Origin of the sequence: Flavobacterium psychrolimnae, from assembly GCF_003312425.1 — a bacterium.
Classification (GTDB): domain Bacteria; phylum Bacteroidota; class Bacteroidia; order Flavobacteriales; family Flavobacteriaceae; genus Flavobacterium; species Flavobacterium psychrolimnae.
In genome coordinates this window covers 1-57,671 of record NZ_QNUX01000005.1, presented here as the reverse complement: position 1 = coordinate 57,671, position 57,671 = coordinate 1, and the positions used below count along the sequence as shown (strand labels likewise).

At 33.8% G+C, this 57,671-nt stretch carries 48 protein-coding genes and 2 pseudogenes (1 of these 50 running past the window's edge); 10 read left to right on the top strand and 40 right to left on the bottom strand.

What is annotated here, in order from left to right:
- The 6 genes from DR980_RS06730 to DR980_RS06705 form a co-directional block, all read right to left on the bottom strand.
- On the bottom strand, positions 1-3,981 hold the 5' portion of the coding sequence (locus DR980_RS06730; RefSeq protein WP_113634467.1) for a CusA/CzcA family heavy metal efflux RND transporter. The gene continues 360 nt to the left of window position 1, outside the view; the window shows 3,981 of its 4,341 coding nt (coding positions 1-3,981); it begins with the start codon at positions 3,979-3,981; its stop codon lies off the left edge, out of view.
- Between the two features lie 29 nt (positions 3,982-4,010).
- Positions 4,011-4,634, bottom strand: coding sequence for a hypothetical protein (locus DR980_RS06725; RefSeq protein ID WP_113634466.1), 624 nt, complete (start codon positions 4,632-4,634; stop codon positions 4,011-4,013).
- A 12-nt stretch (positions 4,635-4,646) separates the two neighbouring features.
- Positions 4,647-5,330 (bottom strand): HupE/UreJ family protein, encoded by a 684-nt coding sequence (locus DR980_RS06720; protein ID WP_113634465.1) that lies wholly within the window; start codon positions 5,328-5,330, stop codon positions 4,647-4,649.
- Between the two features lie 70 nt (positions 5,331-5,400).
- Positions 5,401-5,616, bottom strand: coding sequence for a hypothetical protein (locus tag DR980_RS06715; RefSeq protein ID WP_113634464.1), 216 nt, complete (start codon positions 5,614-5,616; stop codon positions 5,401-5,403).
- A gap of 43 nt (positions 5,617-5,659) precedes the next feature.
- Complete coding sequence (locus tag DR980_RS06710; protein WP_113634463.1) at positions 5,660-6,088, bottom strand: hypothetical protein; 429 nt, start codon at positions 6,086-6,088, stop codon at positions 5,660-5,662.
- Positions 6,089-6,340: 252 nt separating this feature from the next.
- Positions 6,341-6,733, bottom strand: coding sequence for a hypothetical protein (locus tag DR980_RS06705; protein WP_113634462.1), 393 nt, complete (start codon positions 6,731-6,733; stop codon positions 6,341-6,343).
- A 368-nt stretch (positions 6,734-7,101) separates the two neighbouring features.
- Here DR980_RS06705 and DR980_RS06700 point away from each other — a divergent pair, with 368 nt between their 5' ends.
- On the top strand, positions 7,102-7,710 hold the full coding sequence (locus tag DR980_RS06700) for a c-type cytochrome (protein ID WP_113634461.1): 609 nt from the start codon (positions 7,102-7,104) through the stop codon (positions 7,708-7,710).
- 247 nt (positions 7,711-7,957) lie between these two features.
- On the opposite strand, the gene DR980_RS06690 is transcribed toward DR980_RS06700, so the two are convergent.
- The 23 genes and pseudogenes from DR980_RS06690 to DR980_RS06585 form a co-directional block, all read right to left on the bottom strand.
- Entirely contained in the window at positions 7,958-8,401 is a 444-nt protein-coding gene (locus DR980_RS06690) for a universal stress protein (RefSeq protein ID WP_113634459.1), read from the bottom strand.
- Positions 8,401-8,499, bottom strand: a pseudogene (locus DR980_RS16490) (heavy metal-binding domain-containing protein); the annotation flags it as partial. The pseudogene DR980_RS16490 and the gene DR980_RS06690, both read right to left, overlap by 1 nt.
- A gap of 38 nt (positions 8,500-8,537) precedes the next feature.
- Positions 8,538-8,960 (bottom strand): hypothetical protein, encoded by a 423-nt coding sequence (locus DR980_RS06685; protein ID WP_086452973.1) that lies wholly within the window; start codon positions 8,958-8,960, stop codon positions 8,538-8,540.
- A gap of 76 nt (positions 8,961-9,036) precedes the next feature.
- Positions 9,037-9,270, bottom strand: coding sequence for a four-helix bundle copper-binding protein (locus DR980_RS06680; protein WP_244199267.1), 234 nt, complete (start codon positions 9,268-9,270; stop codon positions 9,037-9,039).
- Positions 9,271-9,579: 309 nt separating this feature from the next.
- Positions 9,580-12,171, bottom strand: coding sequence for a multicopper oxidase domain-containing protein (locus DR980_RS06675; protein ID WP_086452974.1), 2,592 nt, complete (start codon positions 12,169-12,171; stop codon positions 9,580-9,582).
- Between the two features lie 39 nt (positions 12,172-12,210).
- Positions 12,211-12,702, bottom strand: coding sequence for a DUF305 domain-containing protein (locus tag DR980_RS06670; RefSeq protein ID WP_086452975.1), 492 nt, complete (start codon positions 12,700-12,702; stop codon positions 12,211-12,213).
- A gap of 20 nt (positions 12,703-12,722) precedes the next feature.
- Positions 12,723-13,592 (bottom strand): DUF2911 domain-containing protein, encoded by an 870-nt coding sequence (locus tag DR980_RS06665; RefSeq protein ID WP_086452976.1) that lies wholly within the window; start codon positions 13,590-13,592, stop codon positions 12,723-12,725.
- A 45-nt stretch (positions 13,593-13,637) separates the two neighbouring features.
- The gene (locus tag DR980_RS06660) at positions 13,638-14,348 is read right to left on the bottom strand and encodes a PepSY domain-containing protein (protein WP_113634458.1); all 711 of its coding nucleotides are present in this window, start codon (positions 14,346-14,348) and stop codon (positions 13,638-13,640) included.
- Positions 14,349-14,461: 113 nt separating this feature from the next.
- Positions 14,462-15,526, bottom strand: a complete 1,065-nt coding sequence (locus DR980_RS06655) for a YVTN family beta-propeller repeat protein (RefSeq protein WP_146779224.1) — start codon at positions 15,524-15,526, stop codon at positions 14,462-14,464.
- Between the two features lie 11 nt (positions 15,527-15,537).
- Complete coding sequence (locus DR980_RS06650) at positions 15,538-16,782, bottom strand: hypothetical protein (RefSeq protein ID WP_099715372.1); 1,245 nt, start codon at positions 16,780-16,782, stop codon at positions 15,538-15,540.
- A 34-nt stretch (positions 16,783-16,816) separates the two neighbouring features.
- A complete protein-coding gene (locus DR980_RS06645; protein ID WP_113634456.1) occupies positions 16,817-19,354 on the bottom strand; it encodes a heavy metal translocating P-type ATPase in 2,538 nt (845 codons plus the stop codon).
- Positions 19,351-19,890: an AAA family ATPase gene (locus DR980_RS06640; RefSeq protein ID WP_113634619.1), complete on the bottom strand. Its 540-nt coding sequence runs from the start codon at positions 19,888-19,890 to the stop codon at positions 19,351-19,353. The genes DR980_RS06645 and DR980_RS06640 overlap by 4 nt, the downstream gene beginning before the upstream one ends.
- A 187-nt stretch (positions 19,891-20,077) precedes the next feature.
- Positions 20,078-21,298, bottom strand: coding sequence for an efflux RND transporter periplasmic adaptor subunit (locus DR980_RS06635; RefSeq protein ID WP_225876011.1), 1,221 nt, complete (start codon positions 21,296-21,298; stop codon positions 20,078-20,080).
- Positions 21,298-22,545 (bottom strand): efflux RND transporter periplasmic adaptor subunit, encoded by a 1,248-nt coding sequence (locus DR980_RS06630; RefSeq protein WP_113634455.1) that lies wholly within the window; start codon positions 22,543-22,545, stop codon positions 21,298-21,300. The genes DR980_RS06635 and DR980_RS06630 overlap by 1 nt, the downstream gene beginning before the upstream one ends.
- 2 nt (positions 22,546-22,547) lie before the next feature.
- The gene (locus DR980_RS06625; RefSeq protein ID WP_086452982.1) at positions 22,548-23,801 is read right to left on the bottom strand and encodes a TolC family protein; all 1,254 of its coding nucleotides are present in this window, start codon (positions 23,799-23,801) and stop codon (positions 22,548-22,550) included.
- Positions 23,788-25,725 (bottom strand): efflux RND transporter permease subunit, encoded by a 1,938-nt coding sequence (locus DR980_RS16615; protein ID WP_086452983.1) that lies wholly within the window; start codon positions 25,723-25,725, stop codon positions 23,788-23,790. Before DR980_RS16615 ends, DR980_RS06625 begins: the two co-directional genes overlap by 14 nt.
- An 11-nt stretch (positions 25,726-25,736) precedes the next feature.
- Positions 25,737-27,017, bottom strand: a complete 1,281-nt coding sequence (locus tag DR980_RS16610; protein WP_086452984.1) for an efflux RND transporter permease subunit — start codon at positions 27,015-27,017, stop codon at positions 25,737-25,739.
- 5 nt (positions 27,018-27,022) lie between these two features.
- Positions 27,023-27,493 carry a heme-binding domain-containing protein gene (locus DR980_RS06610; protein WP_086452985.1) on the bottom strand — a complete coding sequence of 157 codons (471 nt, stop codon included), beginning with the start codon at positions 27,491-27,493 and terminating at the stop codon, positions 27,023-27,025.
- A 1-nt stretch (position 27,494) separates the two neighbouring features.
- Positions 27,495-28,229, bottom strand: coding sequence for a DUF3347 domain-containing protein (locus DR980_RS06605; RefSeq protein ID WP_086453000.1), 735 nt, complete (start codon positions 28,227-28,229; stop codon positions 27,495-27,497).
- Positions 28,230-28,419: 190 nt separating this feature from the next.
- Positions 28,420-29,046: a heavy metal-binding domain-containing protein gene (locus DR980_RS06600; RefSeq protein ID WP_113634454.1), complete on the bottom strand. Its 627-nt coding sequence runs from the start codon at positions 29,044-29,046 to the stop codon at positions 28,420-28,422.
- Between the two features lie 103 nt (positions 29,047-29,149).
- A complete protein-coding gene (locus tag DR980_RS06595) occupies positions 29,150-30,202 on the bottom strand; it encodes a YncE family protein (RefSeq protein WP_086452987.1) in 1,053 nt (350 codons plus the stop codon).
- Positions 30,203-30,222: 20 nt separating this feature from the next.
- Positions 30,223-31,068, bottom strand: coding sequence for a DUF3347 domain-containing protein (locus DR980_RS06590; RefSeq protein WP_086452988.1), 846 nt, complete (start codon positions 31,066-31,068; stop codon positions 30,223-30,225).
- 153 nt (positions 31,069-31,221) lie between these two features.
- Positions 31,222-31,590, bottom strand: a complete 369-nt coding sequence (locus tag DR980_RS06585) for a hypothetical protein (protein WP_086452989.1) — start codon at positions 31,588-31,590, stop codon at positions 31,222-31,224.
- 1,227 nt (positions 31,591-32,817) lie between these two features.
- On the opposite strand from DR980_RS06585, the gene DR980_RS06575 reads away from it, so the two are divergent.
- From DR980_RS06575 to DR980_RS06555, 5 genes are all read left to right on the top strand, one after another.
- Positions 32,818-33,180 (top strand): heavy-metal-associated domain-containing protein, encoded by a 363-nt coding sequence (locus DR980_RS06575; RefSeq protein WP_086452991.1) that lies wholly within the window; start codon positions 32,818-32,820, stop codon positions 33,178-33,180.
- A gap of 28 nt (positions 33,181-33,208) precedes the next feature.
- On the top strand, positions 33,209-33,697 hold the full coding sequence (locus DR980_RS06570) for a TlpA family protein disulfide reductase (protein ID WP_113634453.1): 489 nt from the start codon (positions 33,209-33,211) through the stop codon (positions 33,695-33,697).
- 1 nt (position 33,698) lies between these two features.
- A complete protein-coding gene (locus DR980_RS06565; protein ID WP_225876014.1) occupies positions 33,699-34,226 on the top strand; it encodes a heavy-metal-associated domain-containing protein in 528 nt (175 codons plus the stop codon).
- Positions 34,227-34,228: 2 nt separating this feature from the next.
- A complete protein-coding gene (locus DR980_RS06560; protein WP_113634451.1) occupies positions 34,229-35,035 on the top strand; it encodes a hypothetical protein in 807 nt (268 codons plus the stop codon).
- A 155-nt stretch (positions 35,036-35,190) separates the two neighbouring features.
- Entirely contained in the window at positions 35,191-37,161 is a 1,971-nt protein-coding gene (locus tag DR980_RS06555) for a protein-disulfide reductase DsbD family protein (RefSeq protein ID WP_113634450.1), read from the top strand.
- Between the two features lie 236 nt (positions 37,162-37,397).
- On the opposite strand, the gene DR980_RS06550 is transcribed toward DR980_RS06555, so the two are convergent.
- The 7 genes from DR980_RS06550 to DR980_RS06520 form a co-directional block, all read right to left on the bottom strand.
- Positions 37,398-39,437, bottom strand: coding sequence for a heavy metal translocating P-type ATPase (locus tag DR980_RS06550; RefSeq protein ID WP_113634449.1), 2,040 nt, complete (start codon positions 39,435-39,437; stop codon positions 37,398-37,400).
- Positions 39,438-39,596: 159 nt separating this feature from the next.
- Positions 39,597-40,280 carry a DUF1345 domain-containing protein gene (locus DR980_RS06545; protein ID WP_113634448.1) on the bottom strand — a complete coding sequence of 228 codons (684 nt, stop codon included), beginning with the start codon at positions 40,278-40,280 and terminating at the stop codon, positions 39,597-39,599.
- Between the two features lie 28 nt (positions 40,281-40,308).
- The gene (locus tag DR980_RS06540) at positions 40,309-40,776 is read right to left on the bottom strand and encodes an MgtC/SapB family protein (RefSeq protein WP_113634447.1); all 468 of its coding nucleotides are present in this window, start codon (positions 40,774-40,776) and stop codon (positions 40,309-40,311) included.
- Positions 40,777-40,787: 11 nt separating this feature from the next.
- The gene (locus DR980_RS06535; protein WP_113634446.1) at positions 40,788-41,663 is read right to left on the bottom strand and encodes a bestrophin family protein; all 876 of its coding nucleotides are present in this window, start codon (positions 41,661-41,663) and stop codon (positions 40,788-40,790) included.
- 154 nt (positions 41,664-41,817) lie between these two features.
- Complete coding sequence (locus DR980_RS06530) at positions 41,818-43,068, bottom strand: efflux RND transporter periplasmic adaptor subunit (protein WP_113634445.1); 1,251 nt, start codon at positions 43,066-43,068, stop codon at positions 41,818-41,820.
- A gap of 11 nt (positions 43,069-43,079) precedes the next feature.
- The gene (locus DR980_RS06525; protein ID WP_086454895.1) at positions 43,080-47,399 is read right to left on the bottom strand and encodes a CusA/CzcA family heavy metal efflux RND transporter; all 4,320 of its coding nucleotides are present in this window, start codon (positions 47,397-47,399) and stop codon (positions 43,080-43,082) included.
- Positions 47,400-47,495: 96 nt separating this feature from the next.
- Complete coding sequence (locus tag DR980_RS06520) at positions 47,496-47,810, bottom strand: DUF6660 family protein (RefSeq protein ID WP_225872936.1); 315 nt, start codon at positions 47,808-47,810, stop codon at positions 47,496-47,498.
- Positions 47,811-47,934: 124 nt separating this feature from the next.
- Between DR980_RS06520 and DR980_RS06515 the strand changes: the two genes are divergently transcribed.
- From DR980_RS06515 to DR980_RS06505, 3 genes are read left to right on the top strand one after another with little or no spacing between them, the layout of a single operon-like run.
- On the top strand, positions 47,935-49,134 hold the full coding sequence (locus DR980_RS06515) for a di-heme oxidoredictase family protein (RefSeq protein ID WP_113634444.1): 1,200 nt from the start codon (positions 47,935-47,937) through the stop codon (positions 49,132-49,134).
- Positions 49,135-49,136: 2 nt separating this feature from the next.
- Positions 49,137-49,577 (top strand): QcrA and Rieske domain-containing protein, encoded by a 441-nt coding sequence (locus DR980_RS06510; RefSeq protein ID WP_086455349.1) that lies wholly within the window; start codon positions 49,137-49,139, stop codon positions 49,575-49,577.
- The gene (locus DR980_RS06505) at positions 49,574-50,797 is read left to right on the top strand and encodes a hypothetical protein (protein WP_113634443.1); all 1,224 of its coding nucleotides are present in this window, start codon (positions 49,574-49,576) and stop codon (positions 50,795-50,797) included. The genes DR980_RS06510 and DR980_RS06505 overlap by 4 nt, the downstream gene beginning before the upstream one ends.
- A gap of 295 nt (positions 50,798-51,092) precedes the next feature.
- Here DR980_RS06505 and DR980_RS16480 read toward each other — a convergent pair whose 3' ends face one another.
- The 4 genes and pseudogenes from DR980_RS16480 to DR980_RS06485 all read right to left on the bottom strand — a co-directional run bounded on the left by DR980_RS16480 (position 51,093) and on the right by DR980_RS06485 (position 54,687).
- Positions 51,093-51,311 carry a DpnI domain-containing protein gene (locus tag DR980_RS16480; protein WP_244199275.1) on the bottom strand — a complete coding sequence of 73 codons (219 nt, stop codon included), beginning with the start codon at positions 51,309-51,311 and terminating at the stop codon, positions 51,093-51,095.
- Positions 51,312-51,362: 51 nt separating this feature from the next.
- A pseudogene (locus DR980_RS16475) lies at positions 51,363-51,701 on the bottom strand (MerC domain-containing protein); the annotation flags it as partial.
- A gap of 32 nt (positions 51,702-51,733) precedes the next feature.
- Positions 51,734-53,902 (bottom strand): TonB-dependent receptor, encoded by a 2,169-nt coding sequence (locus DR980_RS06495; RefSeq protein ID WP_113634441.1) that lies wholly within the window; start codon positions 53,900-53,902, stop codon positions 51,734-51,736.
- 533 nt (positions 53,903-54,435) lie between these two features.
- A complete protein-coding gene (locus tag DR980_RS06485) occupies positions 54,436-54,687 on the bottom strand; it encodes a helix-turn-helix domain-containing protein (protein ID WP_113634439.1) in 252 nt (83 codons plus the stop codon).
- An 875-nt stretch (positions 54,688-55,562) separates the two neighbouring features.
- Between DR980_RS06485 and DR980_RS06480 the strand changes: the two genes are divergently transcribed.
- Positions 55,563-57,671, top strand: a 2,109-nt coding sequence (locus DR980_RS06480) for a SusC/RagA family TonB-linked outer membrane protein (protein ID WP_113634438.1), incomplete at its 3' end; no start/stop codon positions are given.

Here is a 57,671-nt window from a genome sequence, read left to right as displayed (position 1 = left end):
AAATTGTCCGTAAACACCATTATAACTGTTTTGAAACTCCGCATTTGTTTTGAAAGTCTGGTAATAAACACCACCAATTAATTCGGGCAATTTTTTAGATTTTTCAAGTGAAATTTCAGCTTTGCTACTATTTACTTCTTGCTCAAATAATTTTATACTGGGTTGATTGCCAATAGCATTTTTATCTAAATTTTCGGTAAAATCCATTTTTAATTTATCTGAAACTGGGACAAAGTCTTTATCAGTATTAAGTAAATACTTTAATTGCGATTGTATTATTTTATAATCACTTTGTAATTCCAGAAGTTGAATTTTTATTTGTCCAGATTGGTTTTCAGCGGTTGCTTTTTCTAATATATTACTTTCGCCTTTGTCAAAACGAAGCGCTGTTTTCCTTAAAAATTCGGAATAAATACTATCACTTTTTAACAACAACTTTTCCTTTTCTTTTAGATACATCATTTCGTAAAACACGATTGTTACCTGTCTAGTCAATTCCTTTCTTTGCAAAGCTTCGTTCCATTGTCCTTTTTTGGCTTCTTCTATTAAAAGTTGTTTCTGCCTTTTGTAAACGGTTGGGAATTTTATGCTTTGCGAAATACCAATTTTCACATCATTTGCATTGCTGTTAAACTGACCGAATTCCCCAATAATTCCCGTGTTGGAAATATCATAGCCTGTTTTGGTCATTTTTTGCAAGTACTCTGAATTTAGTTTTTCGTTTTTAATTTTTATATTGTTTGAAAGAGCCGTTTCAATCGCTTTATCAATTGAAATTATTTCCTGAGCATCAGTACTTTGAAAAGAAAAAAGCAGTCCCAATACCATGATTGTTGTAATTGATTTTATCTTTTTTGGTTTTAAATTAATTCCTTTTTCAAACATGATATATAAAATTGGTAAAACAAATAATGTTAAGAACGTTGCAATCAACAGACCTCCAATTACCACAGTTGCCAAAGGTTTTTGTACTTCTGCACCAGAACCATTGCTTAATGCCATGGGTAAAAAGCCTAATGATGCTACAAATGCAGTCATTAAAACTGGTCGTAAACGTATTTTGGTACCTTGTAAAACAATCGCTTTTAAATCGGTTTCACCCGATTTTCGTATGCTATTGAATTCTGCAATCAATACTAAACCATTCAGAACCGCTACACCAAATAAAGCAATAAAACCAACTCCGGCACTAATGCTAAACGGCATTCCCCGCATCGCTAAAAAGAAAATACCTCCAATTGCAGAAAGCGGGATTGCGGAATAAATCAATAATCCTTGTTTTACGGAATTGAATGCGAAATAGAGCAAAATAAATATTAATAGTAATGAAACTGGAACAGCAATCATCAAACGATTTTTGGCTTCGTTTAAGTTTTCAAAAGCACCGCCATACGTAGGATAGTAGCCCGCAGGAAATTTTATTTGAGCTTCGACTTTACCTTGTAATTCTTTTACGATGCTTTGCACATCACGACCTCGAACATTAAAACCAACTACAATTCTACGTTTGGCATCTTCTCTTTGTATTTGATTTGGGCCTTCAGTAATTTCAACTTTGGCCAATTGAGATAGAGGAATTTGCGAACCAGTGGACGTTGGTATTAGTAAATTTTGAACATCCACCAAATCCTGACGTTTTTCGCCTGTTAAACGAACAACTAAATCAAATCGTTTTTCACCTTCGTAAACAACCCCAGTGCTTTGTCCTGCAAATGCGGTGTTTACAATTCGATTGATATCCTGAATGTTCAAACCGTATTGTGCAATGGAAGCTCTGTTGTAGTCAATTACTACTTGAGGCATTCCAGTAACGGTTTCTACATATAGGTTTGAAGTTCCTTCTACTGTATTTACAATTTTACCTAATTTATTGGCGTACAAAGCCAGTGTGTCTAAATTTTCTCCAAATATTTTACAGACTACATCTTGTCTTGCTCCTGTCATCAATTCATTAAAACGCATTTGTACCGGATATTGAAAACCATAAGAAACACCTGGAACGGCTTCCAATTCCTTTGCCATTTTTTCTGATAATTCATCAAAAGTTTTGGCAGAAGTCCATTCGCTTTTGTCCTTTAAAATAATCATCATATCACTGGCATCAATGGGCATTGGATCAGTTGGCACTTCGCTACTTCCTGTTTTGCCTACTATTTTCTCCACTTCCGGAAATTTTTCTATTAGTATTTTTGCGCCTTGTGAAATTGCAGTCATTGAAGTTTGCAAATTACTTCCCGGCAAAACCCTTGTTTCTACAGCAAAATCTCCTTCTTCTAACGAGGGCATAAATTCGCCACCCATGAACGAAAGTGTAATCAGCGCTAAAACAAATAATCCCAAAGTTGCACCGATAATTGTTCTTGGAATTCCTAATGCTTTGTTCAGAAGAGGTTGGTAGAAATTTTCTAATTTTTCCATCATTCTATCTGAAAAAGTTTTTTTGTGAGATATATTTTTATTCAAAAATAAAGCGGTCATCATCGGAACATAAGTCAGCGACAATATAAAAGCACCAAATAATGCAAATGCAATGGTTTGTGCCATTGGTAAAAACATTTTCCCTTCAATACCCCGCAAAGTAAAAATGGGAATGTACACGATTAATATAATCAACTCTCCAAATACGGAAACATTACGCATTTTTATTGACGTATTTAATACGGTGCTGTCCATTTCTTGCTGTGATATTTTAGACGTTTTCCTGCTGTGTAAACTAAACAAACACGCTTCAACAATAATAACTGCCCCATCCACAATTAATCCAAAATCTAGTGCCCCTAGACTCATTAAATTACCGCTCACCCCAAAAATATTCATCAGTATGACCGCTATCAGCATCGCCAATGGAATAACTGATGCTACGATTAAGCCTGCTCTTATATTTCCTAAAAATAAAATAAGAACAAAAAGTACAATTAATGCTCCTTCCAATAAGTTTTTTTCCACTGTTGAAATGGAATTATTGACCATTTTGGTTCGGTCTAGAAATGGCTCCAGAATAACGCCTTCGGGTAATGTTTTTTCGATTTGTGCAATACGATCCTTAATGTTTTTAATAACCACATTACTATTGGCTCCTTTTAACATCATTACTACTGCACCCGAAACTTCACCAGATTGAACTCCTTTTTTATTAAAAGTCATTGCTCCGTAACGGATAGCACTTCCAATTCGTACATCAGCTACATCACGAATAAATAAAGGACTTCCGCTACTGGTATTTTTAATAGAAATATCTTTAATATTTTCGATAGTATTAATTAACCCTTCACTTCTGATGTACAAAACTTTAGGTCCTTTTTCGATATAAGCACCACCTGTATTTTGATTGTTTTTTTCTAAAGCAGTAAAAACATCAGTAATAGTAATATTAAAGGATTGCAATTTATTTGGGTCAACGGCAATTTCAAATTGTTTCAATTTTCCACCGAAACTACTTACTTCTGCAACACCTTCAACTCCTAATAATTGACGGCGAACAATCCAATCCTGAATGGTTCTCAACTCGGTTACATCGTATTTTTTTTCGTAACCGGGTTTGGTTCGAACAGCATATTGATAAATTTCGCCTAGTCCTGTTGTTACCGGTGCAAGAACTGGATCTCCAATACCTTTGGGAATTTGGTCTTTAACAGCGCTTAATCGTTCTGTTACTTGTTGTCTTGCCCAGTAAACATCCGTTGCATCATTAAAAACAATGGTAACCACTGATAAGCCAAAACGAGAGAAACTACGAATTTCTTTCAATCCAGGAATATTACTATTCGCTTGTTCAATTGGAAAAGTAATCAGTCGTTCAATATCGGTTGCACCCAATGATGGTGCTGAAGTGATTACCTGAACTTGATTATCTGTAATATCAGGAACCGCATCGATTGGTAATTTGGTAAATTGATAACTCCCATATCCGATGAGCGCAAAAATAAATAGTCCAATAATGAGTTTGTTTTTGATTGAAAACTCAATAATTTTATTTAGCATAATTAGTAAGATTAATGGTTAGTCAATAGTTACATTGAATATTGACCTTTTAATTTTAGAGTAACTGTAATATCTTTATTTTCATTATTCCTAAAAAACCATCCATGCTTTCCTTCAAAAGGAGCATAAAAAGTTCCTACCATATTATTGGAATAAGCAAGTGTGTAACTTTCAAAATAGACATCATTAACTGCCTTTGCCTGTTTTACTTCACCGTGAAAATCTAAATAAACGGTTCCATCATTAGTTTTCCATTCGTATTTCATTTTTCCGCCTTTTAGCATATAGGTTTTATATTCAATCCCTTTTCCTGCAGGAACAATTACTTCAACCGTATCTTCTCTTTCTGCGTATTGCTTTTCTGGAATAGGATTATCCGCCTCGACTGGTCTTTTTACTTCTGGTCCAGAACCTGCTTTTTCCATTTTTATTAGAGGAAATGTTTTCCCGGTTGTTGTTGCTAAGCCATCAGGAGCATCCTCTGGCACATAAAGCTTACTGAAACCGAACAATTTCCCTGTTCCTATTGGGTCGATTCCATATTCAGCGGGTAAAACGGCACTAACTAAAATGACTATCCCTAATACCAATGCAAATAAGACTGCTTTGATAATTTCTTTTTTTTCTACTATTTGATGATTTATTTCTGACATTGTTTAATTTTTTTAAGATGTAAAATAACCTGTTAATTGATACCCTAATAAGACAAATCCAGCAGCAATAAGCATGGTATTTGTGAATGTTGAAAATTTCATGAAACTCGGGTATCTGCGCCATATTGTAATAAGGATTAACACAAAAGTTAATGCTATAAACTGACCAATTTCGACCCCAATGTTGAATCCAAGCAGATTGGTAAACAATCCTTCTTTTTCAAATTTGAAATCTTGTAATTTGCTGGCTAACCCAAACCCGTGAAACAATCCGAAAATTAAAACGGCTGCTTTTGTATTGGGCTGTTTCCCGAAAAATCTTTTGAAACCACCTAAATTATCAAAACCTTTATACACTATTGATAGTGCAATGATGGCATCAATTAAATACGAATTAATTGATATATTACTCATAACGCCAAACAACAATGTTGCACTATGACCAATTGTAAAGAAACTTACATAAAGTAGCACTTCTTTTGGGCGATAAAGGAAAAAGATAACGCCAACTAAAAAAAGCAAATGATCGTAACCCGTAAGCATATGTTTTGCACCAATATAAAGAAATGGGCCAAAAGCAACGCCATCATTTCCTGACAAAAAAGTTTGTGTATTTTCATCGACACCATGAGCAAAAACACCTGTGATGCTTACAAAAAAAAGTAAAACAAGAAATATTATTTTTTTTGAATTCATAATTTTATTTTTCTTTTAAAACTACTTCTCTCCTGCAATTTTTTGAAGAGAAGCAGCCTGTTAAATTATATTAATGCGTGTGTCCATGAGCCGTATCAACTTTGTCTTGCTCCACTTTATTAATACTATCCGTACTTAATTGACCAGTAGTATCTGTGATCACTTGAACTTGCTCTGTTGTTTCAATAGTTTGAACTTCAGTGTTTTCAGTTTCGTTGTTTGCTTTTTTGTTACAAGAAACTAACATTCCGATTGCGATAGTAGCTACGATTAAAATTTTTTTCATAATTGTAATTTAAATTGGGTTTATAAAGAATAATAAAATTGAATTAATGTTGGTGTCCATGATTAATATCTTGTTCAGAAACTTGGCTATTTCTAAATTTAGAAGAGATTGTTTTTCCATTGACAAGTAATGTGATGGTACAATAAGCATATATGCTTGCTTTAGGAACTTGTACTAATAAAGAATTGTTGGTATCCAAAGAAACTGGATTCGTTGCTTTTGTTTTATTGAAAAATTCAAAAACAGCCGATCCAGTAATTTTTTTATTTGAAACCGTTTTTCCTTTTGCATCCAGCACGTAAAAACTAATATTGTTTTCTCTTTCGACCATTTCTATTTTGTAATCACCTGAATTTTGTATTATTCCACCGTGTGGTGTTTTGCCAGTATTAGTACTTACTTGTGCATTTGAAATTGTTGTGCCTGCAATGGTTAGCAGTATCGCAACTGCAATGGATTTAATTGTTTTCATTTTTGATGTTGTAGTGTTAAAAGTAATTGAGTATGTCTTCGACATTACTAAAAAGTCAATTTATAGCGTATGCGGCTAAAAAATGATTCTAGTTATTTAGCTACATTAACTCACTAAAAAACTTGTTTTTTAATACTGAATATTAGTGAAATTGATGCAAAGAAACATTCGCTATAAGTATATAGCAAAGTACTTTTTAATACTTAATTAGAAATATTCAGAATATCATTAATTAAGCATTGAAAAATTAATTTAACTCAATTTGGGTGGAAGCCAGATGCATGCAAAAACATCGGAAGTGTAAAATTCTGGAGAAAACGGAACATTACTATTTACGGAAATAGTATTTGGTTTGCGAAATGAAAACTCGGTTATGTTTTCAAAAGCAAGTACAGTATTAACAGATTGGTTAATAGTTTTAAAAGGTAAACTTTGATGATTGTCTTTTTCTTGATTAGAATGATGTTGACTATCATTGTAATGAATCGCTATAAAATCTAAAAAAGAAATCCCGTGCTTATCCTCATCTTGATCGTGATGTTCTGTAAAGTGCTCTACTAAGTTGGGTAGTTTCAATAATTGCCCTATTTCTGTGTTGGCACACAAAAAGATGAAAAGGAATAATATGGCAATTGTTTTTTTCAAGATTGTAAAAGTACGGTATTTATTTAATAAAAATTAGTATGTGGTTTTATTCACATACTATTTTCTGTAATGTCTTTTTACTTTTATAAACATAGATAAAATATTAGGTAAGCAAGACGATATGCACGGAATGAAAAGATGATAAAACTCGTAATGGTTTTATGAAATGAATCATTCCTTCGGCATGATATATATTATTTATTTGTGGAAATAAAAATTTAAAAAATTCCAAGTTACATGCTTAAATAAACCGTAAATTTATATTAAATTACTGAATAATAGTGATTTATAATCAATTAAACATTTTTTAGTGATCGAAATTATTGAGTATTTGTATTTGGTTTAACTTAAAAACTAAAACAACAACTATGAAAAAACCAAAACAATATGGTGTGTTTTTCAGTCAAACTCTGCGTAAACTCTTCCGAACTATCAAAATCGAATTAGTAATCATTACCGCATTAATGTATACACAGTTGATACTTACTTCTTGCAGGAATTCTGAAAAAAAACAGAAACAAGTTAAACAGAACCACCCTCAACAAAAAGAAGAAGAAAATCACAACCATGAACATAGCGAACATTCACAATTAATGAATGAAACTCGCGAATGGTTAAAACAGGAATTGGGCGAAAAATATAATCAGCCCGTATCTCTCGGTACAGAGGAACAACTTGCACAAGGCAAAGATATATTCACAAAATATTGTGCTACTTGTCACGGTATTAGCGGTAAAGGCGATGGTCCAGGAGCAACGACATTACAACCAAAACCAGCCGATTTTACTGATCCTGAACATTCGTCATTTTATTCAAATCAAGGACGAATATACCTCATAAAAAAAGGAATGAAGGGAACTGCAATGGCAGCATGGGAAAACGTTTTGAGCGAAGAAGAAATCCTTTCGGTCTATGCATATGTAAATTCTCTGAAAAATTCAGGCGAAATGATGGAACACCAGGGGCAAAATTATTAGGAAAATGAATGAAAAAAAACATAAATAATTCAAATGATAATAACCGAAGTACTTTTAAAAGAAATGGAGAATATTTCAAATTCAGAAAAGTAATTGCAAACATATATTTATATCGTCATTATGTATAAAGCAATGGTAAAAATTCTTAAAACAGTATGGATATACACTATGGCATTATTACTATGGAGCTTTTCAGCTAAGAGTCAACAAAGATACCAAACAAGGAACGGAAGTATTGTTAAGTTTTTTATTTACGTACAATCTCCACAGAACATTTTGCATGTAATGCCACCGCTTGCGAAACCGAGCCAAGCAGAAAGCCTTCTATAACCCCATGACCATGAGAACCAACGATAATCAAATCAGCACCAAATGTTTCAGCTTCTTTGAGTATTGCACTTTTTGGAGAACCTTCAATAACCACTGTAGTTACAATTAAAGCCGGATTTTTATCACGCAAAATTTTCGCTGCATTTTCAGTAATTTTCTTTGCAGATTTAAAGGCGTTTTGGTCAACTTCAGCATAATACTCATGTGAAACTCCCATTGGTTCAAGAGTATTTATTAGCGACATTCTTTCATAAACAGAAACAATACATACTTTAGTGTTTACTGGAAATAGTCTGTTTGCAACTTCGTCTACAGCTGCTTTACTATAACTTGAACCATCGGTTGCTAGTAGAATTTTCATTCTTTTTTCTCCACTAAATTCATTCCACATTTGGGACATTTTCCGGGTTTATCCGAAGTAACTTCTGGGTGCATTGGGCAGGTGTACGTTTTTTGAGTTTCCATTTTTTTATATTTTAATGTTGTTTGTATTTGTATTATTTGGACATATCCATATTTTTATCCATTCCAGTCATTTTGTGTGATTGCATTTTTTTATCTTTCATCATATCCATCATTTTAGGATTATCCATCATCGATTTACACATTTCAGACATCATCGTAGTATCTGTTTTAGATGCTTCCATCATTTCAGTCATCATTCCTTTCATCATATCTGGATTATCCTTCATCATTTTCATCATATTTTCGTGATTTGTCATCATCATTTTTCCTTTACTACTGTTCATCATTGCTTGCATCATATCTTTAGACATATCGCTATTGTTTGCAATAGTATCCATAATTGCCTTTTTTGTATCTGAATTTGAAAGAATTTGGTTTACATCAGTTTTGGATTGACACGATGTAAACAAACCAATCGATACAATAATTAATGTGATTTTTTGTACTGTTTTCATAGTTTATAATTTTTATTGTTTTAAAATCTCTTAAATAATTCCTCTAAACGAAACTATATTTAAGAGATTTAAATACTCACATTTTACTCATATTACTGCACTCAACAGCACATTTGCGACAGGCTTCCGCACAATTTTTGCAATGCTCCATGTGTGCATGTTTTTCACATTCTTCGGCGCAAGCTGTACAAATTTCGGCGCATAGTTTGCAGATTTTTTCAGCAAACTCACTTCCGCTTGCCATAGACTGTATTGCAAATAAACAAATAGCTGCACAATCATGATCTAGTTTTATGCAACGCGCTAACATTTTTACGTCTTACTCATTCAAGCATTCACTTTCGCAATGCGAACATTCTACTGCACATTCTGAACATGCATCGATACAATCTTTAAATTTTTGATGACTCATCTTTTTTAAATTTAAATTGCGAATTAATTTTCGCAGTTTAAAGGTAGCTTTTTAACTTGAAAAAGTATTGTGAAATTCTAATAAAAATCATATAATTAACACATTGTCATGCGTATAGATTTGTTTTTTTGAAAATTGTAATTGCAAAAAAAGGACACTTGTCTTTTAGAACAAGTATCCTTTATATAAATTTAAAATTTGAGTTTTTTAATAATTCAAAGTAGCGCCAAAACCAATTCCCATATCACTATCATAGTGGGTTGTAAATCCAAAGTTTCTTTTGACAATGTATTTTAAACCTGCCATATATTCTTTGTCGGTATTCCACATTAAACTCATTCGTAGTCTTTTTGAAACTGGAATGTCTTTTCGTTCAAACTGTAAACGTACATTTCCGTCGGTAAAAACTTCGGCTTGAGCGACTATAAGCATTGGTAATGTGTAATTAACCCCTGCACTAAAAACAGCTCTGTTGTCTTTGGTATTGGTTTGCCCAAAAAGATTTCTTTCTTGATTGTCTATTCCCATTTTTCTGTATCTCCAATCAAAACCAATGAAAGGCATTAGCCATTGCATTTTACCAATATATCGACCTATGTGGGTTTCGGTTTCGTAACCGTGCATATCATTGTATCCTAATCTCCATTCTGTTCCAATACTCCAACGTGTACTTTGATACATAGCTTCTCCATCGTTTCCGTTTGTTGCAAAATCATTTTCTGCCATAAAGTGAAAAGCTCTATCGTCAGCAAACAATTTTCGTCGTGCTAATTTAGGATCTGGTATTTCGGGATTTGGTGCTTGGTTTTCATAACTAAAAACCCTGCCCATTCCGCTCATCATGTGATACAAAATATGACAATGGAAAAACCAATCGCCTTCTACATTGGCATTAAATTCGAATACATCGGTTTCCATTGGCATTATATCCACAACGTTTTTTAGAGGAGCATAATCCTCTTGACCATTTAATAGTCTAAAATCGTGACCGTGCAAGTGCATTGGGTGTCGCATCATAGAATTGTTGTGAATTGTGATGCGAACATTTTCGCCTTTTTTAATTAATATTTTATCCGCTTCGGAAACCACTTTGTTGTCTAAACTCCAAACATAACGGTTCATATTTCCTGTCAATTCAAATTTTAATTCTCTTACTGGTGCATCTTTAGGAAGTATCGTTTTAGTTGGCGATTTTAACATTGCATAATTTAAGGTAGTAATATCCGAAAGCGCATTACTATTATAATCGGCTTCGGTCATTTTCATATCCTTCATTTTTTTATCGCTTTTCTTTTTTTGTTCTCCGGTAATTTCTGGGTACATTACTACATTCATATCCATTTGATTGTAGGACATATTCATTCCCATATCGTCTAAATCGCCGTTCATTTTCATCATCCCATTCATCATTTTCATTCCCTCAAAATATTTAAGCTTGGGAAGAGGTGTAATAAGTTGTTTGATACCATCCCCAATAAAATAAGAAGCTGAATACAATCTATCTTCGGTGGTGGCTAAAAATTCAAAAGCAGTTTTATCGGCAGGAATAGTAACTAGAACATCGTAAGTTTCAGAAACACCAACAATTAATCGATCTACTTCTACAGGTTCTACATCGTTACCGTCATTTGCAACTACCGTTATTTTTCCACCGGCATAAGTAAGCCAAAAATAGGAAGAAGCCCCACCATTAGATACGCGTAAACGTACTTTATCACCTGCTTTTAAAGGTTTTCCATCAATACTTTTCACATCCGTACTTTGCTTACCATTCATAAGGATTTTATCGTAAAATACATCGCTTACATCCATTGCATTCATCCTTTTCCATTCATTTTTTAATTTAACACCTAAATAACCTTGCTTTATGGCTTCTGTATAACTTTGGGTTGTTCCTTTTTTGATTGCTGGATAATCGTTTGCGTTGTGCAACATTCTATGTACATTTTTTGGATTTAGATCTGTCCATTCGCTCAATACTATAGGAACGGTTGGCAAATCATCAATACCCTTTCTAAAAGTTAGATCATCCGTTTTTTTATTCATAATAAATGAACCATACATTCCGATTTGTTCTTGCAATCCTGAATGGCTGTGGTACCAATGTGTTCCTTGTTGGATAATCGGAAATGTATATTTGTGTGTCGTGTTGGGCTTTATTGGCATTTGTGTTAAGTTTGGCACACCATCTTCTTTGTTAGGTAAAAACAAACCGTGCCAATGCAACGATGTTTCTTCATCCAGTTCATTATGTACATAAATTTCAGCGGTATCGCCTTCGGTAAATGTAAGTGTAGGCATCGGTATTTGTCCGTTTACAGCAATGGCTCTTTTAGGTTTACCTGTAAAATTTACGATGGTGTCTCGCACATATAAATCGTAACGCACTGTTCTTGGTGGTGTGTTGTTTTCAATTTTAGTTACGGTTTCTAGAGTTGCTTTTGTCATATCCATAATGCTCATATTATGATTTTGATGTGAAGCATTAGCATCCGTTTTCATATTGTCCATGCTACCCTTCTTTTCAGAAGTCTTTTTCATGGGAATTTGCATTTCATCATGCTTCTTCACCACCGTTTTTTTACCCGTTTTAGCTTTCTCCTTTATCAACGTCATTCCGCATTTAGGACATTTTCCCGGTTTGTCAGCGTGAATTTCGGGGTGCATTGAGCAGGTATACGTTGTGGGCTGCACCTTTTGCGCCTTTTCCTTTTTTGACATATCCATACCTTTCATATCCTGTGCATGGGCAAAGGAATAAATAGACATGATGAATATTAATACTATAATTTTTTTCATTTTTTTAAGTTTAAAATTGATTTACAAATTATTTTGGAGTTATTTATCTAATTCTTTAAGCTTTGCTTTCATTTGTTCAATTTCTGCCTGTTGGCTGGTAATAATATTTTTAATTAATTCCTTTATTTCAGGGTCGGTAACCGATGACTCTTTTCCCATTAATATTGCTGCGGCATGGTGTGGTATCATTGATTTTAAAAATTCTTTATCCCCAACTGCCGTCTGTTGCCTAATACCTGCAAAAAATAGAATCAAAGCAATAAAACCAGTGACAAGCAGTGAAATATTTAATTTCTTATTTCCATACATGCTACCCATCACTAGAAGTTCAATTATGAGCATCGGCATGGTCATCAGTCCAGCCATGTAAAATTGGTTTATATTGGGTATTACATTGGCAAAAACATCTACCATTGAATACATTAGTATGTACATCGCTATAAATGATAACACTATCATAATCGCTAATTTCTTGTACATAGTCAAACTTAATTCTTTTGAATGCTCTTCTGTTGTGTGTTTCATTTCCATATTTTTTTTTTTTAAATTAATTATTTTTTCAATAGTAACTCTAACTCTAAAATTTGTTTTTTAAGTGATTCAACACTTTTCATTTTTTTTAATTCTGCTATTGATAAAGCTTTTTTCCCTGCTTCAATTGCACTTGGATAGTCTTTTAGTTCCGTTGCTATTTTTTGTCTCAAATTAGGATAGTAAAAATTCTGCGGATCTAATTTTTCGGCTTCAATTAGCCAAGCTATTGCTTGTTTGGAATCTCTGTTTGTACTGTAATAATAGTTTGCCGCTTGAAATAATAAATTAGCATCAAGGATTTTTTCTTTAATAATGTTTTTATCTATTACTGCTAAAATAGTTTCATCTGCTTTGCTTTTTAATGGTATTTTTATTGTAGTATTTTCCCATATTAGTTTTAGAAATCCCTCCCCTTTGCTGTTAATGTCATTTATTTCGATTGTAAATGTTTCATGAAAATTGGGTGTACTTTCTACTGGAACTGTAAGACGAAAAACATCTTTTTTATCATCATATCCAGTTTCGCCGTGTAATGTTGTATCTGTATTTATAATTATTGTCCACTCCTTTTTTGAAGGTATTGTGAATATTGAGTAACTACCCATTTTTAAAGTAGTATTTCCAAACACAATATCTTCATTGGTAGTTATTGTAGTACAATCACTGGCGCCAGTTCGCCAGAGTTTTTCAAATGGCACTAATTCACCGAATATTTTACGGCCTCTTGCTAGTGGTCTGCTGTAAGAAACTTTGATTATTGTGCTTCCCAATTCTTGTTCAAACGATGCGGATGGACTTGGAGAAGTTAGTTTTATTTGAACTTTTTCTTGTGCCGAAATTATTAAAGCTTGCAAAATAAAGAAGTGTATTAGAATTACTTTTTTCATGGTTTTTGATTTTAAATTGATTTTACTGTTTTTTATTATTTTAAATTATTTTTTTATTTTCCTCCAAATTTTTCTAATAGTAGGCGATGAGATATACCAAAGTAAAAAACCACTTAAAACGGTTATTAACCCCAATAATGAAAAGACTCTTAACACAATATTATTCATATTGTCTCTACCCTCATAATCCATAGTATGGGTCATCCATAAAAAATCAAACCATCTCCAATCGCGGTGTCTAATCGTTTGAAAAGCACCATCATTTGCCGAAATATAGACCTTTAAATTATTCGGTTCCTGATAGGATATAACATAGGCTGGCAGTAAATGCTCTCTATATTCATGATGTTTCCCTACTTCTTTAATGAGTTGTATCTCTTTTGCTTTTAAACCTGATACAATATTTTTATCTGCAATTGCCAATGCTTCTTCTTTAGTGATACCCTTTTTTAATTTTCCCGTCTTGGCATTATAAAGCATCTTCCCATTAACCCAATAAAAAGGGTTCTTATTAAACTCCCTTAATTCTATCGATTGGATTGCTATTGAAGGATGGAGTAGGGAAGGGCTTATTAAACCCGAAAACGACTGCGCAACAATTCCTTTTTTATGAAATTGCATGCCATGAATGTCATCAATATTGGTCCAACTAAAATACAGACCACTAATGGTCCACATTAAGAACTGAAGACCTATAAATATTCCTAAATATCGGTGAGACTTTCTAATCCATTTTGCTTTTTTTCCTTTAATCATTTACCTTTTAATTTTTTTTTTAATTGTTAAATAAACTGAACCAACCTTAAAAATCGCATTAAAATTTCACTTATTTAAAACAGAATATATTTGAATATTCATAGCTTAATTTTCTATTCCATTCCGCCCGTTTCGGACAAATAACTTATACCATTCGGTTTTTTGCCTACTGCAATTGTATTAATTACTTTTTGAGTTGCCACCTCTATTACTGAAACAGTATTGTCACCACTATTGGTTACATAAACTGTTTTTCCGTCTTTGCTAATCACTACACCATGCGCTTTATTGCCTACGGTTATCGTTTTAATAACTTTGTTACTTGTTATGTCAATTACAAAAACTTTATTTGAAACAGGTCTACCCATTGTTTCCCCTTGATCGGCTACATATAACAATTTACTGTCGGGCGTGGCATATAATTGAATTGGACCTTGCGCATCATTTGGTAATTTTATTCTTGTTATTTGAGCATTTTTAATATCATAGTTTACTACTTCTTTAGTATCATACAAACTCGCAAAAATAAATTTTTCATCTTGTGTAGTTGCAACTTGCACAGCCACTCCTCCCAGTGGAATGTCTGTTATTGTGCCATCAGAAATAGTAATAATCGACATACTTTTTGCATCCATATTTGCAACATAAAGTTTTCCGTTTTGATGTCTAAAACCATGTGGTAAATATCCTTTTCCTAACTCAAATTTTTGAGTTATTTTATATGTTTTAGCATCGACTTGAAATATCTGATTTGTTTCATTTGCAGTTGCATAAGCATATTCAGATTTATTATCTAAAACTACATGAGCCAGATGCAAATCCTTACCAAGTTCAATACGTTTTTTTATTGAATTAGTGTTTGGATCGATTACTATCAATTGATTTGTTGCTGTACTATCCATAGGTATCGCCGTCACCCAAACGGATTTCCCATCAGGTGCAACTTGTACGTTATGAGCCATAAACATCATTCCTGAAGAGTCACTAATTGATATTTCTGTATTTTTTGTGCTGTCCTGAAGGTTTATAACAGAAATGCTACCTCCATCCTCATTGGCTACATATACTTTTGCTAATTGCATTGTTTTTTTAGGATTATTGCAGCTGCCAATTATTAAGCCAGCCACTACTAATACTACCATAATCTGAAATTTTTTGAGTACTACAAGATTTTTCATTTTTTTATTATTTAAGTTGATTTTGCTATTTTTTCCATAATGGAATAATCTGAACCAAACTTGCAAATCGCATCACATTGACTTCGCAATTCTGAAAATAGTATGTATTTGATATTCATTTTTGAATTTTTAACAACAGGTCTATTCAATTGTTGTATCACATCTTTTTCGCGACTGTTTGGAATGATGATATAAAATACCTCTTCGCCATTGGAAATACTAAAATACAAGTCGGATAAACGTAAAATACCTGAATAAATACTGGTGCTTTTTTCTACTTCAAATGCTCCAATGATTTTGTTTGTTCCTTTTTTAAACCAAAGTACATCAATGAGTTTAATCGTATTTTGGGTGTCCTTATCTGTTGGTAATTCAGGAAATTTACTAATTGATATAAACGAAAAACTTTGACCATTGAATGCTTTGCTTTTATCATTACTGGCCGGAGTAACATCGTAACCTAATGAACTGCCAATTTTTAACAAATGGTATTGCATTTCGTTATGAAGGTTTTCTGCTAATTTTTCTTCCTGAATTTCTTTTTGGCGTTTTAGTATATTCTTTTCGAACTTTGTGCGTTCGTCTTCGCTTAAATATTCATCGTTACCAATTAGCATTTTTTGTGTTCCAATCTCAAAACACAATCCGGCAATCGCTCCTAAATCGTTAGATAATTCTGCTTTGTGTTTGCTGTTAGTTTCAATTAATGTTTCTCGGATTTTTAAATATTCTGTCCAACTTCCTAACTTCTTTTTGTCTTTGAATAAAAAATTAAATCCGTTGAGAATTGCCGTATTGAATGGCGGAAACCAAGTGGGGTGCAAGAAATATAAAATACTGGCTACCGCCGGACCTAAACCTTTTATTTTTAACTCATCCAATTTAACAATCTCTTTTATAATCTGTTCTTCGGTTTTGGCATTGATGCAGTTTTCGAGAAATTGGCCGAAAGCAATTTTATTGTTTGGATTTTCGTAAATATCTGGAATTCTTAATTTTGGTTTCCAATAAAAAGGATGTGCCACACCTACAAAAATTTGTTTTTGTTCTGCAATACAACTCAACACAAATTCTAAACTACTCCCTTTAAAATCATTTGGAAAAGTCTTGTCTTTGATATCGTCAATGACTTGTAAAATTCCTCTACGAATGGTTCGAAATGCTTTTAGCCTTTGGTCGTTATCGACAAACCAAGTATTATAAACACTTTCGGCATCGGTTTTGTATTGTTGGACTATTTGAGTAAGGTTATTCATTTTAATTTACCATATAAATTTCTATTCACATGTTCTAAAGTTTCAAACGTCTTAATCTTAACGCATTTACAATTACGGATACTGAACTAAAACTCATTGCCAAAGCTGCTATCATAGGAGAAAGTAAAATCCCGAAAAATGGATATAAAACTCCGGCTGCAATTGGCACACCTAAAACATTGTAGAAAAAGGCAAAAAACAAATTTTGTTTAATGTTACTCATTACTGCGTGGCTCAATTTTTTGGCTTTCACAATACCTTGTAAATCGCCTTTTACTAAAGTTATTTTAGCACTTTCTATCGCCACGTCAGTTCCGGTACCCATGGCAATTCCGATGTCTGACTGTGCTAATGCAGGGGCATCGTTGATGCCGTCTCCTGCCATCGCGACAATTTTTCCGAGGGATTGGAGGCGCTTAATTTCATTTAGTTTGTCTTCGGGGAGGGCTCCTGCGATGAATGAACTAAGATCGAGTTCGGCAGCGACGGCTTTTGCGGTGTTTTCATTGTCGCCCGTTATCATTATTACTTCAACACCCTGACGCATCAGTTCTTTTATTGCTTCTTTGCTTGTTTCTTTTATCTTGTCTGTAATGGTTACAAAACCCAAAGCAACCCCATCGATGGAAATATAAGAAACTGTTTTTCCTAGTTTTTGTTCGGCTACAATTTTATTTTCCAATTCATCAGAAACTGTGGCGTTCACTTGTTCCATTAGTTTTTTATTTCCGAGGGCCACTTTTTTATTGGTTACCGTCCCAATAACTCCTTTTCCAGCAATGGCTTCAAAATCGTTGACTTCGATTAATGAAATATTTTTTGCTTTTGCAAAATTGACTACGGCTTGCGCCAATGGGTGTTCGCTGTACTGATTTAAAGAAGCGATATTTTGCAATAGCCCATTTTCGTCATTTTGTAAGGAGAACACTTTTTCGACAGAAGGTTTTCCTTCGGTAATGGTACCTGTTTTATCAGTTATCAGAACATTTACCTTGTTCATATTCTCTAATGCTTCAGCATTTTTTATCAAAACACCTGATAGTGCTCCTTTACCTACGCCGACCATTACCGACATTGGTGTGGCTAATCCCAAAGCACAAGGACAGGCAATTATTAATACTGCAATGGCATTGATAAAACCATAGACTAGGGCAGGTTCCGGTCCAAATTTTGCCCAAACAAAAAAGGTTAAGACAGAAACTACAACTACAATCGGTACAAAATATTTTGCAATGCTATCCGCGAGTTTTTGAATGGGTGCTTTGGATCGGCTCGCATCATTTACCATCTTAACAATTTGCGAAAGCAAGGTTTCCGAACCAACTTTCTCGGCAATCATAACAAAGGATTTATTTCCGTTTATGGTTCCCGCTATAACTGAATCATCAATCTTTTTATCAACAGGAATAGGCTCTCCTGAAATCATAGATTCATCTATAGTACTTTCTCCATCAGTAATTTTTCCATCTACTGGAATTTTATCTCCCGGTTTTACTCGTAATAAATCTCCTTTTTTGATGTCGTGAATCGAGATTACTTTGTCCCCTCCTTCGATAACCAAAGTCGCTTCGGTGGGCGCTAATTTCAATAATTCTTTTATGGCACCGCTAGTTTGACTGTGTGCTCTTGCTTCTAATAATTGGCCTAACAAAACCAAGGTTAATATGACCGTTGTTGCTTCAAAATAAAGTAACACTGTGCCGCTTTCGGTTTTAAATTCATTTGGAAAAATATCAGGAAAAAACATGCCAACCAAACTAAACAAGAAAGCTACTCCAGTACCAATTCCTATCAGCGTAAACATGTTGAGATTCCAGGTAACAATTGACTTCCAAGCGCGAACAAAGAACATCCAACACGCATAAAAAACCACGGGAAGCGTCAAAATCAATTGTACCCAATTCCAGTATGAAATGCCCATTATCTTTTCTAACGGATTATTTGACATCATTTCTATAGTAGCTATTGCGAAAACAGGAATTGTAAAGGCTGTTGCTACTTTCATTTTCTTAAGCAAATCATTGTAAACCTTTTTGTCTTCACTATCTGTAGGTTCCATTGGTACTAAATCCATTCCGCAAATAGGGCAGGAGCCAGGTTCTTCTTTGATTACCTCCGGGTGCATCGGACAGGTGTATAATTTTTTAACCGCACTTAATTCATGAACTTTTTCTAAATTCATTCCGCATACTGGACAACTCCCGGGCTTATCGTAAACCTTGTCTCCTTCACAATGCATCGGACAATAGTATTTGCCTTGAGCATTACTTAGTGAAGGTATTGTATCCATGTTATCACTAGTTTTAGTACTGCAACACGATTTTGTTATTGGCTCATTGACAGTTTTGTGAGTTGTATCGTTAGCGCTACTCATTTCTATAGTGTACTTTCCAACGGTTGTTAATGCCTCTTGAAATTGATCCAGTGGAATGTGTTTTTCCATTGTTATAGTTGCAATTGGAGGATTCAAAGTAACCGTTGCTTGAATTCCATCGATGGTATTCAATGTTTTTTCCACTTTAGAACGACAGCTATCGCAAGTCATTCCGGTAATTTTATAGGTATGTATCATATGTTTTTTAAAATAAAATTTACTCTTTCATTTGGTGTTAATAATGGAACAAAAATGACTGGAAAACTTAATGAATTGTAAACCTCGAAAATTAATCTATGAATGGTTTTTTGTGCTTCTTCGTCTTCTGTTCTTGCATAGTCTTTTGTAAAAGGTAATCGGTCTAAAATAAAAATCTTTTTATAAGACACCCTCTTAATGGCATTAAGTAATTTTTCGTCATAATCAAGATTTAAAAACTGATAATAGGCCATCGCATCAGGAATAGCCCTGTCAAGAAAAACAGTTTCAATAGGTGATAATTCCGCTTCTTGTTCAATTTGCATATCTAGCACAGCTAATTGAAATTGTCTTTTATTTTCTCTTATTTCTTCTAGACTTTTACCTTCTTCCCTCATGCTATCAATGTAATGTCTGGCGTGTTCAATAGTTGTTTTGTAGCCCCTTTTCGATAACATATCAATTACTGTTGTTTTACCTGTACTAGGTCCACCTGTAATAACATACCAATTGGTATCTACTTTTTGATTGTCCATTTTCATCACTTTTAAAATTGCAAGTAGAACATAATTCATTCATACTAGTTTCAATTCGTTTTCTATTTATTATGGTTTTCAACCTTTGGCTATGATTTTTGCAAAGCACGCAGATCGAATATAATATTATTTTTGAACACGTGCCGTCTCAATAATACTATAGGTATGTGTCATTTCTTTCTAAACACTACATTTTCATTCCCTCCATAGGATCATTTCCTTTTCGGAATTTATATTCGCTATTTATGGCATACGCTCCAGTGATGACTACTTTTTTAGATGGATCCATTTCTGATTTAATTTCAATCATCCCATTGGTTTCTACTCCTGTTTCCACCATTATGCTTTCAAATACTCCTGGTCTTTTTTCAATCCAGATGTAAGAAGCATTTTCTTCCCTGATTACAGCATCAGTAGGTATGAATACTCCTTTTATATTGGATTGTGTCAATCTTGCAATTGCCTGCATTCCGGGTTTCAACAGCAAGTTTTGATTGGGCACTTCCATTCGAATTAAAAGCAGACGAGTATCTGGATTTATTTCAGGATTGATAAAAGAAACTTGCGCATTTATGGTTTTATCAGGAAAATCGGAAAATGTAATTTGGGCTTTTTGTCCTATTTTTAGATTCTTGGCATAGTTTACGTTTACCTGTGTTTCTAACCAAAGACTGTTTAAATCCGCCAATTTAATGATGGGGGAACCTTCCATTGCATAACTGCCTTCTGTGGTACTTATTTCCGATATTGTTCCACTGGCAGTGCTATAAAAAATGGTATAAGGAGAAACTTCCTTACTGGTTTTTATACTTTCAATCTGGGCATTGGTTAAACCAAAGAACAACAGCTTTTGTTTAGCTGCATTGAGCATATTTCGGGCATTCTTTCCAAAATCGCCAGGCATTGCGAGTTGTTTGTATGCCGTAAAATAATCCTGTTTAGCAATAGCAATATCTTCGCTATACAATTGATATACGGCTTGGTTTTTAGCCACATAATCACCAACGGTCTTGAAATACAACTTTTCAATTCTTCCCATTGCTCTTGAAGAAATGGTTTTGATTTTCTCTTGATTAATTGTCAGGACTCCCGTATAATTTTGCTCTAAACTGCTTTGGGTTTCTGAAATAGTTTGGGTAGTGATATTTCCCAGCTGTATTTGCTGTTTACTCAAACTTATTTCGTTTGCCTCTGTATCATCTTGTTTTATTGGGGTTAACTCCATATGGCAAATAGGGCATTTTCCGGGTTTGTCTTCCTTGACTTGTGGATCCATTGAGCAAGTGTAAAATGTTGTTGCTGCACTCTTATTGTGTTTGCTATGGTCTTCTTTTTCTTTAGTATTACAAGCCACCATTACCATAAATAGTATTGATAGTAAACTTATTTTTTTTATTGTCTTCATCATTATTCGGTTTTAATAAAGCTTTCGCTGTCAATTAAATATTGTGCGTTTTTGGCAATGGTGTCTTTTACTGAAATACCTTCCATAATTTGGATAAAATCATCTATTTCAATTCCTGTTTTTATGGACGATGCCTTAAAGCCATTCTCCATTTTTAAGAAAACTATTTTCTTGTTTCCAATACTTACCATTGCCTGTTTTTGAATCCAAATTCCTTTTACGGCATTTGTTTTCACTGCGCCTTGCAATCGCAAACCAACTGGTAATTTCAATTTATTGTTATTTAAATAAACTCGAATTCTATTGGTTTTATCAGCTGCGTTTAATTGTGTTTCGACAAAATTTATTTTTGCATCCATAAATTCATCTTTGTCAAGTTCGGAAGTAATTCTGATGGATTGATTGGCTTTGATTAGACTATTGTATCCTTGGATAACATTGAATATTCCCCATACTTTATCCGTATTTAATAGTTTAAAAATGACTTCTCCCTTTTTTATATAACTCCCTTCTTTAACATTCAAAACTTCAGTGTTGTTATTCGCACTTTGCATCACAGGAATAGTTGTATTATCCATCGTTGCTGTTCCATCAATAATCCCGGAAGCAGGACTATAAATTGTTATTAGCGGGTTTACTTTTTTGGAATTAGACAGCGCATTTATTTGATTTTGAGTCATTCCATAAAGCAACAATTTTTGTCTGGACGCATCAATAATCGAAGGATTTTCAACATCATTAATGACCATATAAATGAAGTTTTGTTGTTCCGTCAGTAATTCAGGGCTGTATAAATCAAATAGTTTTTGTCCTTTATTTACTTTTTGATATTTATAATTGACATACATTCGCTCAATTCTTCCGCTCATTCGAGCTGCAATATTTACCGATGAATTGGGATCATACCCCACAATTCCTGGTAGATTTATTTCACTGCTCAAAGTAGTGTCTATTGCCGTTGTCGTTTGATAATTTCCTACTATAAAATTGTCGGTAGGTTTTATAAGATTGTCGATTGAATTATCTTCAACTGAATTATTCTCCGTTATTTTTTTTACTAAAGTCATTCCGCAAATGGGACAATTTCCGGGTTTATCTCTAATGATTTCCGGGTGCATCGAACAAGTGTAAACCTCGTTTTGATGCTCCATTTCCGAATGATTATCTGATTTTTTGGCAAAGAAATAGATTGCAATTCCGATAATGGAAATTCCAATAAGAGCTAAACCATACTTTATATACTTGTTCATAATTATTTGGTTTCTAATTGTTTTTCAATTTCTACTTGTGCTGCCAAAATATTTTGCAATTTATCTAAAGCATCAATTTGAGCCATATTTAATGCTTCCCAAGCATCGAGAGTGGCAAATAAATCACCGGTGTTATTTTGCCAAGCCAAAATTGCTGTTTCATAATTTTTCTTCAAAGCAGGGATAATACTTTTTTGGGCAACTTCGTATTGTTTTTTTAAAGCGTTCAATTCATTGCTCATACCCGAAATCATTCCTGTGGCTTCATTCAATATCATTTCTTTTTGCCAATTGAGACTTTCATTTTTAATATGATAACTATTGATGTTGGCTTTATTCATTTTGGTTGACCAAGGCATAGGAATGGTAATCATTCCCATTAAGGAGAACTGTTGAGGTTGTGTTCCAAAAGCAAACATATGGTCGTATTTTATACCAAACTCGGGCAATAATTTTGTTTTTTCGGCTGCAATTTTGAGCTGATTTATTTCCATCGTTTTTTCTATGGCTTTCACATCGCTTCGGTTTTTAGAAAGAGAAGTTGTATCTGATATGGCCAAATTAAAATCTTTTATTTCGTAAGTTTCATCAATTTCAAATTTGGTGTTTTTATCTCTTGCCATCAAGGTGTTTAGCATAATTCGCTTTTGGGAAATGTCATTTTGCAACATTAGAATCATACTCTCTAATGCGCTGTATTGCGATTTTGCTTTGTAATAAGTAGGCAATTTATCCATATTATACTGGTAGCGTATTTCCATACTTTTAATCATATAATCTAAAAGCAACAAATTATCATCGGCTATTTTTATTTTTTTATTTAAAACCAACCATTGATAATAATTTGTTTTTGCCAATGCTTTCAATTGATTAACTGTATAGTTTTTGTTTTCTTTTTCAACAGATGACATTGCATTCATAAGATTAAAATCAGCTTTTAACTTGGATGCATTGGGTATCATTTGCGTAACACCCAACATATAATTTCCCATTCCTTGTCCCATTTCGCTTGCTTTCCAAAGATTGGAATTGTAAGGAGTCATAAAGAAACCCGTTTCCACTTGTGGTGGCATCCAACTTCTGGCACCTTTTGCCGCTGCATCCATACTTTGAATGTCGGCATCGTACATTTTTAGTTGAGGATTGTTTGTCTTGATTGTACTCAAGACATTATCCAAGGAAAGTGTTTGTGCTGCCAAATTAGTGGCGCTCAAAATCAAACAACTTATTGCTATATATAATTTATTCTTTAACATCTATAAGATCTATTTTTCCTTTTGTTCTTAATTCTCGAAGTTTTACCATTTCAAAAACAATCGGTGTTACTAATAATACATAAATCGTGGAAGTAATTGTACCTCCAATTAGTGGAACAGTAATGGGAAGCATTATATCAGATCCTGTTCCTGTTGCCCAAAGAATAGGGATTAATCCAAATAAGGAAACTGAAACCGTCATCAATTTTGGTCTTAACCTTTTGGCTGAACCATCAATAATATATTGTTTCAATATTTCTTCAGTTATGGTTTCCTTCGTGTTTCCGTACTTTTCTACCATTTTATTCATTGCTTCATTCAAATAGATGGTCATTAACATTGCCGTTTCGATTGCCATTCCAAACAAGGCAATAAATCCAACGGCAACAGCAACGGATAAATTAATGCCATAAAAATAAACCATAAATATTCCTCCAATTAAAGCAAAGGGTACTGTAATCATCGTGATTAATGCCTCTTTCATTGAATGGTACGTAAAATATAAAACAAGAAATATAATGACCACAACAATAGGCAGTATTAAACTTAATGTTTTGTTGGCTCTAATTTGATTTTCCCATTGACCGCTCCATTCCACATAATATCCTTTTGGCATTTTAGTCATCATTGCATCGAGTTTTTTCTGCGCCTCTTTTACAGTACTTCCTAAATCACGTTCCCGAACATTGAACAACACAGTGCCCCGAAGCATTGCATTTTCGCTATTTATCATTGGAGGGCCATCACTTATTTTTACATTAGCTACAGTTTCTAATGGTATTGGGCCAAAATCCATTGTTTGCACCTGTAGTTTTTTTAAGGCTTCAATGCTGTTACGGTATTCTTGAGCATATCTTGCATTTACAGAAAAACGCTGTCTTCCCTCGATAGTCGTGGTTAGTTTCATACCTCCAATAGAAGCTTCAACCACATTATTAATGTCGTCTATGGTCAATCCATATCTACCAATAACGTCTCTTTTTGCTTCAATGTCAATATATTTTCCGCCTGTTATGGGTTCCGCATACAAATCTTTAACTCCAGAAGTTCCTTCCAATGTTTTTTTAATTTTTTGAGCCAAAACATTGATGGTGTCTAAACTTGCTCCGTAGATTTTGATTCCTACATCGGTTCTGATTCCTGTTGAAAGCATATTGATACGGTTGATAATAGGTTGCGTAAAACCATTGGTCACACCAGGGATTTGCAGTTTGTTGTTTATTTCCGTGATAATATCATTCTTGGTTTTGTCTTCTCGCCATTCTGCTTGAGGTTTTAGCAAAATAATGGTTTCAACCATACTTATTGGACTGTTATCAGTTGCCGTATTTGCCCTGCCTGCTTTTCCCAACACGTGAGCCACTTCGGGAATCGACTTAATCAATTTGTCTTGAACTTGAAGAATTCTCTTTACTTCGGAGTTGGATACATCGGGTAAGGTTACTGGCATAAACAGTACAGATCCTTCATCTAAAGGGGGCATAAATTCTGAACCTAAACGAGTAAACATTAATACACCAATCAGCAAGGCAATGATGTTGATGCCCAATACCGTTTTCCTCCATTTTAAACAAAAAATCAAAATGGGTGTATAAATGCTTTCCAATTTTTTGTTAATTGGATTTTTATTTTCTGGACGAAGTTTTCCTTTTAGTAAAAAACTAATTAGCACTGGTACAAGTGTAATGGCTAAAAAGGCATCAACTATCAGAATAAAAGATTTCGTCCAAGCCAATGGTCCAAATAACTTGCCTTCCATTCCTGTGAGAAGAAATACAGGCAAAAAGGATGTAATTACAATTATTGTTGAGTAGAAAACACCTGGGCCTACTAATTTGGAAGAGCTTTCTATAAGCTTCAACTTATCTTCAGGAGATAGTGGATCGTTTTCTTTTTTGAATATATTTTTAATTTTATTTTTCATCTTATTTCCAATTACTGATTATTGTCCATTTCTTCTTGTTTCTCCGAAACTGTCCTGTAGGCATTCTCAACCATTACAATACCATCATCAACAACAACACCAATTGCCAGAGCAATACCCGTTAATGACATAATATTAGATGAAATGCCAAATGCTTCAAGTAAAATAAAGCCAATAGACACAGAAATAGGTAATTGAATGAGTATAATTAAAGCACTTCGCCAATGAAAAAGGAAAAGAAGAACCACAAGAGAAACAGTAATCATAATTTCGATTAAAGTTCCTTTAACTGATGCGATTGCTTTTTCTATTAAATCACTTCGGTCATAAGAGGTTTTAAAAGTAACCCCTTCAGGCAATCCTTTTTCAACTTCTTTCATTTTTTCCTTGACTGCCGTTATTACCTTATCAGCATTTTCGCCATAACGCATTACCACAATTCCGCCAACAACTTCACCAGTGCCATTTTCATCAAAAATACCTAGTCTCAAATCGCCACCCATTTGTATTGAACCAATGTCTTTAACTTTTACAGGAACGGAATTATAATTTTTAATAGCAATCTCTTCCACGTCCTTTATGTTTTTGATATATCCTAATCCTCTTATAATGTATGACATATCACTCATTTCGAATTTTCGCCCACCAACATCGTTATTATTAGCCTTGACTGCATTCATCACTTCCATCATACTCACATTGTAGTACTGCATTTTCAAGGGATCTAACACTAATTGGTACTGTTTTTCAAAACCCCCAAATGATGCTACTTCAGCCACGCCGGGAACAGTTTGTAATGCAAATTTCACGTACCAATCTTGTAAAGCTCTTTGTTCTCCCAAGTCCATACCGTTAGCCTCTAAATGATACCAAAAAACGTGACCCACACCTGTGCCATCGGGTCCAAGTGTTGGAACTACATTTTGAGGCAACAAGCGTTGGGCATAATTTAGTCTTTCCAATACACGGGTTCTTGCCCAATAAATATCGACATCATCTTCAAAAATGATGTAAACAAAGCTCATCCCAAACATAGATGCGCCTCGAATGTTTTTAACCTTAGGAATACCTTGCAGGTTGGAAACCAAGGGATATGTTACTTGGGCTTCGATAACCTGTGGACTTCTTCCCATCCACTCCGTAAACACAATAACTTGATTTTCGGATAAATCAGGAATGGCGTCAATGGGGTTTTGTTGGACGCTGTAAACTCCCCAAGCAAATAAGCAAGCTGAAACCAGCAAGACAACGGCTCGATTTCGTAGTGAGAATGTTATTAATTTTTCTACCATAATGTTTAGTTTTCTAATGAAAGACTATCTTTTGTTTTATTTATCCAATTGATTACTTCCTCTTTTTGAGCAGGTGTTACTATTGCATTTTTATGAAGTAACGTGTAGGACGCTAAGGGCATTTCATCAGATTTTATTTGTTTGATGATAGCTTCTAATTTGTTTTCTTGTTTTCGCTTGGAGTACTTTCCAAATTCATTAAAGTTCAAATCCTTCTTACCATCTTTAATGTGTTCTTCCATAAAAAACCGTGCTGGCTGAATGTAAGAATATAATGGATAATTAGTATTGTTACTGTGACAATCGTAGCAAGATGTCCGTAAAATAGTTTCAACATTTTTAGGAACATCGTACATTTTTGTAAAATTTGCAGTTAATTCCTGCTCATAACTTTCATTACGAGCAGGTTGATATAACTGCATCAACAAAAAAATAACAAACCCGATTATGAGTATTTTCTTGATGATTTTTTTCATTTTATAATTGTTTTTTCATAGAACCACAAGTAAGCATTTTCGAACCGTAGTATGGATTTTTTATTTCTTTGCTTTCACTTATCCAAATAGCCCCTTTTCCTTCATTATACATAGGACAAAAATCTTGATATAGTTTTTGTTTTGCTCCAAATATTTTTATCAAATCATTCACATCTTTACTCAACATCGCAAAATGTTCTCTTTGGTGGTCAATTTTCCCACCATTATCACCAATGTGTTCTGCCTGTTCTTTAGCATCATCAGAAATATCAATATATTCTGTTTTCAATTTTGGATCTATTGCATTGGTATTGACTTTATTGAAAGTTGCATATAATGCTTTACCCGCATTGGCTGCTCCTTTTGTATCGTCTTTTGTGAGTGCGTTTTTGAGTTTTAAATAGCCAGAGATTATTTCGCTTGTTGAAAATGTTGTTTGGGTAACCGATGTAGCTTCAGTATTAACTTCAACTGTTGTTGTATCATTATGACTATGACTACCATCAGTATGATCATGAGCTGCTTCATTTTGTACAACTGGTTCGGTTAATTCCATTCCACATTTTGAACATTTTTCACCTTTTTTTCCTGTAACCTCTGGGTGCATAGGACACGCGTATAATTGCGAGGTACTCTCTGTTGTTTCCGAATTAGTTGTTGCAGCTTCTTTATTTTTTTGATTACAAGAAACTAGTACAAATGCCATCGCTATGGCTGAAAGGATTAGATTTTTCATTTTATTATTTTTTTTAATTGATATTGTTGGTATTTGCAACATTTTTTGATGAATATTTTTTTGAAAACCCATTTTTATATAGAAATTAATTTTTTCGTTTTATAGGGTCATTAAAATCATTGCATCCTTATTATTGGTATCATGTGCATTGAATTAAACTAAAAGGAAATTTAAAATTTATGCGACTGGATTATTTTTTCTTACCCTCCGTTTTAGTCATTTCCATTCCACATTTAGGACATTCCCCCGGTTTGTCAGAAGTTGAGCCATCCATTGGACAAACATATTTTGTTACAATTTTAGTTTTAGGTTGACTGCCTTTTGTAGCGTGAGTATCTATCTTTTCGGTAATTTTTACCATTCCAGTTCCACATTTAGAACATTTCACTTCGGTATCAGAAGTTGAGCCGTCCATTGGACAAACATATTTTGTTACAATTTTAGTTTTAGGTTGACTGCCTTTTGTAGCGTGAGTATCTATCTTTTCGGTAATTTTTACCATCCTAGTTCCACATTTAGAACATTTCCCTTCGGTATCAGAAGTTGAGCCGTCCATTGGACAAACATATTTTGTTACAATTTTAGTTTTAGGTTGACTGCCTTTTGTAGCGTGAGTATCTATTTTTTCAGTGGTTTTTACCATTGTCATTCCACATTTGCTACATTTTCCTTCTATTAAACTCACTTCTTCTGGATGCATTGGGCAAGTATAAGTTGTTTTTTGAGCTTCCTTTTGCGAAGATTTTGTAGCTTCTTGAGCTGATGCTACTGTGCTAACTGCTAAGAATACGCTTAGTACGATAATTAGATTTTTCATTTTTTACAGTTTTAATTAATTGTTTATAATATTAACACTGATCAATTGCAAGCCATTTTAATCGTTTATCAAATTTACATTTGATATTTTAGAAATTAATAGTTTACATTTTTATTACAACCCCATTTGGTTTTTTACCAACATTGATTGTTTTAGTAACGGTATGATTGGTAACATTTACAACAGAAACTGTATTTGCTGTTTGGTTGGTTACATAGGCAGTGTTTCCGTCCATAGTGAAAGAAATTGCGTGAGCACCAGCACCCGTATTAAAAGCGCCACCGTGGATCCACATCATCATACCAGCATCCCAAGTCCAATAATGTACTTTTCCATTCATTGGATCTGAAACCCATAATTCGCTTTTTGTTCCGTTGTGTGAGGCAATTCCGGGCATAAATCCTAAAATAATAGTTTGGTCAACGGCATTTGTAGCTACATTTATAACAGAAATAGATTGTCCGTCTTCGTTATCAACATACATTTTACCATCTGTACCAGTCCAAGCTCCAACAGGATTGTTACCAACTGTAACCGTTGCAACTACTGATTTTGATGCTACATTGATTACTGAAACGTTATCATCATCGCCATTAGCAACATAGGCTTTTGTCCCGTCCGAAGAGAAAGTTAATTCTGCAGGCATCATACCTACAGTAATTGTACTTTTCAACGCATAAGTTGTAGCGTCATACACCAATACTTTTCCGTTCATATCCATTTGAGGCACCCAAATTTCTGTACCATTTGGAGAATAAATAGTATTGTGGTTCATTACAGGTAAACCCATTTTTTTAACAATTGAACCAGTTGTTGCATCAATAACAACAAGTTTACCCGACATAGTTCCTGTCACTGCGTGTCCTGCGCTTAAATCCATTCCCGGAACTCCAATTGCAAGATGATTTGAATGTGAAGAAATATGGTGTGGCCACATTATCATATCTGTATCGGTTCCCATCAATGGAATAGTTCCTGTAACTTCATTAGTTGATAATTTGATTACTGAAATTGTTGCATCTTCACCATTGACAACATACGCTGCTGGATAATTAACGTTTAATGCTGCATTTGTCATATCCATATTATCATCTTTATTACAAGATGATAAAAGTATTGCTCCAATTATTGATGCGGTAAAAGATATATTCTTCATTTTTTAAAGTTTTAATTTTATTATTTTATTGTTTCTACTGTTTTACCACAACTCAACATTTGTGATCCGTAGTAAGGATTTTTAATTGTATTTTCTTTACTTAACCAATTGGCATCTTGCATCGGGCAATATTGATAATAAACCGGTTCAGTAAATTTTGAAACTTTTATCAACTCATACGTATTTTTAGATAATGATTTGAAAAGTTCTCTTTGCTTTTTGATATCCTGTGTTTCAGAAATATTTTTTGCATCAGCAGTTAAATCTTTATAAACTTTCATCCAAGTCATATGTACATCCATTTTCAATGTTTCCATTTTTACGACAGTGATTGCGGTTAATAAATCTTTTGACTTTGCAGAAGCCATTTTACTATCTGTTTTTACCAAGGCATCTTTCAATGAAAAATAATTATCGAAAACTGGTTTTAGTTGGTCTGTTCCTTGGTTTTCAGTCATTGTAGAATGGTCGTTCATTTCCATTTTAGTTTCTTCGGATTTTGTTTCCGTTTTTACTGCAACTTTTGCTTCACGATCGTATTGACAACATCCCGGAAGTTTTGAATATGCAGCATCTGGAGCAAGGAATTTTTCGCTATCATAACCCGCAAGTGCAATACGTTTTAAGATTTCATCTTGATTGGTTTTTTTAGCATCATAAGTAAGCGTAGCCATTTTGGTGTCTTTATTCCAATCAACATTCGCAATTTTCTTGAGACTTCCTGCTTTTTCTATGGTGGTTTCGCACATTCCACAATTCCCGAATATTTTTACGGTTTCAGTTTTAGCGTTTTTGATTTGCGCATTAGACACTGTGAATGATAGCAATAGAGTTATTGCCATCACTATTTTTTTTAGTGATTTCATTGTAAAATAATTTTAAATTGAATTAGTTAAACAAGAACAAAATGACAGCACAACAAAGCCAGCCTTTTGAAAATGAAATTAACTGAGAAAGTAAATGATTTAAAGCAATAATTGCTTTTGATTTGACACAATTATGGCTATCAAATTTAAAATTTAGCCTATTTTTGGTATAAGCCATAAAGAATTGAAACCAGAAGAAATGGAGGTTTCGTAATTGTAAAAATTTTGTTTTTCTGAAAAGAAATTAAAAATATTTTTATTAAAGTTCAATTCATTAATAGAAACAGATGTGTTGCAAGAAGAAGCACAACCACATTTAGAATGGCTGCATTTTCCTCCACAACCTTTATGATTTTTATTCTTCGAATGATTATCACCTTCGCAACAATCTTTTTTATCTGTTTTAGAAGAGATTTCTTTTTTGCAAGATTGTTTTTCTGAATTGTTTCCACACGCAAAAGTTACCATTGGCATCAAGAAGAAGCCAAGTACAACGATTAATAAAATGTGAAACTTTTTCATTTGTATAGAAAATCTAATATTGGACAAAGTTAGAGAAATAATCTTAATTTTCAATAAAGACTTGTTAAAAAAATTTCATCACTACTATTTTGTTTTGATTTATATTCTCATTAAAAGTATTATTAGGGAAGCAAATAGATGAAGACTAAACTACTTAAATCTTTGTTATGAGTGTTAATCTCATCTATGTAAAAATTTAAATCATATAAATGGATTAATTCCTCATTATTATCTGGTATTTGAGCCAGTTGATATAAATTTTAGTTTTTCAGGAAAACTATTATATCGAAATTTTGAGTTTTCTCATCATAATCTAAAGTTAGAAATTTGAATTCACTAGCTTTTAATGTAATTTCATGGAAGATATATGACTATTCAAATCCATCGATAATTTTATCAATTCTTTCCGTTTGTGGAATAAAAGCGATGAATTTCCAGTTCTTCAGTTGGGATACGTTATCAATTAACTGGTTTCATAATCAACAATTATATTTCTTTTAATTTGTAAAAATTACTAATCTACATGTTACAAGTGTTCAGTAAATTAAAAACGATCTTTTAGTCCTAAAAACAAAAATACTGATTATCAATTAATTAAACTGTTTTTATTTCAGCGGGGTGTCACTAAACATAATTGAAGAATCAATTATAATAGAACATTTACAAAAAAATTAACATTCGAGTCAGCTAATAAAATTGTAGATTTGTGCCCAGTATGACAAAAAAGTTCTACATATTGCTACTCGTTATGCTTGGTTTTCTTTTGGGACCAACGCTTACTTATGCGCATGGGACAAAAAAAGAAATGCCATGTTGTAAAAAAGAATTTACAGTAAAAGACTGTTGCAAGAAAAAAGATTCTAATAAGAAAGAACACAATTGCGATAATAGCTGTGTAGGTAATTCTTGTGGTTGCCCAACTGCTTACTGCGGTTATTCCTCGATACTTTCTTTCCAAACAGAAAATAATTCTCTTTTTAGTTTTTCAGAAAGGAAACAAAATTACTATTATTCAGAAATCTTTATTTCTTCAGATTTCCGTTCTATCTGGCTTCCACCTAAAATAAGCTAGATTCATTTCCTGACAGTTACAAATCTGTCTAATCCAAAGCCTGTTTTATGGCTTAAAAAATCATTAAATATTAATCCAATCAACGCTATTCATAGCTCTAAATACTATGGTTTCTGTCATGCTCTAGGATTAATTCATTCAAAATTATAAAAACAATGAACTCAATAAAAAAATTATTGATGGCAATGACTCTATTGCTATCAGTCACTTTCGCCAGCGCGCAAATAAAAAACAAAACAACTGAAACCGTAAAAATCAATGGTAATTGTGGCATGTGCAAAAAAACTATTGAAACGGCTGCAAACATTGATAAAGTTGCCAAAGTAAATTGGGACACGAACACCAAAACCGCTACAGTTACCTACGATACTAAGAAAACCAATCTTGATGCCATACTAAAACGTGTTGCAGATGCTGGATATGACAATGAAAAATTTAGTGCCCCAAATGCTGTTTACGATGAATTGCATGGATGTTGCCAATATGATAGAGAAGCAAGTCCTAAAAAAGCGGAGTAATCATAATCAATCATTTAAATTAAATTTCATGTTCAAAATAAAAAATATAATCACATTACTCTCCCTGATAGCAACTGTTTCTATAGCAAGTGCACAAATAAAAATAGGAGATTCTTTTCCAGATGTTCAGCTTCAAAACAATAAGAACGCTACAGTTAAACTAAATACTTTTAAAGGAAAAACAGTTTTGGTAGATTTTTGGGCATCATGGTGCGCACCTTGCCGAATGGCTAACAAAAAATTGGTAAAAATGTATGACCAATACAAAGGTCAGAATTTTGAAATTGTTGGAATTTCAATTGATATCGATAAATCAAAATGGTTAAAAGCCATTGAAAAAGACAAAATGAAACACCAGCAATTAATCGACCCGAAAGGTTTTGATGCCAAAACGGCTGTGGCTTTTGGAGTTGAAGCACTGCCTGAAACCTATCTTTTTGATGCATCAGGAAAACTGATTGCCATAAACCCAACCGAAGCACAAATAATTGCTCAAATCAAAAAAAACAAAAAATAAAATGAAAACATTACATATAAAATTCGTAGCCGCTACACTTTTAGTATTATTAACTGGTGTAAAATCATATTCTCAAATCACTAAAGCCGAAATAATGGCAACAGGATTAACTTGCTCTATGTGTTCTAATGCTATAAACAAACAGTTAAAATCCTTAACTCAAGTTGATAGTATTGGTACCGATTTAAACACCAATACCTTTACTGTTTACTTTAAGAAAAACAATACATTACAACCTAAAGTGTTGAAAAATGCGGTTGAGAAAGCTGGTTTTTTTGTAGGTTCTATGGTCTTGACCGCAAAGTTTGATACTCCAAAAATTGAAGATAATGCAACAGTAAAAATCGATGATGTTACGTATACTTTTATAGATACTAAAAACGCAGTAGCTGATACAGAAGCAAAATTCAGAGTTTTGGATAAAGGTTTTGTAACCCAAAAAGAGTATAAAAAACTAATTAAATCATATTCAAAATATCCTGGTTATGCCACGGAAAATGAAAATGATTATTATTTAAAAGCCTTATAAAAATGAAATATCTATCAATTGTTTTCTTATTACTTGTTTCATTCAAAATAGATGCACAGGAATTATTTGTAGTAACCGAACCCGCTAGTAATGTTCCGGCGGGTTCTATTGGGGTTCGGGTTGGTCAATCTCTTATGAAAAATCAACTGGAAAGTGGGTCTATGTATAATTTAACGCCCGAAGTTACTTGGGGAATAAATAAAAATATCATGGTTCGTACCTCAGCTTTTCTTAGTAACCAAGAAAATGGATTGGGACTTAAAGGTGGTGGTTTTTATGCTAAATATCGTTTCTTTTCTGTAGATGATTTACAAAGTCATTTTAGGATGGCTGCCTTTGGACGATACAGTTATAATAACTCTTTTATTAATCAGGAAGCTATAGACTTAATGGGAGGAAACTCTGGTTACGAAGCTGGTCTGGTAGCTACTCAGTTAATCCATAAAGTTGCCATAAGTTCTTCTGTAAGTTACGCGCGGGCACTTAATAACAGTGATTATAGTTTTCCGGATTTTTTGGGTAACAGCGCAGTAAATTATACGTTCTCAGTAGGGAAATTAATGTATCCAAAAAATTATACAAGTTTTAAACAAACCAACATCAATGCGATGCTGGAATTTACTGGACAAACGATAACCGAAAACGGAAAATCATATCTGGATGTAGTTCCTTCGATTCAGTTTATCATTAACAGTCAGGCGAGAATTGACCTTGCATACAAAAAAGAATTGTATAGCTCGATGCAACGTGCCACATCTGATGGTGTTTTCTTAAAACTGGAATATACTTTTTTTAATGTGACCAAATAAATTACTTCGCCAAGATTTTAATTTAAATCTAAAGTTCATAAAATAAGTGTTTCGATGGCAAAAGACCATCGAAACACTTCCTATGGCTTATCGGGAAATGACACGTGTAAAATCAAATTATCACCAGAACAAATCGTTCTGATTAAACTTATAAAATGAAGAAAATCTTTTATTTATTACTCTTGGGCTTTGTTTTTGTCAAAGTCCAGGCACAGATTATAAATCCTGTGAAATGGGAACCTAGAATCGAGAAGAAATCCACCTCAGAATATGTACTTACTTTTAATGGTAATATCGAAGCAGGTTGGCACGTATATTCTCAATTTACACCTGAAGATGGTCCTCTTCCTGCCGAATTCATTTTTCATGATAACAAAAGCAATTATGAATTTATTGGAAAAGCAACCGAAAGTGAAACCAAACGAGAGTTTAATGAAATCTTTGGTGTCGATGAAATCTTCTTTTCCGATAAAGTTACTTTTACCCAATTAATCAAACAGATTAATCCAGAAAAGGAAATTATACAAGTGGAGCTTTCTTACCAAGTTTGCAAGGAAAACTGTATTAGCGAAACAAAATACTTTGAGTTTAATCTTAAAACGCTTGAAGCAAAAGAAATCCAAGCTGCGGATATTGTAAATGAGAAAACTACTAAAACTGATGCGAATTCCACAATAGAAAAACAACCAGAATCGAAAGAATCTGATTCGAGTTTATATATGATTTTCTTTATCGCTTTCTTATCTGGTTTTGCAGCCTTGCTTACTCCTTGCGTATTTCCTATGATTCCCATGACGGTAAGTTTCTTTACAAAACAAAGTAAAACCAAAGCCAAAGGGATCAAAAATGCGATTATTTATGGTATTTCGATTATCTTGATTTATGTATTTTTGGGAACAGTAATTACCTTAATTTTTGGTGCCGATGCACTAAATGCATTATCTACCAATGTATGGTTTAATGTTATTTTCTTTGTATTATTAGTTGTATTTTCGTTATCATTTTTAGGTGCTTTCGAAATCATGTTACCTAATTCTTGGGCAAATAAGGTAGACCGTCAAGCGGATAAAGGTGGAATATTAGGAATCGTATTCATGGCATTGGCTCTTGCAATCGTTTCCTTTTCTTGTACCGGACCAATTATAGGAACTTTACTGGTTGAAGCAGCTTCCAAAGGAGGTATCGCACCAATTGTAGGAATGTTAGGTTTTTCTTTTGCTTTAGCATTACCCTTTATGTTATTTGCCATGTTCCCAGGTTGGTTAAATACATTACCAAAATCTGGCGGATGGTTAAATACAGTAAAAGTATTTTTAGGTTTTATAGAATTAGCTTTAGCATTTAAATTCTTGTCTAATGCCGATTTAGTATTGCAATTGCACTGGTTTGAAAGAGAAATATTTTTAGCCATTTGGATAGCGATATTCGGTACTTTGGCATTCTACTTATTCGGAAAGATAACTTTGCCACATGATTCTCCTTCATCTTCTATTTCGGTAGGACGTTTATCTGTTGGATTATTAATATTGGTATTTACAATATATCTTATTCCAGGTTTATGGGGTGCTCCATTAAAATTAATAAGTGGCTTTCCTCCACCTATGACCTATAGCGAATCTCCATACGGTGTAGGCGGCTCCAACAGAGAATCTACATCAGCAATAGCATTACCAGACGGAGCACATAAAGGACCACATGATATTATGGCTTTTACCGATTATGAAAAAGGATTGGCTTATGCCAAAAGTGTAAACAAACCTATTCTCTTGGATTTTACAGGATTTGCTTGTGTAAATTGCCGAAAAATGGAAGATTATGTTTGGTCGGATCCTCGCATTTTATCTATTTTAAATAATGAAGTAGTTCTTATTTCACTATATGTTGATGACAAAAGAGAATTGCCTATCGAGGAACAATATGTCTCTAAAGAAACTGGCAAAAAGATAAAATCAATAGGAAACAAATGGAGTGATTTCCAAATCACTCGTTATAAGGCAAACGCTCAGCCGTATTATATCATTTTGGATACAAAAGAGAAAAGTTTAAACCAACCAGTTGGATATATGCCAGACATTACTGAATATGAACAATGGCTGAAATATGGCATTAAACAGTTTCAAAAATAGAAAAAAGCTGTCTAAAATGATTTGGACAGCTTTTTTTATAACGCAATATTTTTAGGGTTAAAAATAATAACTTTTAAAATACTTTGATTTTATTGGGTAATGGTTCTAGTCTCTAATGAGAAAAAATCTTGTAGTGTAGATGGTTCTTGTTGTGCAGGAGGAAAAACACCTCCAAAAAAATCATAAATATTTTAAAGAGCGTCCCTATTAATGGACGCTTCTTATTAATATCAGATTTAAAACTTCATTCGCTGTATTCTAACTGCATTCAAAATTGCTAATAACGCTACACCCACATCGGCAAAGACAGCTTCCCACATGGTTGCTAAACCACCCGCACCTAGCACCAAAACAATCCCCTTTACCACAAAAGCCAAAGTAATGTTTTGCCACACTATTTTCTTCGTCTGTTTTCCTATGTTTATTGCTGTGAATATTTTATGCGGTTGATCGTTTTGAATAACAATGTCAGCAGTTTCAATTGTTGCATCACTTCCTAAACCGCCCATTGCAATGCCGGCATCGGCAAGGGCAACTACTGGCGCATCGTTTACACCATCGCCAACGAATGCAATTTTTAGGTTTTTTAATTTCAATTCCTCTACTTTTTCCACCTTGTTTTCCGGTAATAAATCGCCATAAGCCTGGTCAATGTTTAATTCTTTTGCTACTGCATCTACAACGGCTTGTTTATCACCTGAAAGCATTACAGTTTTCACGTTTATTTTATGTAAACTGTGAATCGCTTCTTTGGCATCTTCTTTGATTTCATCAGCAATTAAAAAATATCCTGCATATTTTTGATTGATTGCAATAACAATAATCGTGAAAGGTGTAGTATCGATTTCTGGATCATAAATGATATTGAATTTTTTCATCAGTTTTACATTCCCTGCCAAAATTTCTTTTCCATCTACTTTTCCTTTAAGACCATGACCTGCAATTTCTTCTACGTCGGTAACTGTTGCTTCTTTTTCTGAACCTTTTGCATATTCGATAATAGCAGTTCCAACAGGATGGGTCGATTTAGTTTCTAGTGCTGCTGTATATTTTATTAAGTCGGCTTCGGAAATATCCACAGCAACTACTTTTTGTACTTTGAAAACCCCTTTGGTCAGCGTTCCTGTTTTGTCCATCACCACTACTTCGATAGATGCCATTAAATCCAGAAAATTAGATCCTTTAAACAAAATCCCATTTTTGCTTGCAGCACCAATTCCTCCAAAATAACCTAACGGAATAGAAATCACCAATGCACACGGGCAGGAAATCACCAGAAAAATTAAGGCTCTATACAACCAATCACTGAAAACGTAGTTTTCCACAAATAGCATTGGAAGCAAACAAATCCCGATTGCTAGAAACACAACCACTGGTGTATAGATTTTGGCGAATTTTCTAATAAATAATTCAGTTGGTGCTTTTTTGGCAGTTGCCTCTTGCACCATTTCTAAGATTTTAGATAATTTACTATCGGTGTAGGCCGTCGTTACTTCGACTAGAACAACCGTATTGAGATTGATCATTCCGGCAAGAACGGTTTCATCTTTTTGTTTGGTATCTGGTTTACTTTCTCCTGTTAGTGCTGCGGTGTTGAACGAAGCGGTATCCGAAAGTAGCTTTCCGTCTAATGCTAGTTTTTCTCCTGGTTTTAACTGAATAATTTCTCCAATAATTATTTCAGATGCTTTTTTTATAGTCGCATTTTCTCCATTCATTACTGTTGCTTCATCAGGTCTTTGGTCTAATAATAATTTGATGTTAGTTTTTGCTCTTTGAACAGCCAAGGTTTGAAACACTTCACCAACGGCATAAAAAAGCATTACAGCAACACCTTCGGGATATTCACGAATTGCAAATGCACCAATGGTAGCAATGCTCATCAATAAAAATTCCGAGAACACTTCTCCTTTACGAATACTTTCGAATGCTTCTTTTAAAACAGGGAAGCCAACTGGAACATAAGCAACTACATACCAAATTAACCTGATCCAACCTGTAAACCAGATTTGCGTAAAGTAATTATCAAAAGCGATTGCTATGAGTAATAATGTAAAGCTTATTAGTGCCGGAAGAAACATTTTGAGCGTACTTTCATTTCCGCCTGAGTGGTCATGGTCGTGTCCATCATCGTCTGAATGTTCGGATTTGTAATCAACTGTACAACATCCTGATTGCTTATCGGTTTTGCTGTTTATTTTTTCTTCTAGTGTACAGCAAAGCTGCTTGCCGTTTGCATCGTATTTATGTTTGTGATTTGGATCTGTTTTTATCATAATTATTTAGAATTTAAATTTTAATATTCTCGACTATTTTTTAAGTTTATAAGATTAATATGTTATTTATATTAAAAAGCACTGGCTGTTTATTTAAATATTTTTTTTGATAAAATTATTTACCAGAATACGCTTTTTGCATTTTATTACGATTAATAATTAACCGCTGAGATTAGAAATCGTATTGATTGTAAGCGCCACAATAACTGTATTAAATACAAATGAAATTAGGCTATGCATTAAAACAAATCTCCTGATTGCCTGAGAAGATATTGTAATATCGGAAACCTGAAATGTCATTCCGATAACAAAAGAGAAATAAGCGAAATCAATATAATCTGGTTGAATTTTGCCTGGAAAATCAATACCACCAACGTTACTTCCAGTATTTAATTTATTATGATCATGGTATAGGTGCGCATAACGAATTGTGAACATTGTATGCAACAAAATCCATGAAAAAAAAATAGGGGATAACGAAATAATCATATGGACTATTTTATTAGCTGAGTATTCATTTTTTTGAGCTATTAAGACTAAGGTACCAAAAAGGCTAAAGCAAACGGCAATCAATATGATGACGAATATCGCTTTAAGACCGTCATCTTGCTTTTCTACGACTGAGCATAAATCTTTAGAAGTTGTCGAAAAAAAGAATAGCCAGCTTAAAATAATCATTGAAAAACTAAAAGTATCCCAGCCAATTATTATTCTGCTAAATATTTCAATTTTAAAAAATGATAAAAATACAAATACTAAAATGGACACTACTAGACAAAATAGTAGTTTTTTTAGTCCACTTACTTTCGCAATAGATGATAATTCTTTTTGCTGTTTTTTCATGATTGTAATTTTACAATTAGTATCGGTATTAGTCTTGCTTTGGGTTTTTATCGTTCTGAATCCTGTTTTGCCAATTTCTGTAAAAACTGAAATGGTTAAGAGACAACATGAAGTACAGCAAGGCCGTAGTCACTACGGATATTACGTAAAATCCCAAAGCAGCGGCTACACCAATTGCAGAAACCGCCCATATATTCGCAGCAGTGGTGAGTCCGCTGGATTCGTTGCTTTGCTGTTTATTGTAAATAATACCGGCACCCAGAAAACCTACCCCTGTGATTATATTAGCAATAATCCTTGATGAATCATCAGTTTCTGAAAAATGCATTCCGACGGCTGTAAACAGAGCGGCACCGGCACTTACTGCGCCAAAAGTACGTATCCCTGCATTTTTGTTCTCGCGTTCTCGCTGGTAACCGATTATGCAACCAAGTATTGCAGCCATAAGTATTTTGGCTACCATTATCAGTTCAAATTTTATATCTGCATCTATCATTTCATAAAGTATTACATTAAGTAAAAAGAGGTTGGCTTTTCTTGTATTGGTAAATTTGTATCGTTTATCATTTCTTTGAGATTAATCTCAATGGTTATAGCAAGGTTTGTCATTGGTGTATCTGAAGGGGAATTTTCAAAAGGGTCTTGCAATATTATAGCTGTACGCTCTATAGTGATGAATATTAATGGTATCAATGTAGTTAAAAAAATTTCTTCAATTATGTACTTATCATCTAATCCAAAAGGTAGTAACGTAGCAAATACATAAATTAATAAATGGATTAACAAGCTGTAAGATTTTGGAAACACTGTGTTTTTAATACGTTCGCATTTTCCCATAGCATCGCACAAACGGCTTAAAGTACTGTCAATATGAACTTGCTTAAATTCACTTATTTCAAGTTGAGACAATGCGACACTATGTTTGTTCAGAATTGCGTTTGGAACATTTTTGTCTGTGATGTTTTGCTCATTAATATATTCTTTCACTTTATTTGAAAAAGGTAATCCTCGTAGAGATTCACCCAAGGCGTAGCACCAAATTATTTGTCGATGTGCAAATATTTCAATTGTTTTATTATTGGAATTATTTTTTGGAACAAACTGTATTAATTGTCTTATCAATGTTCTAGAATCATTAACTATAGCACCCCAAACTATTCTTGCTTCCCACCACCTTTCATAAGCCTGAGCTGTTCTGAAAGCTAATAATACAGATAAGGCAGTTGCTATTATTGCTGTCATACTAGTCGGGATTGATATTTTAGACAGAAAAGAGTATTGATCTACAATGCCTACTACAACTGCATAGGTTACAATGGTGATAATATCATACTTAATTTCTCTAATGAAAGTGAAAATTGATATTTTTCTATTTAACAGCATATTTTTTTGATTATGAATTAGCCTTTATAATTGTTTCGATAGCTTAGGTGTTTCCTTTTATAAACTGCCTCCCAATAGTGTCTAACTTTTTTTGGGGGCAGTCTATTTGTAAGGTTTATTTATTTTGATCGTATTATAGTTTAAAATTCACTTTTTAATGATCGTGTGATCCGCCACCTTTCATAGCAGACAGTAAATAAAAAGCTCCTTTAATTACAATTTTTGCATCGGCAGGAATTGCTTCAACAAATTTCACTTCGGTATACCCTAAATCTGTTGTTCCTGGTACAACTTCTATTGCTTTGAAATGTACTTCGTTGTGTCCTTCTTCCTCGCCAACAGCTTCTTCAGAATGTGCTTCGCCTTCTTTGTGTTCGTGAGCTTCTGCTTTTTTACCTGTGGCTTTTTCTTCGTGTTCTTCTTGGATATAGACAAAGTATTTATCTCCATTTTTTACAACAGCATCTTTGGGTAGGGCAGGGACGGTTGCATTTTTAATATTGATATTGGCAGAAACATACATTCCAGAAATTAAATCTTTGGAATCAGCTGGATTAATTTTGGCGTGAACAGCAACGGTTTTGCTTTCATTTGAAAAGGATTTATTGATACCAAATATTTTTCCTTTAATGGATTTGTTTCCTTGATTAGTCAAAATAAAGTCTATCGTTTGCCCCACAGAAATTGATTCCAAATCTTTTTCATAAACGTTTAAGTCCAAGTGCATCTGGCTATTATCCACGACTTCAAAAAGGGTTATTCCTGTTTCGGCAAATGCTCCTTTGGCAATGCTGATTTTTCCAACATAACCGGATATTGGTGAAACTATCGGTACCAAACTTGATCCGCTTGTACTCATATTCAGGGCTTGCAATTTGTTTTTTGCAGCTTTTGCTCTGGCTCTTTCAACAGCTAGTTTTGATTTTACTTCCTGAAGTACTTTTCTAGGGTTTACATTTTCATCAGTTAATGTCTTCTGGCGATTGTATTCTAATTGCAGGTATTCAATATTGGCAACAGCCGAATTATAATCTTCCTGCATTCCAACTACTTCTAAATTTTGAATAGTTGCCAGTACTTTTCCTTTGTTTACATACGTGCCTTCTAAAACAAAAATATCCTTAACCGTTCCTCCAATTAAGGTTGAAATGTTAGCCATATTTTGTGGTGGAACTGTCGTATATCCATTGGCTTTAATCACTAAATTAAGATTCCTGTTTTCTACAGAACCTGTTTGAATACCAACTGTTTTGAATTGTAAGGCTGTTAATGCTACTTCGTTTTCTGATTTTTCTTCTTCGTGACCTGCTTCTTCTGTTTTCTTTTCTCCACAAGAGGTGAGAAGTAGTAAGAATAAAGTATTAAGTATTAAGAAAATTTTGAATTTTGAATTTATATTTTTCATTTTGAGAAATTTTATTTGTTAGAAATAGATGGAAATTGCAATTGAATAGCACTTTGATTATAAGCATTGGTAGCTTCGGCATTTTGCTTTTTGATGTCGATAGCCTGATTCAAAAAACTGATGTAATACCAATAACTCATATCACCATTGGCATAACTTTTTTGAGCCGTTGCAATTATTTGTTCTGCATATAGCAAACCTTCCTTTTGATAATAATCTAATGCTTTTTGTTGCTTTTCGAAATCATTTTTCAATTCCTGCATTTGTAATTTCAAAGTCAATTTATTTTTGTCTAATTCTAATTGGGATTGCGAAATACTGATAGCAGATGCTTTAGCTTTAGCTGAATTTACCCCACCAAATAAAGGAATTTGTAAACCTGCCGTAAACCCTTGAAAATAAGATTTGGTATCAATGGTTTGTCCAAAATAACCTAATCCTAATTTTGGTGTTCGCAATGCTTTAAAAGTATTGGCTTCTTTTTGATACACCGAAATTTGCTGTGTATAATAATCGGTTACCAACGTTTCTACTTTGGATTGGTTTTCATTCGGTTGAAATGAATATTGCATTGGCGTTGTACTATCGGGTACAATATTCTCTTCCGTTTGAATAAAAAATTGTAATTGTTTTTGGTAAATTGCCAAATCAAATTCGAGTTGCGCTTGCTGTGTTTCTATTTCTTTTGACTTTGCTTTGGCACTGATTACTTCAATTTTTCCGCTTTCGCCTGTTTCAAAACGTAGTTCTGCATTCTTTAGGAATTTAGAATAAATTTCCAATAAATCTGCATTTAGTTTTTGTACAGAAACACCATATAAATATTGATAGTAGGCGATTGTTACTGCTTTTTCGATTTCATATTCGGATAATGCTTTTCGTTTTTCAGCTAGTTTCACCAATTCTTCCTGCAATTGACGATTGGCTTTTGTAATTCTTCCAATTGGAAAATACTGCTGTATCGAAACATTGCTATCATAATATTTACTATTGAATTGCCCACCCTGATATTGCACTTGCAAAGGATCTGCTTGAAATGCTGTCTTTTTCAGAACCGTTTGTTTCTCAATTTCCTTATCAGCAATCTTTAAATCAATATTATTGGTTTTTGCAATTTCGATAGCTTTTTGTAATGAAATAGGCTGGCTATTTTGAGCAAAAGAAAAACTACTTATCAATAAAACTATTAGGGTAACGATTGGTGTTTTTATTTTTCTTCTTGCTTTAATTCCTTTTTCAAACAATAAATAAAGTATTGGTAAAACAATCAACGTCAATAATGTAGCCGATAATAATCCTCCAATAACAACCGTTGCCAATGGTTTTTGTACTTCAGCTCCACCGCTGGTGGATAATGCCATTGGCATAAATCCTAAAGACGCAACAGCAGCTGTCATTAAAACAGGTCGTAACCGTGTTTTTGTACCCATTAAAACTCTTTGTAATGGATCGGTTATTCCTTCAGATTTCAATTGATTGAAATAAGAAATCAATACAATTCCGTTTAACACTGCGATTCCGAAAAGGGCTATAAATCCAATTCCTGCCGAAATACTGAAAGGCATTCCCCTCATCCATAGTGCGAAAACACCTCCAATGGCTGATAATGGGATGGCGGTAAATATTAGCAAAGATTGTTTCATACTATTGAAAGTAAAATATAGCAGCACCATTATTAATGCTAATGCAATAGGTAAAGCAACCGAAAGTCTTTTAGTAGCTTCAATCAAGTTTTCGAATTGTCCTCCATAAGTAACATAATAACCTGGGGGAAGTTTGAAATCTTTATCAAGTTTAGCCTGAATTTCTTCGACAACGCTTTTTATATCTCGACCACGAACGTTTAATCCAACAGTAATTCTACGTTTACCATTCTCACGAGAAACCTGAACAGGGCCTTGCTCATAAGAAACCGTTGCTACTTGTGATAGTGGTACTTGTTGTCCGTTTGGTAAAGGAATAAATAGATTACTCACATCTGTAATATCTGTTCGGCTAGCTGCATCCATTCTCACCACTACATCAAATCGTTTGCTTTCTTCATAGATTTTACCTGCGCTTTCTCCTGCAAATGAAGAGCGGATGATTTGGTTGATATCGGTAATATTCAAACCATATAATGCAATTTTATTGTAATCGTATTTTACAGTAATTTGCGGTAAGCCTGTTACTTTATCTGCTTTTAAGTCTCCAATGCCTTCAATATTATTGACTTTAGCAATCAATTCTTTGGCTTTAGTATCTAAAATTTCTAAATCATCACCAAAAATTTTAATGGCTATATCACTTCGGCTTCCGGTCATTAACTCGTTGAATCGCATTTGAATTGGTTGTGAAACTTCAATATTAGCACCTGGAATGGCTTCCATTTCTTCTTTCATTGCATTGGCTAAATCTTCCCAATTGTCGTAATCACCTGTCCATTCACTTTTGTCTTTAAGTACAATAATCATATCCCCACTTTCTATAGGCATTGGATCCGTTGGAATTTCACCACTTCCAATTTTGGTTACTATGGTTTTAATTTCGGGAAATTTAGCTTTTAGAATTTTTTCATATTCTGTGGTTGTTTTTACCATTTGCGAAAGCGAACTTCCGGTCATAATTGTAGCATTTAAGGCTAAATCTCCTTCTTCAATTGTTGGAATGAATTCGCCACCCATATTTTGAAAAATTACTAGCGCCAATACAAATAGACCTAATGAAATTGCCAAAACTGCTTTTTTGAAACGCAATGCTTTTTCTAAAAACGGGGTATATATTCCCTCGAACCAAGCCATCATTCTATCACTAAAATTGGTTTTGTGTTCTGTATTTTTGGATAAGAACATCGCACTCATCATTGGTACATAAGTTAAAGACATAACAAATGCACCTATTACTGCAAATCCTACTGTCATTGCCATTGGTCGGAACATTTTACCTTCTGTGCCAACTAATGCCAGGATTGGCAAATACACGATTAAGATAATTATTTCCCCAAAAGCGGCACTGTTTCTAATTTTGGAAGCCGATTGATATACCTCTTCATCCATTTCAGATTGGGATAAATCTTTTTTTCTTTTGAGTTTTTGCAAATGATGCATTGTTGCTTCGACAATTATAACCGCACCATCGACAATAATTCCAAAATCGATTGCTCCTAAACTCATTAGATTTCCGCTTACTCCAAAGGTATTCATCAAAATCACAGCGAAAAGCATTGATAATGGAATTACAGATGCTACAATTAGTCCTGCACGAAGATTTCCAAGAAATAAGATCAATACAAATATTACTATTAATGCACCTTCCAATAGGTTTTTAGTAACAGTTCCTATGGCACTATCTACTAATTTTCCTCTATCGATAAAAGCTTCAGCAACCACTCCCTCTGGAAGAGTTTTGTTGATCTGATCCATTTTTTCTTTTACTCTATTGACAACTGCACTTGAATTTTCTCCTTTTAGCATAAGAGCCATTCCACATACAATTTCTCCTTTTCCGTCTTTAGTAGATGCCCCATAACGTAGTGCTACACCTTCTCTAACTTCGGCTACATTTCGAATTAAAATAGGTGCACCGTTTTTATTGGCAACCACTATATTTTCTAAATCTTTGATGCCTGTAGCCATACCAACACCACGAATGAAATAAGAGTATTGGTCTTTTTCAATGTAAGCACCGCCTGTGTTTTGATTATTTTTTTCTAAAGCCTCAAAAATATCGGTAATGGTTATTCCTAAACTATTTAGTTTATTTGGATTAATAGCCACTTCGTATTGTTTTAATTTTCCTCCCCAGGTACTGACTTCGGCAACACCTTCAATACCCTGTAATTGTGGAGTGATAATCCAATCCTGAATGGTTCGTAATTTTACGGCATCGTATTTATCTTCATAGCCTTTTTTGGCATATACATCGTATTGATATATTTCTCCTAGACCTGTAGAAATAGGTCCTAATTCTGGAGAACCTGCATATTTAGGTATGTTTTCTTCAGCTTGCTTTAAGCGTTGAAAAATTTGCTCTCTTGCCCAATATATATCTACATCGTCTTTGAAAACAACAGTTACCACAGATAATCCAAAACGAGAAATGCTTCGTAATTCAATTACTTTTGGAATCGTTTTTACAGCTTGTTCGAGTGGATAGGTAATTAATTGTTCTACTTCCTGACTTGCTAAAGTAGGGGCAGTAGTAATTATTTGTACTTGATTATTAGTTACATCTGGCAAGGCATCCAGCGGTAAATTTTTAATAGAATAACTTCCCCAGGCTATAAGCACAAGGGTAAATAAGAGTATAATGAACTTGTTCTTTATACTAAATTGTATGATTTTGTCTAACATTGAAATATTATAATGAATTAGAAATCAGCAAATAGAATATTTGCCATTATTTGTGAAAAGGTCACAATTTTCTAACCCGAAATTACTCGGGCATCATTATGCTATTTGAGGCGGTTGCCAAATACTTCCGAAGAAATTGGAAGCAAAAATAGATTTATAGAATGGCTCTTTGGTTTTTATAACCGCAGAAATTAAAGGAAAATCGAATTTAATTGGAAAATGACTTAATATTTGCACTCCACAACAATTGCAAGCGCAGAAAGGAGAACACAAATCTTTTTCTTTATTGTGGGAATGGTTTTCTTTATAGGAGGAAAGTTCCTTTGATGTATGTACCAAACTATTTACTTCCAAATCAGCACAAGGCAAAAATGAAAGTGCTGTTAGATAAATTGATAGTATGAGGTTCATCCATTTCACTGATGCAAAAGTAGCAATAAAATTTTTATGATTTAAGGATTAATTAATTTTATTATCATATTTTTATTTAATTCGAAATATTAATTTAGCTTTGCCTAAAAATACTTTTTTGCAAATGAAAAACATTTCTTTACTTTATAAAATTACTGCATTACTATTATTAATGGCTTTTACATCATGTGAACCCACTTTTACAGATATTCCAGCTGATGATGAAGTTTTAGACGGACCCATTGATGGTCTTTCCCATGAAGAGTCAGCTCGTTTCTTAAAAGGTGACTTTGCATTTAGTGAAGTTTTTACTCGCGAAACAGGCCTTGGATCAACATTTGTTGCAACAAGTTGTATTAGTTGTCATGCAGGTGATGGTAAAGGACACCCCTCAACCACACTTACTCGGTTTGGACAAATTGATGAAACCGGAAATTTATTTCTAAATCAAGGAGGTCCACAATTACAAAACAGAGCTTTACCCGGATATTTACCCGAACAAATTCCATTTGGAGCTACTTTTTCTAAATTTACTCCGCCCGCTAATACAGGTCTTGGATTTTTGAATTTTGTAAAAGACGATGCTATCATTGCAATGTCTGACCCAAACGACAGCAATGGTGATGGGATTTCTGGTGTTCCAAACTGGATAGTAGCTCCATCCTTTATTACACCGAAGACTAATGCAATTTCACAAAACGGAAAATACATAGGCCGTTTTGGCAAAAAAGCCGCGGCTTTTGATTTATTGCATCAAACCGTAAATGCTTATAACCAAGACATCGGAATTACCTCTATATTCAATCCTATTGACGTTTATACTAATCTGGAAATTGATCCTGAAATTGCGACAAGTACCGTAAACGACGTTGTTTTTTACTTGCAAACACTAAAAGCTCCTATTCAACGCAATCAAGGTGATGCAGTTGTTAAACAAGGACGAACCATTTTTAACCAAATTAATTGCGCAAGCTGTCATAAATCTGAATTGAAAACAGGTTATTCACCTATTAAAGCCCTTTCAAATAAAACATTCGCACCTTACACCGATTTGTTATTACACGATATGGGAAGCGGTTTAGACGATGGTTATACTGAAGGAAGCGCAAAAACTTATGAATGGAGAACACCACCACTATGGGGAATAGGGCTTTCTGAAGGCGCACAAGGAGGGAACTATTTCTTAATGCACGATGGTAGAGCAAATAGTATTGAAAGTGCCATTTTAATGCATGGTGGCGAAGCAAACAACAGTAAAACAGGCTATCAAAATCTTTCACAATCAGACAGAGAGGCATTACTAAAATTTATAAAATCATTGTAATTATGAACAGAAAAGATTTTTTAAAAACATGTGGTTTTGGTTGTTTAGCAGGAATTTCAACTCTTACTTTATTACAAAGCTGCAGCACATCTAAAATTTTGGAAAAAGAGATAAAAGGTTCAGATATTCTAGTTCCATTGACTGATTTTGAAATCAAAAATAAGGGAATCATAGAATATAAAAAATACGTAATCATACAAAACGAAAAACTGACCCATCCTATTTGTGTTTATCGTTTTGACGCGAATAATTATAGCGCACTATTTATGCAATGCACTCATCAAGGAGCAGAACTGCAGGTTTTTGGAGATAAATTACAATGTCCGGCACATGGAAGTGAATTTAGCAACAAAGGAAGTTTAGAAAACGGCCCGGCTGATAGAAATTTACGAAATTTTCCGATCATAATAGATAACGGCACCCTTAAAATATCATTAAAATGAGACTAAAACTCCTATGCATAACATTTTTATTTTCTGTAAATTTCTATTCACAAATCGACCCTGTTTTACTAAAAAGGACGTCTAAAGACAGTACAAAACAAGCTTTAAATATGGATGCTGTTTATAATCGTCCTTTTTTAAATATTGGAAAAACACCCATTGCCGTTGGAGGTTATCTGGAAGCTAATTGGCAACGCCTTTCCACCGATGGCGTTTCCGAAGGACATCAATTTCAAGCCAGACGATTAACCATTTTTATGTCATCGGCAATCAGCAAACGTGTGAAATTTTTAAGCGAGATCGAATTTGAAGAAGGTGGAAAGGAAATCGCTATAGAATTCGCCTCTGTCGATGTTGAATTTAATCCCTTGGTTAATTTTAGAGGAGGAATAATCATGAATCCTATTGGGGCTTTCAATCAGAATCATGATGGTCCAAAATGGGAATTTACCGATAGACCCATTTCAGCAACACAAATGTTACCGAGCACTTTTAGCAATGCTGGGGCTGGGCTTTTTGGAAAAAAATATTCGAACAATTGGATGATTGGATATGAAGCTTATTTTTCAGGAAGTTTCGATAATTCGATAATTGAAAATACAGAGAACAAAACTTTTCTACCAGCTGCCAAAAACAATCCGGAACGTTTTGAAGAAATAAATAGTGGTACACCGTTATTTACTGGTAAAATTGCTATTCGAAACAGTAAAATTGGGGAGTTAGGACTATCCTATATGGGAGGGGTCTTCAATAAGTATCAAGATGATGGGGTAATAATAGACGAAAAAAGACGTGTTGATGTTTTTGCAATAGACTTTAACACTACTTTGCCAAAAGTAAAAACATTTATAACAGGTGAATGGGCATGGATTAAAGTAGATGTTCCGAAAACATACGGACAGCAATTTGGAAACAAACAGTTTGGTGGCTTTATGGATGTAGTTCAACCAATTCTTAAAAAAAACATTTTAGGATGGGAAAACGCGGTATTAAACATCGCTTGTCGAGTAGAATATGTAGACTGGAACGTAGGGACTTTTAAAGAGACCGGTGGAAATATTGGAGAAGATATTTGGAGCATCATGCCTGCGTTAAGTTTCCGTCCTACCTCACAGACTGTTTTTAGACTAAATTATCGCTTTCAGAAACAAACCGATATTTTAGGAAACCCTCCTGCAACTACTGCTGGGTTTAACATTGGGATTTCGACTTATTTTTAAAATATCATAAAAAAAAACGCTCCAAATATGAAATACCCCTCAAAAGTTAGACACTATTTGGGGGGTATTTTTATGAGAATCATACTAAATATTTGTTACTTCAGACAAAATTGGCTTATTTGTCTGAAATAACAATCAAAAAAATCCATCTACACAAAAATCGAAAGGTGTTGAAACAAATGGGATATAGCTTTGGCTAAGAAATTTCTCTTTTTAAAACTACCTCTAGTTCCGTTCAACACAGATTTCATTGTTCTTGTCCGCTCGTAACGATAGCTGTTATCGGTAGGACTAATTAACAACAACCAGAACCAGCTTGAATTGGGGGACATTTCACAGTTCCGTAACTGCAATACACGCAACAATCTCCTTCGAGTGGACGCAATCTTGTTTTACAATTTTCACATTCAAAAAAAAATTCACAAGCATTTGTAGGCATCATTTCTGTTTTTTTATGACCACAATTTGGGCATGTAATAGTTGATTCTAATTCTACTTTTTTTCCTTCATATATTGCACATGCCTTACAATTTCCATGCAGTTTGTTGCGATAATAATTTACAGCAGTTGCTATAAAAAACCCAAACATTCCTGCGTAAATCAAGTAAGTTGAGTTTTGAAGTTTACTGAAAAGATAAGCATAAAATATTATTACACCACTCGGAATTGCTATCATTAAAGGATAAAGGCAAAGATGCTTTCGATAAGAAATATAAAGCCCTCCAATCGAAATTAAAACCATTGCTTGAAAAACCCACAATGTCCAACCACCAAATAATTCAAAATTACCCAAGCCTAAAGCTGATGCTCCAAAAGCAAAAAGAGGAAAACAACAAGGTGATAAAAAAGCAGTTATAATAATGCCGCTTAATCCGAGTTTGTCGATATTATTTTTTATTTTCATTAGTTGTTTTTTAGTATTATTTTGGGCGATATTTATAGTTTTATTTTAATTCCTGCATTTACTACAAATCCATCTAGAGGAGCATAGATATCTTTAAATACTGGGTCTGTAATTGGACCACTGTAGATACTTCCAAATTTCGTTTGTCTGGTATCTGTAAAATTCTCAAAGTTCGCATAGATAGAAAAGTTTTCCCATAATTTCTCAATCATAAAACCGAAAATCCAGTAATCTCTTCCCGTAGAACCATCATTTAATTTTTGCGGGCTATAATAATACGCCTCCAAACCTGCTTTCCATTTATCTTCCACTTCATACATCAAAACATTATTAAGTCTATGTTTTGCTGTTAAAGGATTTTGAGATTTTATACCATTATTGTCTATTGAAGCATCTGTGTAGGTATAACCCAGAAATAGTTTGAAATCTTTATATCCTAATTTGATATTTGTTTCAGTTCCTTTGGTGTCTAAATAGCCATCAACATTTACAAACTGATAGATTTCATTTGGCACAGGAGTTAGAATTAGAGGGTTATTTACATTTGTATAAAAGAATAACTGGTTAAAAGAAAGTAATATCTCTTCGGAAATATTTGTTTTGTAATTAACGTCAAAATTAACACCATAACTTTTTTCAAGAGTATTAAAATCACTATTGATGGGAAGAACATTTCGGTATTGTATACGCTCACTTTCCTCCGTAAAGATGGTTGGTGTTTTATAACCTAATCCTCCACCAAGTCTTGACGTAAGTTTATTACTGATTTTAAATAATGCTGAAATTCTTGGCAAAAGCGAAAATCCATAATCAATAAAATAATCGCCTCGTAAACCAGTTTCAATATCAAGCCATTCTTTGGCTTTTACAGTATTTTGAACAAAAGCTCCGTACGTTATCTGACTGTAATTTCTTAAAGGAAAAGATGTTATTTCCTTTTCAGAAAAATTATCTGTATATAAATTAGCTCCTGTAACCCACTCAGATACATTGCCATTATAAGAATATGTAATTTCAGAAAAGGTACTGTTTTGCAAACCATCGAAGGTGTAATCAGGGATGTTTATTGCACGACTAAAATTATTAAAGCTATTACGTACCGTCAATAATTCTTTTTCATTAAACTTATGTGTAATTACAAATTGAGTACTTAATCTTCTGGTTTTGTTCTTTTCAAAATAACTATCAGGATGACCGCTTTCATCATTTATATAATCGATATCGCCTCCAATACGGTCTTCAAAAACAGCATTTACACCAAAATCAAGTTTTGTGTTTTCATTAAAATAAACAAATATTTTTGGATTAAAATTAAAACGCTCAAACTTTGGAATAGCCGTTAGGCCAATGTCCGCAGGGTCATAAGGTGCATTTCTATCATGCGATGCAAAAACGGTCAATCCTATTTTATTAAATCGCTGGGAATAAAAACCATTAATGTCCAACCCAAGTGCCGACGTACCGTTAAGTAAAAAACGCAATTCTCTTTCTTTTGTAGGTGTTTTTGATATAAGATTTACCAAACCTGCGATTGCTCCACCACCATATAGAGTAGAAGCAGAACCTTTAATTATCTCAACCTGTTTCAAATCTAACGGTGGGGTTTGTAATAAACCCAATCCACTTGAAGCGCCAGAATAAACAGGAAAACCGTCTTTTAATATTTGAGTATACCTTCCGTCTAGTCCTTGGATTCTAATCGATGAATTTCCTGAAGTTGCAGAGGTTTGCTGTGTTTGTATACCTGTACTTTCATTAAGCATCATTCGTATATCTCCAGGTTTCATATTGGCTTTTTCTTCCAATTCTTCTCCAGCAATGAATTCCACTCTGGTAGGAATGTTACTAATAGTTCGCGTGCCTCTGGTTGAAGTCACTATAATCTCATCCATCTCTTCCGCTTCGCTTTCTAATGATATTTCAAGAAGTTCGCCTATAAACGGCATTTGAAATGATTGTGTGTGCTCCTTATAACCATCAATGAAAAATGATATGGTATGTGCTCCATCAGGAACGTTTTCAAAAGTAATAAACCCATTAGGATCGGATACAGATACTAGATTCAAAACTTCAATTTTGGCAGTTACACCTGCAATCGGTTCATTGGTTTCAGAATCTTTAACAACGGTTTTAAATTTATTCTGCCCTTGTGCAGTGCCAATAGTCGCTATTGCCACAATCAATAAAAAATATTTAAACATTTATAATTTCTTAATATTAATATATAAAATAATGTTGCATCGATTTTAGCATCAAGCAACTTAAAACAAGTAATATATTAAGAAATTTTAGGAGGTTGCCAGATTTTGCAGATGTAGGAAGAATTAACAAACTTATCGTATGATATTATCGCGATGGCGATATCTGAATTAAAATCAGGTTTTTGAACAAAGTAAAAAGTACTGCAATTTATTGTAAATCCAACACAAGTCCCACATGTGTAAAATGGAGAACACTTTCCGTTACAATCATTACCGCATTCATGAGAATCATTCTCACAGCTTTTCTCCATACTACATTCTGAATGTTTAGCGTATGCAGAGCATGGTACTGCTGAAAGAAACAGCACAATAAACGATAGTATTGTCACCCATATTTTCACTTTGCTAATTTAGAGATAATATTACTATTAATGAAATATACAAAACCACTTCTACTATTTTTTACGGTTTTCCTCATTAAAAAATAAGAATTTGAAAGATGCTTAGGCATCTTTCAAATTCTTATTTTTTGTTTACTCATCAACTCGGTATTTTTTAATATCAAATTCAAAATCAAACAATTCTTTAGGATGAACTTGTAAAGCTCTAGCAAACTTCATTAAAGTTTTTAGCGTTAAATTTCGTTTACCACTTTCATACTTACTTACCTCTGCAGAATCAATACCAGTCAAAAATTCAATGTCCTGTTGAGTTTGGTTATTCTTTAATCTTATTTCAGAAATTCTTCTTCCTATATATTTTTGTAAATCTGCATTAAATTCCATTTTAATATGTTTTCAAGCAATTTCCATTTTATTAATAAAAATATTGTTGGGATATATGCCAGTATTTAAAAAATATTTCTATATTTGTTTCCTATTCAGAAATGAATTGTATTTTTGCGATCCTTCAAATAAAATATTGAAGCATTCGCTTAGAATCTAGCTCTTGAAAACTGGTAATTTTTGCAACTAGATGATAAGTAAGATGCTCACGTCCCATGGCGTGGGCTCACTTATTGTTGCACGGTATACCAGTACCTCAAGGGCAGTAAGCTGAGTTCCATGCCATTTTTTATGCGCAAAAGTTACTCCCTTTTATTCTTAGCAAATCTTCTTTTTTACAGTATCGTAAATCAATCAATTAATTGAATTAGTTAGTTTGGAAACGCACTGCCTGCGTTGGGCTGCAACTGGCAACGGCAGTGTACTTTCCTAAAAAAACAACTTAAATTCAAACGCCTTTGCACCCAAAAAAGAGTGTTCTCAAGGTTTGTGGTAACAGTAATAGCGCAAATCGAAATAATAAATTGAAAAACAGGAAACAAACAACAAAAACATGAAATACTATAAAACTATAAAAGTTACTTTAATTCTAGCTTTAATTACACTGATAATTTGTTGGCTTTATGGTTCCAATGCTTTTATATAAACAGCAATAACTAAGAAAAATAACTATTTATTTTCACATCACACGGCTTGCTTAGATGTGACAACACCTAATAAAATACAGATAACGCCTATGACTTAATAAAAAATAAAATCTATGCCTTAGCGCTTTCGAGGCTAATCACAAAAAAAAGGCCCTCTAACTCTTCTTGGCGGACGAATAGAGGACCAAAGCAAACTAAACCGAAGTCTAACTAAACCAATTCAAAAGTATGAAAAAAAAATCATTTTTGAAGTTTTGGACAACAACACAACTGTCCAAACTGTACTGCATCCTTTTCCTGTGCTTCATAACAGGATTAAATGCGCAAACACGATCTATCAAAGGTAAAATTACCGATGATACCAGCACAGTTCCTGGGGTAACCATAAAGGTTAATAATAAGCCAACAACAGCATTTTCTGATGAAAACGGCAATTACACTATACTAGCAGCGGCGAATGATGTTTTGGTTTTTTCCTATCTAGGCTATAAAACGATTCAAATTGTAGTTGCAAATCAAGTAACTATCAATGTAAAATTGACTGAAGATGCAACGACTTTAAAAGAAATCGTAATAAATGCCGGATATTATTCTATTAAAGAAAAAGAGCAAACCGGTAGCATTGCAAGAATGACTGCAAAAGATATCGACAAGCAACCTGTCACAAATGTATTAGCCGCAATGCAAGGAAGAATGGCAGGTGTCAATATCATTCAAGATGGGGGAACTCCTGGTGGTGGTTTCCAAATTAAAATTAGAGGTCGCAACAGCATTCGTCTTGATGGGAATGAACCATTATACATTATTGATGGAGTTCCCTATTCAAACGAGTCCATAGGTAGCACAAACACTTCAACAGCATTACCAAGCCAAGCCAGCCCGCTAAACAGTATTAACCCCAATGACATTGAAAGCATCGAAGTATTAAAAGATGCCGATGCGACTGCAATTTACGGCTCAAGGGGAGCAAATGGTGTGGTCTTAATTACTAGAAAAAAAGGAAAATCAGGTAAAACAAACATTTCAGTAACGGCCTCAACAGCCGTTGGTACAGCGACAAAATTTGTAGATCTTATGAATACGGAGGAATATTTATCGATGCGTAAACAAGCATTTATCAATGATGGAATTCCAATCTCGGATACTGATTATGATGTAAATGGGGCTTGGGATCAAACCCGATATACTAATTGGCAAAAGGAATTATTAGGCGGTTCAGCAACAATTAATGATTTGAGAACTAGTATCTCTGGTGGCAGTGAAACAACACAATTCTTGATTAGTGGGAACTACAGAACCGAGGGAACAGTCCTTCCGGGAGATTTCAGGTATATTAAAGGCGGTATTCTTAGCTCAATAAACCACACTTCTTTAGATAAGAAATTCAAAATCTCTTTTTCGGGAAATTACACGGCGCAAGATAATCTACAAGCAGCGACAGATTTGACATTAACAGCGCGTTATTTGGCACCAAACGCTCCCGCACTCTACGATTCAAATGGAAATCTGAATTGGGAAAATGATACCTTCGAAAATCCTTTGGCACCTCTAAATAGCACCTACCGTGCGAACACCAATGACTTGGTGGCCAACAGTGTGTTGTCATATGAACTAATTCCAGGTTTAGAAATAAAATCAAACTTTGGTTTTACCGATTTAAAAACCAAAGAAGTCAGAACGATACCATCCACGATTTACAATCCCGTTTACGAAGTTGGGAGTGACAATTCCTTACTATACTTAAACCATACCAGCAGACAATCATGGATTATTGAGCCACAAATAAGAGGTTTCAAAACTTTTGGAAACCACAAATTTGATGTACTACTGGGGATGACAAGCCAGCAACAACGCACAGAACGCCTATTCCAATCGGGTATTGGTTTTGCAAACAACAATCTGATTAATAACTTAGCATCTGCAATTACAAAAAACACAACCAATAGCGATATCTTTTTATACCGTTATCAAGCTTTTTTTGGTCGCGTTAATTACAGTTACAACGAAAAATACTTTTTAAACTTTACAGGTCGTCGAGATGGCTCTAGCCGATTTGGACCAGGCAAACAATATGCTAATTTTGGTGCTATTGGTGCTGCATGGATTTTTAGCAAAGAAAAATTCAATCCAGAAAATAGTAAAATGAGTTTTGGAAAACTCCGTTTTAGTTATGGAACTACGGGCAATGATCAAATTGGAGATTATCAATTTTATGATACCTACGGTACAACTGGTGCTAATTATCAGGGCATAATTGGGTTACAACCTACACGACTTTATAATGCCGATTTTGGATGGGAAACCAATCGTAAACTAGAATTAGCTTTAGAAACTGGT

Coding starts and splice junctions, on each gene's coding strand:
- DR980_RS06645 (WP_113634456.1), bottom strand. CDS start 19,354: ATGATACATACCTATAAAATTACCGGAATGACTTGCGATAGCTGTCGT.
- DR980_RS06710 (WP_113634463.1), bottom strand. CDS start 6,088: ATGAAAACAATTAAATCCATTGCAGTTGCGATACTGCTAACCATTGCA.
- DR980_RS06675 (WP_086452974.1), bottom strand. CDS start 12,171: ATGAAAAAAATTATAGTATTAATATTCATCATGTCTATTTATTCCTTT.
- DR980_RS06605 (WP_086453000.1), bottom strand. CDS start 28,229: ATGAAAAATCTAATCCTTTCAGCCATAGCGATGGCATTTGTACTAGTT.
- DR980_RS06505 (WP_113634443.1), top strand. CDS start 49,574: ATGAGACTAAAACTCCTATGCATAACATTTTTATTTTCTGTAAATTTC.
- DR980_RS06700 (WP_113634461.1), top strand. CDS start 7,102: ATGAAAAAACCAAAACAATATGGTGTGTTTTTCAGTCAAACTCTGCGT.
- DR980_RS06725 (WP_113634466.1), bottom strand. CDS start 4,634: ATGTCAGAAATAAATCATCAAATAGTAGAAAAAAAAGAAATTATCAAA.
- DR980_RS06640 (WP_113634619.1), bottom strand. CDS start 19,890: ATGGACAATCAAAAAGTAGATACCAATTGGTATGTTATTACAGGTGGA.
- DR980_RS06560 (WP_113634451.1), top strand. CDS start 34,229: ATGAAATATCTATCAATTGTTTTCTTATTACTTGTTTCATTCAAAATA.
- DR980_RS06720 (WP_113634465.1), bottom strand. CDS start 5,330: ATGAATTCAAAAAAAATAATATTTCTTGTTTTACTTTTTTTTGTAAGC.
- DR980_RS06690 (WP_113634459.1), bottom strand. CDS start 8,401: ATGAAAATTCTACTAGCAACCGATGGTTCAAGTTATAGTAAAGCAGCT.
- DR980_RS06520 (WP_225872936.1), bottom strand. CDS start 47,810: ATGAACCTCATACTATCAATTTATCTAACAGCACTTTCATTTTTGCCT.
- DR980_RS06575 (WP_086452991.1), top strand. CDS start 32,818: ATGAACTCAATAAAAAAATTATTGATGGCAATGACTCTATTGCTATCA.
- DR980_RS06565 (WP_225876014.1), top strand. CDS start 33,699: ATGAAAACATTACATATAAAATTCGTAGCCGCTACACTTTTAGTATTA.
- DR980_RS06655 (WP_146779224.1), bottom strand. CDS start 15,526: ATGAAAAATCTTGTAGTACTCAAAAAATTTCAGATTATGGTAGTATTA.
- DR980_RS06485 (WP_113634439.1), bottom strand. CDS start 54,687: ATGGAATTTAATGCAGATTTACAAAAATATATAGGAAGAAGAATTTCT.
- DR980_RS06495 (WP_113634441.1), bottom strand. CDS start 53,902: ATGTTTAAATATTTTTTATTGATTGTGGCAATAGCGACTATTGGCACT.
- DR980_RS06510 (WP_086455349.1), top strand. CDS start 49,137: ATGAACAGAAAAGATTTTTTAAAAACATGTGGTTTTGGTTGTTTAGCA.
- DR980_RS16615 (WP_086452983.1), bottom strand. CDS start 25,725: ATGAAAAATAAAATTAAAAATATATTCAAAAAAGAAAACGATCCACTA.
- DR980_RS06555 (WP_113634450.1), top strand. CDS start 35,191: ATGAAGAAAATCTTTTATTTATTACTCTTGGGCTTTGTTTTTGTCAAA.
- DR980_RS06535 (WP_113634446.1), bottom strand. CDS start 41,663: ATGCTGTTAAATAGAAAAATATCAATTTTCACTTTCATTAGAGAAATT.
- DR980_RS06660 (WP_113634458.1), bottom strand. CDS start 14,348: ATGATTAAAGGAAAAAAAGCAAAATGGATTAGAAAGTCTCACCGATAT.
- DR980_RS06570 (WP_113634453.1), top strand. CDS start 33,209: ATGTTCAAAATAAAAAATATAATCACATTACTCTCCCTGATAGCAACT.
- DR980_RS06515 (WP_113634444.1), top strand. CDS start 47,935: ATGAAAAACATTTCTTTACTTTATAAAATTACTGCATTACTATTATTA.
- DR980_RS06600 (WP_113634454.1), bottom strand. CDS start 29,046: ATGAAAAATCTAATTATCGTACTAAGCGTATTCTTAGCAGTTAGCACA.
- DR980_RS06590 (WP_086452988.1), bottom strand. CDS start 31,068: ATGAAATCACTAAAAAAAATAGTGATGGCAATAACTCTATTGCTATCA.
- DR980_RS06525 (WP_086454895.1), bottom strand. CDS start 47,399: ATGTTAGACAAAATCATACAATTTAGTATAAAGAACAAGTTCATTATA.
- DR980_RS06545 (WP_113634448.1), bottom strand. CDS start 40,280: ATGAAAAAACAGCAAAAAGAATTATCATCTATTGCGAAAGTAAGTGGA.
- DR980_RS06630 (WP_113634455.1), bottom strand. CDS start 22,545: ATGAACAAGTATATAAAGTATGGTTTAGCTCTTATTGGAATTTCCATT.
- DR980_RS06625 (WP_086452982.1), bottom strand. CDS start 23,801: ATGTTAAAGAATAAATTATATATAGCAATAAGTTGTTTGATTTTGAGC.
- DR980_RS06665 (WP_086452976.1), bottom strand. CDS start 13,592: ATGAAAAAAGTAATTCTAATACACTTCTTTATTTTGCAAGCTTTAATA.
- DR980_RS06550 (WP_113634449.1), bottom strand. CDS start 39,437: ATGATAAAAACAGATCCAAATCACAAACATAAATACGATGCAAACGGC.
- DR980_RS06540 (WP_113634447.1), bottom strand. CDS start 40,776: ATGATAGATGCAGATATAAAATTTGAACTGATAATGGTAGCCAAAATA.
- DR980_RS06610 (WP_086452985.1), bottom strand. CDS start 27,493: ATGAAAAAAATCATCAAGAAAATACTCATAATCGGGTTTGTTATTTTT.
- DR980_RS06680 (WP_244199267.1), bottom strand. CDS start 9,270: ATGTTAGCGCGTTGCATAAAACTAGATCATGATTGTGCAGCTATTTGT.
- DR980_RS06635 (WP_225876011.1), bottom strand. CDS start 21,298: ATGATGAAGACAATAAAAAAAATAAGTTTACTATCAATACTATTTATG.
- DR980_RS06595 (WP_086452987.1), bottom strand. CDS start 30,202: ATGAAGAATATATCTTTTACCGCATCAATAATTGGAGCAATACTTTTA.
- DR980_RS06650 (WP_099715372.1), bottom strand. CDS start 16,782: ATGAATAACCTTACTCAAATAGTCCAACAATACAAAACCGATGCCGAA.
- DR980_RS06530 (WP_113634445.1), bottom strand. CDS start 43,068: ATGAAAAATATAAATTCAAAATTCAAAATTTTCTTAATACTTAATACT.
- DR980_RS06585 (WP_086452989.1), bottom strand. CDS start 31,590: ATGAAAAAGTTTCACATTTTATTAATCGTTGTACTTGGCTTCTTCTTG.
- DR980_RS06715 (WP_113634464.1), bottom strand. CDS start 5,616: ATGAAAAAAATTTTAATCGTAGCTACTATCGCAATCGGAATGTTAGTT.
- DR980_RS16610 (WP_086452984.1), bottom strand. CDS start 27,017: ATGGTAGAAAAATTAATAACATTCTCACTACGAAATCGAGCCGTTGTC.
- DR980_RS06670 (WP_086452975.1), bottom strand. CDS start 12,702: ATGGAAATGAAACACACAACAGAAGAGCATTCAAAAGAATTAAGTTTG.
- DR980_RS06685 (WP_086452973.1), bottom strand. CDS start 8,960: ATGAAAACAGTACAAAAAATCACATTAATTATTGTATCGATTGGTTTG.